We start from the raw sequence: 57,671 nt of genomic DNA on the forward strand, positions 1-57,671 counted from the left end.
ACGTCCCCGCCTCCGCGTGGTCGCCGACACCCCGCGCGAAGTACGGCTCCCCGGGCCGCCGGACCCCCACGGTCCGCCACCCCGCCGCCCGCGCCGCGTCCAGCTCGCCCGCACGGTCCGAGAGGAACAGCAGCCGGCGCGGCGCGACACCCGTCGCCGACGCGATACGGCGGTACGACCCCGGCTCCTGCTTCGGTCCCGCGTTCTCGGTGTCGTACAGACCGGAGAGCAGCGGCAGCAGATCACCGCCCGGTGCCGAGGAGAACCAGGCCCGCTGCGCCACCACCGACCCGGACGAGTAGACGTACAGCCGGATTCCCGCCGCGTGCCAGTCGCGCAGCGCCGGGACCACGTCGTCGTAGAAGTGCGGGACCAGATCGCCCCGGGCGAACCCCTCGCGCCAGACGAGCCCCTGAAGGGTCTTCAGGGCGGTCTCCTTGCGGTCCTCGTCCAGCCAGGCGTTCAGCGTCTTCTCCACCCGGACCGCGTCGGCGTCCGGTTCCCCCGTCACCTCCCGCACCCGCGCCACCGCCCGCGCCACTTCGGGCTCCCCGGCCCGCTCGGTGAGCAGCGCGGTGAACCGGGCGCGCGAGTACGGGTACAACACGTCCACGACGAACCGCGTGGCGCTCGTCGTGCCCTCGACGTCGAGCACCACGGCGTCCGCCCCCAGGCGCAGGCTCACCCGGCGGCCCCGTCCCGCTGGTACCCGGCGGTCAGCGTGTCGTGGTCCGGGAACAGGGAGGCGATGGCGGAGCCGGTGAAGTTGCCGATCCAGCCGTCCTCCTGGTGGAAGAAGCGGATCGCGGTGAACGACGGCCGCGTGCCCATGTCGAACCAGTGCGTGGTCCCGCGCGGCACGCCGAGCAGATCGCCCCGCTCGCACAGGACCGCGTGCACCTCGCCGTCCACGTGCAGGTAGAAGACGCCCGAGCCGGAGACGAAGAAGCGGACCTCGTCATCGTCGTCGTGCGTGTGCTCCTGGAGGAACTTCTCGCGGGCGGCCTTCGCCCGCACCGGGTACTCCGGGTCGTCGCCGGGGTGCAGGCCGAGCACGTCGACGGTGGTGAAGCCCTCCTCCGCGCTCAGCCGGTCGATCTCCGGCCCGTACGCGGCGAACACCGCCTCGCCGCCGGCGTCGGCGGGCACGTCCGCGCGGACCGGCCACTGCTCGTAGCGCACCCCGAGGGGCCCCAGGGCGGCCGCGATCTCGGCGGGGTCCGAGGTGCGGCGGACCACGGTTTTGGGGCCGGACTCGGGCCAGGTCGTCAACAGGGTCATGGCAGCAACTCCCGCAGCGCTCGGAGGACTTCCGGACACCGAGACAAGCACCCGGGGAGCGGCGGGGGGAAGAGGGCGTGGTCCCGGCGGGCGGGCGCCGGACACACGGAAGGGGCGGCTCCGTCGTCGGGAGCCGCCCCCTCGCGCCGTTCCGGACCCGGTACGGGGGTCCGGCACGCGATGCCGGCCGGTCCAGGTCAGGGGAGGAGTGGACCGGCCGGCACCGACACCTACTTCTTGTCGAGCAGGCCCTGCACCTTGTCACGGACCTCGTCCGTGGCCAGGCCGCGGATCGTCAGGGTCGTACGGCGACGCAGGACGTCGTCCGCCGTCTCGGCCCACTCGTGGTCGCGGGCCCACACGACCTGCGCCCAGATCTCCGGAGCCTCCGGGTGGACGCGCTCGGCCAGCTCCGGCTGCTCGTTGGCCAGCCGGGCGATGTCGAAGGCCAGGGAACCGTAGTGGGTGGCCAGGTGCTTGGCCGTGTCGGCGGCCATCCGCGGACCCGGCGCCGGGTGGTCCACCAGCAGACGGTGGGCGACCGCGCGCGGGTTGGCCACACCCGGCAGCGGCAGCCTCTTCGGCAGCGAGGAGATCGGCTCGAAGTCGTCGCCGAGCGGGTGGCCCGGCAGTTCCTCCAGCTTCTGCATCACCGTGCGGCCGATGTGCCGGAAGGTGGTCCACTTGCCGCCCGCGACGGACAGCATGCCGCTCCTGCCCTCGGTGACGACCGTCTCGCGCTTGGCCTTGGCCGTGTCGCCGGGGCCGCCCGGCAGCACGCGCAGACCGGCGAAGGCGTAGGTGATCAGGTCACGCTGGAGCTGCTGGTCCCGGACGGAGAACGCGGCCTCGTCCAGGATCTGGGCTATGTCCTTCTCGGTGACGGACACGTCCGCCGGGTCGCCCTCGAACTCCTCGTCGGTCGTGCCGAGCAGCAGCATGTCCTCCCACGGGAGGGCGAAGGTGATGCGGTACTTGTCGATCGGGGTGGCCAGCGCCGCCTTCCACGGGGAGGTGCGCTTGAGGACCAGGTGCGCGCCCTTGGACAGGCGGATGGACGGCGCCGCGTTCGGGTCCTCCATCCGGCGCAGGTGGTCGACCCACGGGCCGGTGGCGTTCAGCACCAGACGGGCGTTGACACCGAACTCGTCGCCGGAGGTCCGGTCCTTGAGGTCGGCACCAGTGACCCGGCCCTTGGTGAAACGCAGCCCGGTGACCTCGGCGTGGTTGAGGACGACCGCGCCCGCCTCGACGGCCGCGCGGACCGTCATCAGCGCCATGCGCGCGTCGTTCATCTGGTCGTCGCCGTACACGGCCACGGCCTTGAGGTTCTCGGTGCGCAGCTCGGGCACCTCCTGCGCCGCCTTGGCGGGGGAGAGCAGGTGGCCCACGCCGTCACCGAAGGCGGAGAGCGCGGAGTAGGCGAAGACGCCCGCGCCGAGCTTCGCCGCGCCGTGCGGACCCCCCTTGTACACGGGGAGGTAGAAGGTGAGCGGGTTCGCCAGGTGGGGGGCCACCTGACGGGAGACCGCACGGCGCTCGAAGTGGTTCTCCGCCACCAGCTTCACCGCGCCGGTCTGCAGGTAGCGCAGACCGCCGTGGAGCAGCTTGGAGGAGGCGGAGGAGGTGGCACCGGCGAAGTCGCCGGCGTCGACCAGCGCCACCCTGAGCCCGGACTGCGCGGCGTGCCAGGCGGTGGAGATGCCCAGGATGCCGCCGCCGATCACAAGAAGGTCGTACGACGCCTTGGAGAGCTGCTCCCTGGTCTCGGCCCGGCTCGGGTTCGAGCCGGAGGCGGGGTGCGTCCCCAGGGCAGGCACGGACTTCAGGGTGGACTGACTGGTCATGTCGGGTACTTACTCCTCGTCAGAGCTTTCTGAGCGGTTCGGGCCGCTCAGTCCTCGTCCTCGATCCAGCCCATGGTCCGGTCGACGGCCTTGAGCCAGTTCTTGTACTCACGGTCGCGGATGTCCGCGTCCATCTGGGGGGTCCATTCGGCGGCCCGGCGCCAGTTGGCGCGCAGTTCGTCGGTGCTGGACCAGAAGCCGACGGCCAGGCCGGCGGCGTAGGCGGCGCCGAGGCAGGTGGTCTCGGCGACCATCGGGCGCACCACGGGTGCGTCCAGGACGTCGGCGAGGGTCTGCATCAGCAGGTTGTTGGAGGTCATGCCGCCGTCGACCTTCAGGGCCACCAGCTCGTCGCCGGAGTCCTTCACCATGGCGTCCGCGATCTCCCGCGTCTGCCAGGCGGTGGCCTCCAGCACGGCACGCGCGAGGTGTGCCTTGGTCACGTACCGGGTCAGACCGGCGATCACACCGCGGGCGTCGGAGCGCCAGTGCGGGGCGAACAGACCGGAGAAGGCCGGCACGAAGTAGGCGCCGCCGTTGTCCTCGACCGAGAGCGCGAGCGTCTCGATCTCGGCGGCGGTGGAGATCAGGCCCATCTGGTCGCGCATCCACTGCACCAGGGAGCCCGTGACGGCGATGGAGCCCTCCAGGGCGTACACCGTCGGCTGGTCGCCGATCTTGTAACCGACCGTGGTCAGCAGACCGGCGTAGGAGTTGATGATCTTGTCACCGGTGTTCATCACCATGAAGGTGCCGGTGCCGTAGGTCGACTTGGTCTCGCCCTCGGAGTAGCAGCACTGGCCGAACAGGGCCGCCTGCTGGTCGCCGAGCGCGGAGGCGACCGGGATGCCGCCGAGCAGCTCGCCGAGCTTGCCGCCGGTGACCTCGCCGTAGACCTCGGCCGAGGAGCGGATCTCGGGCAGGATCTGCAGCGGCACGCCGATGGACTCGGCGATCTTCGGGTCCCACTGCATGGTGTGCAGGTTCATCAGCAGGGTGCGCGAGGCGTTGGTGACGTCGGTGACGTGCCGGCCGCCGTCGACACCGCCGGTCAGGTTCCAGATGACCCAGCTGTCCATGGTGCCGAAGAGGATGTCGCCCGCCTCGGCGCGCTCCTGGAGGCCGTCGACGTGGTCGAGCAGCCAGCGGGCCTTCGGCCCGGAGAAGTACGAGGCCAGCGGCAGGCCGGTCTCGCGGCGGAAGCGGTCCTGGCCGACGTTGCGGCCCAGCTCCCGGCAGAGGCCGTCGGTGCGGGTGTCCTGCCAGACGATGGCGTTGTGGACGGGCTCACCGGTGTTCTTGTCCCACAGCACGGTGGTCTCGCGCTGGTTGGTGATGCCGATGGCCTTGATGTCGTCGCGGGTGATGCCGGCCTTCTGGATGGCCCCGGCGACGACCTCCTGGACGTTGGTCCAGATCTCGTTGGCGTTGTGCTCGACCCATCCCGGCTTCGGGAAGATCTGCTCGTGCTCCTTCTGGTCGACGGAGACGATCCGGCCGTCCTTGTCGAAGACGATGCAGCGCGAGGAGGTCGTGCCCTGGTCGATGGCCGCGATGAACGGGCCTGCGGTGTGGGCGTCGGTCACTGTGTGCTCCTGGAAGATCCGTGGTGTAGGGGCTGTACGTACGGCGCGTGCCGGGAAGTCCTGGTGCTTCTTAAGCGAATGCGACGTTGTAGATGCCTGCACCGATGGCGCCGCCGATCAGCGGGCCGACCACCGGGATCCAGGCGTAGCTCCAGTCGGAACCGCCCTTGTTGGGCAGGGGCAGCAGGGCGTGCACGATGCGCGGACCGAGGTCACGGGCCGGGTTGATCGCGTAGCCCGTCGGGCCGCCGAGGGAGAGACCGATCGAGACCACCACGAGCGCGGTGACCAGACCGCCGAGGACGCCGAGACCGTTGCCCTTGTCGTTCAGGCCCTGGGTGAGGACCGCGAGGATCAGCACGACCGTGCCGATGATCTCCGTGGCGAGGTTCTGCACCGCGTTGCGGATCTCCGGGCCGGTGGAGAAGACGCCGAGGACCGGGCCCGCGCCCTTCTCCTGGGCCTCGACGGCCTTGGCCGCGGTGGCCTGGGCGCCCGGACCGCCGACGATCTCCTTGTCGGTGAGGTGCGCGTGGAACTGACCGTAGTAGGCGAGCCACACCAGAGTCGCGCCGATCATCGCGCCGAGCAGCTGGCCGGCGAAGTAGGTCGGAACGTTGCTCCATTCGCCGTCCTTGATCGCCAGGGCGACGGTCACGGCCGGGTTGAGATGGGCGCCGGAGAGGGGCCCGGAGATGTACACGGCCGTCAGTACGGCGAAGCCCCACCCGAAGGTGATGGCGAGCCAGCCGGCGTTACGGGCCTTGGAGGCCTTCAGCGTCACGGCGGCGCAGACGCCGCCGCCGAGCAGGATGAGTATGGCGGTACCGATGGTCTCGCCGATGAAGATGTCGGAGCTGGACACCCGCGACTCCTTTGTCCTTCGTCCAGGGGTAGCCGTACCCCGGGTCCCTCCGGGGGTCTGGCGCCCTCGGGGGTGAGAGCGATGAGCTGGCCCTTGGCGTTGTCACACTCTAACGCGTATTGCCGGTAGGTGTTCGACAATGCCGACCGATGGACGGGAGTCTTGCTTCGGCGTTACGCGTGCGTCAAGAGTTCTGTTATCGAAAGCAGGATCGTTATTGATCGCTGCCGGTTATCGCTCTTCCCTGCGCTGACATACCTTCTCGCCCTATATGTCCATTTCAGAGTATGGCGAGAACCGGAACGCCGCCCGGCGTCCCGGTCACCCATGGGGAAGAGCGCTCAGCGCTCAGAAACGGCCCGCGCCCAGGTCCCTGGAGACGGCCCGGGCGCAGTCGCGCACCGCGGCGATCAGTTCGGGGCGCAACTCGCCCTCCCGGCACAGCCGCTCCACGGCGCCGGTGATGCCGACCGCGCCCACGGGCATGCGCCGCCGGTTGTGGATGGGCGCCGCGACGGACGCCACCCCCTCGTAGGTCTCCTCCACGTCGGCCGCGTACCCACGCGCGCGCGTCAGGTCGAGCAGATGCTCGAAGTCGCCCGCGTCGCACACAGTGCGATCCGTGAAGGGCTTGCGGTCGGCCTCCAGCGCCTCGCTGTGCGCCACCGGGTCGTACGCCGACAGCACCTTGCCCAGCGCCGTGGAGTGCAGGGGCTGCATCGCCCCGATCTCCAGCACCTGCCGGCTGTCGTCCGGCCGGAAGACGTGGTGCACGATCAGCACGCCCTGCTGGTGAAGGACGCCCAGGTACACGCTCTCCCCGCTGGAGCGGGCCAGGTCGTCGGTCCACACCAGCGCCCGCGCCCGCAGCTCGTGCACGTCGAGATAGGTGGTGCCGAGACGCAGCAGCTCCGCGCCCAGCTGGTAGCGCCCCGAGGCGTCGTCCTGCTCCACGAACCCCTCCTGCTGGAGGGTGCGCAGGATGCCGTGGGCGGTCCCCTTGGCGAGGCCCAGCGACGAGGCGATGTCCGACAGGCCGAGGCGCCGCTCGCCGCCCGCCAGTAGCCGCAGCATCGCGGCCGCCCGTTCGAGCGACTGGATGTTCCGTGCCATCGCCGTCCTGCCTCCGTCTCCTCCGACCGCCGACGAACGCCGTCGACGCCGTCCACTGGTGTCGACCGCTGTCGTACACCGTCGTACGTCGTGTTAACCGCCGTTCGGCAATGTCGAACACTACCGGTCGATGCCGACCTCCCGCTAATGGTCCGACGACACCTGTTACATCACAGGAGGCCCGGGCGTGGTGCCGGGGCCACCGCGTCCGCCTCGTGGACGCCGCTGCCCATCCAAGCCCACTCCCGGCTACTCTGGCGCCGTGCGGCCTCCGCCAGCCGGGGAAACCGCATAGCCGACAGCCGTCGCAGCCCAGGGAGCCCCTTCATGGCCTCGTCGCCAACGTCCCCTTCCGCCGACAGCCGGACCCGCGTGTCCGCGCTCCGAGACGCGCTCGCCACCCGTGTGGTCGTGGCCGACGGAGCCATGGGCACCATGCTCCAGGCCCAGGACCCCACCCTCGACGACTTCCAGCAGCTCGAGGGCTGCAACGAGATCCTCAACCTCACCCGCCCGGACATCGTCCGCTCCGTCCACGAGGCGTACTTCGCGGTGGGCGTCGACTGCGTCGAGACCAACACCTTCGGAGCGAACCACTCCGCCCTCGGCGAGTACGACATCCCCGAGCGCGTGCACGAGCTGTCCGAGTCCGGCGCCCGTGTCGCCCGCGAGGTCGCCGACGAGTTCACGGCGAAGGACGGCCGCCCCCGCTGGGTCCTCGGCTCCATCGGCCCCGGCACCAAGCTGCCCACCCTCGGCCACGCCCCGTACACCACCCTCCGCGACGCCTACCAGCGCAACGCCGAGGGCCTGGTCACCGGCGGCGCCGACGCCCTCCTCGTCGAGACCACCCAGGACCTGCTCCAGACCAAGGCCGCCGTACTCGGCGCCCGCCGCGGCCTGGACGCCCTCGGCCTCGACGTGCCCGTGATCGTGTCCGTGACCGTCGAGACCACCGGCACGATGCTGCTCGGCTCGGAGATCGGCGCCGCACTGACCGCGCTGGAACCGCTCGGCATCGACATGATCGGCCTGAACTGCGCCACCGGCCCGGCCGAGATGAGCGAACACCTGCGCCACCTCGCCCGCAACGCCCGCATCCCCCTGTCCTGCATGCCCAACGCGGGCCTGCCGGTCCTCGGCAAGAACGGCGCCCACTACCCGCTGACCGCGCCCGAGCTGGCCGACGCGCAGGAGACGTTCGTCCGCGAGTACGGCCTCTCCCTCGTCGGCGGCTGCTGCGGCACCACCCCCGAACACCTGCGCCAGGTGGTGGAACGGGTCCGTGACATGACCCCGGCCCCGCGCGACCCGCGCCCCGAACCGGGCGCCGCCTCCCTGTACCAGTCGGTGCCGTTCCGGCAGGACACCGCGTACCTGGCGATCGGCGAGCGCACCAACGCCAACGGATCCAAGAAGTTCCGCGAGGCCATGCTGGAGGCCCGCTGGGACGACTGCGTGGAGCTGGCACGGGAGCAGATCCGCGAGGGCGCCCACATGCTGGACCTGTGTGTGGACTACGTCGGCCGCGACGGCGTCGCGGACATGGAGGAGCTCGCCGGGCGTTTCGCGACCGCCTCCACCCTGCCGATCGTCCTGGACTCCACCGAGGTCGACGTGCTCCGGGCGGGCCTGGAGAAGCTCGGCGGCCGCGCCGTCATCAACTCGGTGAACTACGAGGACGGTGCCGGCCCGGAGTCACGGTTCGCGAAGGTCACCAAGCTCGCCCAGGAGCACGGCGCCGCGCTGATCGCGCTGACCATCGACGAGGAGGGCCAGGCCCGCACCCCGGAGAAGAAGGTCGAGATCGCCGAACGGCTGATCGACGACCTGACGCAGAACTGGGGCATCCGCGAGGACGACATCCTCATCGACACCCTGACCTTCACCATCTGCACCGGGCAGGAGGAGTCCCGCAAGGACGGCATCGCCACCATCGAGGCCATCCGCGAGCTCAAGCGCCGCCACCCGGCCGTCCAGACCACCCTCGGCCTGTCGAACATCTCCTTCGGCCTCAACCCGGCCGCCCGCATCCTGCTCAACTCCGTCTTCCTGGACGAGTGCGTGAAGGCGGGCCTGGACTCGGCGATCGTGCACGCCTCGAAGATCCTCCCGATCGCCCGGTTCGACGACGAACAGGTCCGCACCGCCCTCGACCTGATCCACGACCGTCGCGCCGAGGGCTACGACCCGCTGCAGAAGCTGATGCAGCTGTTCGAGGGCGCCACCGCGAAGTCGCTGAAGGCCGGCAAGGCGGAGGAACTGGCGGCGCTGCCGCTGGAGGAACGCCTCAAGCGGCGGATCATCGACGGCGAGCGCAACGGCCTCGAGCCGGACCTCGACACGGCGCTCGAGGACCGGCCGGCGCTGGACATCGTCAACGAGACCCTGCTCGACGGGATGAAGGTCGTCGGCGAACTGTTCGGCTCCGGCCAGATGCAGCTGCCGTTCGTGCTCCAGTCGGCCGAGGTGATGAAGGCGGCCGTCGCCTACCTCGAACCGCACATGGAGAAGTCGGACGCCGACGGCAAGGGCACCATCGTGCTGGCCACCGTGCGCGGCGACGTGCACGACATCGGCAAGAACCTGGTCGACATCATCCTGTCGAACAACGGCTACAACGTCGTCAACCTCGGCATCAAGCAGCCGGTCTCGGCGATCCTGGAGGCGGCCGAGGAGCACCGGGCCGACGTGATCGGCATGTCGGGGCTGCTGGTGAAGTCCACGGTGATCATGAAGGAGAACCTGGAGGAGCTGAACCAGCGCGGTCTGGCCGCCGACTTCCCGGTCATCCTCGGCGGCGCCGCCCTCACCCGCGCCTACGTCGAGCAGGACCTGTACGAGGTCTACGAGGGCGAGGTCCGCTACGCCCGCGACGCGTTCGAGGGCCTGCGCCTGATGGACGCGCTGATCGGCGTCAAGCGGGGCGTGCCCGGCGCCAAGCTCCCGGAACTGAAGCAGCGCCGGGTACGGGCCACGGCCCCCGTGGAGGTCGAGGAACGCCCGCAGGAGGGCCACGTCCGCTCCGACGTCGCCACCGACAACCCCGTGCCGACCCCGCCCTTCTGGGAGACCCGCGTCATCAAGGGCATCCAGCTCAAGGAGTACGCGAGCTGGCTCGACGAGGGCGCTCTCTTCAAGGGCCAGTGGGGACTGAAGCAGGCCCGCACCGGCGAGGGACCCACGTACGAGGAACTCGCGGAGACCGAGGGCCGCCCCCGGCTGCGCGGCCTGCTCGACCGGCTCCAGACCGAGAACCTGCTCGAAGCGGCCGTCGTCCACGGCTACTTCCCCTGCGTGTCCAAGGACGACGACCTGATCATCCTGGACGAACAGGGCAACGAACGCACCCGCTTCACCTTCCCCCGCCAGCGCCGCGGCCGCCGGCTCTGCCTGGCCGACTTCTTCCGGCCCGAGGAGTCGGGGGAGACGGACGTCGTCGGACTCCAGGTCGTCACCGTCGGCAACCGGATCGGCGAGGAGACCGCCAAGCTCTTCGAGGCCAACGCCTACCGCGACTACCTCGAACTGCACGGCCTCTCGGTGCAGTTGGCCGAGGCCCTCGCCGAGTACTGGCACGCCCGCGTCCGCGCCGAACTCGGCTTCGCCGGCGAGGACCCGGCCGACATCGAGGACATGTTCGCCCTGAAGTACCGGGGCGCACGCTTCTCCCTCGGCTACGGCGCCTGCCCCAACCTGGAGGACCGCGCCAAGATCGCCGAGCTGCTGAAGCCCGAGCGGATCGGCGTCCACCTCTCGGAGGAGTTCCAGCTCCACCCCGAGCAGTCCACCGACGCCATCGTGATCCACCACCCGGAGGCGAAGTACTTCAACGCCCGCTGAGCCCTCCCGGGGTCCGGCCACGCCCACCCGTCGCGTTCGGTCCGTCCGTGCGCGTCTGCGGGTGGGTGGGGGCCGGTCGCGCGGTTCCCCGCGCCCCTTCGGGGGCGCTGAGCTCGGCGCTGAGCTCCGCGTGCCGGGCATGGCGAGGAGCCTCTGGCCTGCGCCGGGGGTGTTTCAAGGGCTACCCGCGGGCGCGCGGGATAAACGAGGCGCTTCGGGCGCCGGAGACGTACACTGGTCGGTCCATTGCAGGCCGGTTCCCCGCACGGGAACCGGCCTGGTCGTCCCCCGAGGAGGTGCGCCAGGATGACCAGCACGGTCCCCGCGCTCGGAACCCGTACAGCCGAAGGCTCCGCCCTGCAGGCGGTCCTCCTCGACATGGACGGCACCCTGGTGGACACCGAGGGCTTCTGGTGGGACGTCGAGGTGGAGGTCTTCGCCGCCCTCGGCCACCCCCTGGACGAGTCCTGGCGGCACGTCGTCGTCGGCGGCCCCATGACCCGCAGCGCCGGCTTCCTCATCGAGGCCACCGGCGCCGCCATCACCCTCGCCGAACTCGCGGTACTGCTCAACGACGGCTTCGAGGAGCGCATCGGCCAGGCCCTGCCCCTGATGCCCGGCGCCGCCCGGCTGCTCGCCGAACTCCACGAGCACGCCATCCCCACCGCCCTGGTCTCCGCCTCCCACCGGCGCATCATCGACCGGGTGCTCACCGTGCTGGGCTCCCACCACTTCGACCTGTCCGTCGCCGGCGACGAGGTCTCCCGCACCAAGCCCTTCCCGGACCCGTACCTGATGGCCGCCGCCCGACTGGGCGCCGACCCCTCCCGTTGCGCCGTCGTCGAGGACACCGCCACCGGCGTCGCCGCCGCCGAGGCCGCGGGCTGCCGGGTGGTCGCCGTCCCCTCCGTCGCCCCCATCACCCCGGCCGCCGGACGTACCGTGGTCCCCTCCCTCGAAGCCGTCGACCTGGCATTTCTCCGTGGCCTGATGACGGAAATGCGCTAGCCGTTCACCCAGCGTGCAAAGTCCGTCCGCCCGGTCGGACAAATACCTGGGGAAGTACACCCGAGTGGAAATGGAAGTCGGCCGAGCGGCCGGAATTCACTGACTCCCCGCACAGTTACGGGTGTGAGGTTCCCCACGCCGGACGACCTCGACAACGTTGCCCTGCTGTGCTGGTAGGCCCTGTTCGGCCGGAAACGGCAGGTCCATGTGTCCCGATTGATGGGAAGCTGCACTAATCCTGCCGCTGTCGGGTTTTCGGTGCGTCCGCGCCCGGTTCCCCTGCGTGATGAACGGTCAACTCACGCGGCCGCGAACCCTCCTGCGCACGCGGACTAATCTCATCGCGAGAACATCGTCGCACCCCCCGTGAACCGCCGCACCACCCATGCATGCCGGTTACACGGACCCGAACAGCTCTGGAGAAACTCCCGCATGAACCGCAAGATTTTGGTGCTGCCGGCGGTAGCCGGCCTCCTCACCCCGGTTCTCGCCGCGTGCGGCACGTCCGACAGCGGGAGCAACAGCGGCGACGCCATCGTCGTCGGCACCACGGACCGGTTCACCGCCACCGCCGACGCCCCGGCCCCCCTCGACCCCGCCTACGCCTACGACGTCGGCACCTGGAACATCCTGCGCCAGACCGTGCAGACGCTGATGGCCCAGCCCAAGGGCGAGGGCGACCCCACCCCGGACGCCGCGGAGAGCTGCACCTTCACCGACAGCGGCAGCGAACGCTACGCCTGCAAGCTGCGTGAGGGCCTGAAGTTCGCGAGCGGCGACCCGGTGACCGCGGCCGACGTCAAGTTCTCCATCGAGCGTGCGCTGCGCATCGACGCCGACAGCGGTGTCGCCGCCCTGCTCAACACGATCGACACCATCGAGACGCAGGGCGACCGCGAGGTCGTCTTCCACCTCAAGACGGCCGACGCCACCTTCCCGTACAAGCTGTCCACCCCGGTCGCGGGCATCGTCAACCCGAAGGACTACCAGAAGGACAAGCTGCGCGACGGCTTCGACGTCGACGGCTCCGGCCCCTACACCTTCAAGGCCGACGTCAAGGGCGACGCGATAGCCAGCGCCACCTTCACCAAGAACCCCTCGTACAAGGGCAGCGTGACGGTGAACAACGACGAGGTCGTGCTGCGCGCCTACGACAACGCCGACGCCATGGGCACCGCCATCGACAAGGGCGACGTCGACGTCATGACCCGCACCATGTCGCCCGCCCAGATCCAGAAGCTCGACGGCGGCAGCAGCGACAGCGTCGACCTCGTCGACATGCCCGGCCTGGAAATCCGCTACCTGGCCTTCAACACCACCGCGTCCACGGTCAAGTCCAAGGCCGTCCGCCAGGCCATGGCCCAGATCATCAACCGCGGCGAACTCGTCGCCAAGGTCTACGGCACCCAGGCCGAACCGCTGTACTCGCTGGTCCCGGCCACGGTCACCGGCCACTCCAACTCGTTCTTCAACAAGTACGGCAACCCCAGCGTCGACAAGGCCAAGAACCTGCTCGGCAAGGCCGGCATCACCACCCCGGTGAAGCTGACCCTGCACTACACGACCGACCACTACGGCTCGGCCACCAAGCAGGAGTTCGAGGTCCTGCAGAAGCAGCTCAACAACAGCGGCCTGTTCGACGTCTCCATCAAGGGCCACCCCTGGGCCACCTTCCGCCCCGCCGAGCAGAAGGGGCAGTACGACGTCTACGGCATGGGCTGGTTCCCCGACTTCCCGGACGCCGACAACTTCCTCGCGCCCTTCCTCGACAAGGACAACTTCCTCGGCTCGCCGTACTCCAACAACACCATCCAGCGCAGCCTGATCCCGCAGTCCCGCCGCGAGGCCGACCGCATCGGCGCCTCCAACAGCCTGACCGAGATCCAGGACATCGTCGCCGAGGACGTCCCCGTCCTGCCGCTGTGGCAGGGCAAGCAGTACGTCGCCGCGCGGAACGACATCACCGGCGTCGCCTACGCCCTCAACTCCTCCTCCACGCTCCAGCTGTGGGAGCTCGGCCGCGGTGTGAGCGGCTGACGGCTCTCTCAACCCGGGGGCCAGGCACGACGGCCCCCGGGGAACCGGCGCCAGGACGGTGGCTCCGGTGTGACGAACCGACGACAAGGCACAATTCAAGTGAACATGCGCAACCAGTGGCCAGTCCTGCCCGTCGTGGCGGGGCTGGCCTCCGGCCTGTTGACCGGCTGTGGCTCCGAGACCGGTGATTCCGGGGGCACCGGCTCCTCCGTGGTGATGGGGATGTCCGACGACGTCCTCGCCACGGACCCGGCATCCGGCTACGACCCCGGCTCCTGGATACTGTTCGACAACGTCTTCCAGTCGCTCCTCAGCTTCCCCAAGGGCGGCACCGAACCCGAGCCCGAACTGGCGAAGGAATGCACCTTCACCGACACCCGGGCCATGGTCTACCGGTGCGAACTGAAGGACGGCCTGAAGTTCAGCAACGGCGACGCCCTCACCTCCGAGGACGTCAAGTTCTCCTTCGAGCGCATGAGGAAGATCGACGACCCCGCGGGTCCCGCGATCATGTTCCCGATGCTCGGGAAGGTCGACACCCCGAACGAGAAGACCGTCGTCTTCCACCTGAAGGTCCCCGACGCCACCTTCCCCAGCAAGATCGCCTCCGGCGCCGGATCCATCGTCGACCACCGCCAGTACGACGCCGACGGCCTGCGCACCGACCACAAGGCCGTCGGCTCCGGCCCCTACAAACTGGACTCCTTCGACAAGGACCAGGCCGTCTTCTCCGTCAACGGCAACTACAAGGGCACCTCCGAGATCAGCAACTCCGGAGTCACCCTCAAGTTCTTCCACGGCGACCAGCCCGCCCTCAAGCGCTCCCTCCTCGACGGCGACATCGACATCGCCTACCGCGGCCTGACCGCCACCGACGTCGCCGACCTCGACCGGCAGGACGACAGCAAGGGCGTCGACGTCATCGAGGGCAGCAGCGCCGAGGTCCAGCACCTCGTCTTCAACATGAAGGACCCGGTCGCCGGCAAACTCGGCGTCCGCAAGGCCATGGCCCACCTCGTCGACCGAGAAGCCCTCATCAAGAACGTCTACGACGGCACCGCCACCCCGCTCTACTCGATCATCCCGGCGGGCATCGCCGGCCACAACACCGCCTTCTTCGACACCTACGGCGCCCGCCCCGACCGCGCCAAGGCCGCCGCCGCGCTACGCGCCGACGGCATCACCGGCAAGGTCAAGCTCACCCTGTGGTCCACGCCGTCCCGCTACGGCCCCGCCACCGACGAGGAACTGAAGGCCATCGCCGGCCAGCTCAACGCCAGCGGCCTGTTCGACGCCGACGTCAAGTCCGTCGCCTTCGACCAGTACGAGAAGGACATCGCCAAGGGCCGCTACGGCGTCTACGTCAAGGGCTGGGTGCCCGACTACCCCGACGCCGACAACTTCACCGCACCCTTCTTCGGCAAGGGCAACGTGCTGGCCAACCACTACAGCAACCGCACCATCACCGGATCCCTCATCCCCGGCACGGCCGCACAGAGCGACCGCGCCGCCACCGACAAGGACTTCGGCCGGCTCCAGGACATCGTCGCCGACGAACTGCCCATCCTGCCGGTCTGGCAGGGCAAGCAGTACGCCGTCGTCCGTGACGGCGTCTACGGCCTGGAGTACTGCCTGGACGCCTCCACGGTGTTCCGGTTCTGGGAACTCCACAAGAGCTGACCCCGGCCACGACAAGGGCGCCCCCTCCCACCCGGGAGGGGGCGCCCTTCGCCGTCGTACCGCCTACTGCGCGCCGGGCCGCACCAGCCCGCTCTCGTACGCGTACACCGCCGCCTGCACCCGGTCCCGCAGCCCCAGCTTGGTGAGCACATGCCCCACATGCGTCTTCACCGTCGTCTCACTGACGAACAGGTCCGCCGCGATCTCCGCGTTCGACAGCCCCCGCGCCACCAGCTTCAGCACCTCCACCTCACGGTCGGTGAGCGTGTGCAGGGTGTCCGGCACCGGCTCCTCACCCGACGGCAGATGCGTGGCGTACTTGTCCAGCAGCCGCCGGGTGATGCTCGGCGCCAGCATCGCCTCACCGCCCGCCACGACCCGGATCGCCTGCACCAGCTCGTTCGCCGGCGCGTCCTTCAGCAGGAAGCCGCTCGCACCCGCCCGCAGCGCCTCCACCACGTACTCGTCCAGATCGAACGTCGTCAGCACCAGCACCTTCGCCGGGCCGTCCCGCCCCGGCCCGGTGATCTGCCGGGTCGCCTCGACGCCGTCCATCCGCGGCATCCGGATGTCCATCAGCACGACATCCGGCTGCAGGGCCCGCACCTGGTCCAGGGCCTGCAGACCGTCGCCGGCCTCGCCGACGACCGCGAGGTCCTGCTCGGCCTCCAGGATCATGCGGAACCCGGTACGCAGCAGCGGCTGGTCGTCGACCAGTAGGACGCGGATCGCCACGTGACACTCCTTCGCTAGTCCGGCCCCATTCTGCCCTGCGCGGCCGCACCGACGGGCCGCCGGGGCACCCCCGGCACCGGCTCAGCCCGCCCCGGGACCGGGCTCCACGACCGGCAGCGGATAGGGCGGGGGAGTACCCCCGAACTCCGGACAGTGCGCCTGGTGGTCGCACCAGCCGCACAGCTTGGTCGGCCTCGGCCGCCACACCCCCGTCCGCGTGGCCTGCGAGATGGCCTCCCACAACGCGTGCAGCTTGCGCTCCACCCGCTCCAGGTCCGCGAGATCCGGGTCGTACGTCAGCACGTCCCCACTGCCCAGATAGACCAGCTGCAGCCGGCGCGGGACCACCCGCTTCAGCCGCCACACCACCAACGCGTAGAACTTCATCTGGAACAGGGCGCCCTCCGCGTACTCCGCCCGCGGCGCCTTCCCCGTCTTGTAGTCGACGATCCGCACCTCGCCCGTCGGCGCCACGTCCACCCGGTCGATGATCCCGCGCAGCCGCAGCCCCGACTCCAGCTCCGCCTCCACGAACAGCTCACGCTCGGCCGGCTCCAGCCGCGTCGGATCCTCCAGCGAGAACCAGCGCTCCACGAGCCGCTCGGCCTCCGCCAGCCAGCGGGCCAGCCGCTCGCCCTCCGGATCGTCCGCGAACAGCTCGGTCACCTCCGGCCTGCTCTCCCGCAACCGGTCCCACTGCCCCGGGATCAGCGCCTTGGCCCGCGGCACCGTCCGCTCCCCGGCCGGCGCGTCGAACAGCCGCTCCAGCACGGCGTGCACCAGCGTCCCCCGGGTCGCCGCCTCACTCGGCTTCTCCGGCAGCCGGTCGATCACCCGGAACCGGTACAGCAACGGACACTGCATGAAGTCACCGGCCCGCGACGGAGACAGCGACGAGGGCGCCACCGCCACCCGCCCGGCCTCCGGCGACCCTCCCGCGCCGGTCCCGGACTCCGCCTCACCCGTCCCGGACTCCGTCTCACCGGCGCCGGCCGCCGCCGAACCGGGCACGGCCGCGCCCGGCTCCGGCCCGCCCGCGGCCCCGGCCATCGAGGGGACCGGTCCCACCTGGGCCGGCAGCGCCGCCCCGGGCACGCTCGGCCGCGACGGGGCGACCGGTTCCGTCTGATCGGCGCCGCCCGTCCGGGCCCCCGCCTCCTCGATGCTGCTGTCCATTCCACAGACCATACGGCCCGCCACTGACAGTGACCCAGCCCGCGACCGCGTCGGCCACCCCACCGCGGGGCAAACACAAGGGGTGCCGGGGCGAAACACGCCACCACGGCCGCATACCATCGACGAGAGACCCTTCCGCCCCGTCAGGCGCGGAAGACGCTTCGAACGAGGGGAAACCGTGGACGTGAGCGGCGGGAGCGGGCAGCCGCGGTCCGGCAACGACGAGCCGGCCGAGCACCCCGCAGGTCCAACGGCCCCGGCGACCGGACCCACCGATCACCCCGGCCCCGGGCCCGTACGGCCCGAGCCCCCCGCCCCCGAGCAGGACCGGCCCGAACGGTCCGAAACCCCCGCACCCGCACAGGACACCCCGCACCCGGACCACCCCACGGCCGACGACGAGCCCGCCCCGCAGCCGGACACCGCCACCGGCACCCGGCCCGCGACGTCCGACGAGGGCACCGGCACGACCGCCCCGGAACGGGGGACCGGCACCCGCGCCGAACCCGGCGGCACCGACAGCACGCCCCGCGCCGACCACGCCGAGCACCGCACCCTCGCACACTCCGGGATCGCCAAGGGCGCACCGCCCCGGCCACGGCCCAAAGAACCCGGCGGCGGCATCCTCATGGGACGCCCCTTCGGCGTCCCCGTCTACGTGGCCCCCAGCTGGTTCCTCGTCGCCGCCCTGATCACCTGGGTCTTCGGCGGCCAGCTCGACCGCGTCCTGCCCGAACTCGGCGCCGCCCGCTACCTCGTCTCCCTCTTCTTCGCGGTCGCCTTCTACGCCTCCGTCCTCGTCCACGAGCTCGCCCACACCGTCGCCGCGATCCGCTTCAAACTCCCCGTCCGCCGCATCCAGCTCCAGTTCTTCGGCGGCGTCTCCGAGATCGAGAAGGAAGCCGAGACCCCCGGCCGCGAATTCGTCCTCGCCTTCGTCGGCCCCCTGCTCTCCCTCGTCCTCGCCGGCCTGTTCTACCTCGCCATGAAACCGGTCGAACCCGGCACCGTCCCCGGCGTCCTGCTCGCCGGACTGATGGTCTCCAACCTCATCGTCGCGATCTTCAACCTCCTGCCCGGCCTGCCCCTCGACGGCGGCCGCATGCTCCGCGCCGTCGTCTGGAAGCTCAGCGGCAAACCCATGACCGGCACCGTCGCCGCCGCCTGGGTCGGCCGCGCCCTCGCCGTCTCCGTCCTCATCGGCCTGCCCCTGCTCAACCAGTCCGGCGCCCTCGGCGGCAGCGGCGAGGACACCGGCGGCATGGACACCGTCACCGACGCCCTGCTCGCCGCCATCCTCGCCGCCATCATCTGGACCGGCGCCGGCAACAGCCTCCGCATGGCCCGGCTGCGCGAACACCTCCCCGAACTCCGCGCCCGCACCCTGACCCGCCGCGCCGTACCGGTCGAGACCGACACCCCCCTCTCCGAAGCCCTCCGCCGCGCCAACGCCGCCGGCGCCCGCGCCCTCGTCGTCGTCGACGCCGACGGCCACCCCCTCTCCCTCGTCCGCGAGGCCGCCATCGTCGGCGTACCCGAACACCGACGCCCCTGGGTCGCCGTCAGCGGCCTCGCCCAGGACCTCACCGACGGCATGCGCGTCTCCGCCGAGCTGTCCGGCGAGGAACTCCTCGACACCCTGCGCGCCACCCCCGCCACCGAGTACCTCGTCGTCGAGGAGAGCGGCGAGATCTACGGCGTCCTGTCCGCCGCCGACGTCGAACGCGCCTTCGTCAAGGCCATGGCCAGACCGACGCCGTAGTGGTCCGCGGCCCCCGCAAAGGCCGGTAGTCTGTTCACATGTCCGAACCGACCGGTGCCGCCCGCAGGCGCGGGCCCTTCAAGGTCGGGGACCAGGTACAGCTGACCGACCCCAAGGGTCGCCACTACACGTTCACGCTCGAAGCCGGGAAGAACTTCCACACCCACAAGGGCTCCTTCCCGCACGACGAACTGATCGGCGCTCCCGAGGGCAGCGTTGTCCGCACCACCGGCAACGTCGCCTACCTCGCGCTGCGCCCCCTGCTCCCCGACTACGTCCTGTCCATGCCCCGCGGGGCAGCCGTCGTCTACCCCAAGGACGCGGGGCAGATCCTCGCCTTCGCCGACATCTTCCCCGGCGCACGCGTCGTCGAGGCCGGCGTCGGCTCCGGCTCGCTCAGCAGCTTCCTGCTGCGCGCCATCGGCGACCAGGGCATGCTGCACTCCTACGAGCGCCGCGAGGACTTCGCCGAGATCGCCCAGGCGAACGTGGAGCGCTACTTCGGCGGCCCGCACCCCGCCTGGCAGCTCACCGTCGGCGACCTCCAGGACAACCTGTCGGACACCGACGTCGACCGCGTCATCCTCGACATGCTCGCCCCCTGGGAATGCCTGGAGTCCGTCTCCAAGGCGCTCGTCCCCGGCGGCATCCTCTGCTGCTACGTGGCCACCACCACCCAGCTCGCCCGGACCGTCGAGTCCATCCGGGAGATCGGCTGCTTCAACGAGCCGACCGCCTGGGAGACCATGATCCGCAACTGGCACATCGAAGGCCTGGCCGTCCGCCCCGACCACCGCATGATCGGCCACACCGGCTTCCTGCTCACCGCCCGCCGCCTCGCGGACGGCGTCGAGCCCCCCATGCGCCGCCGCCGCCCCGCCAAGGGCGCCTACGGCGAGGACTACGCCGGCCCCAACGCGGACGGCGGCACCGGCCGCTGACCGGCCGCACACCCGAACAACGCCAGGGCGCCGTGCCCGAGTTCCCCCACCACAACGGGAACTCGGGCACGGCGCCCGTCCGTTGACAGGCCACCAGGACTCCCACTCCCCCCACGGCCCCGCCCGCCCGGACACACCCGGGCGCGCCACCCGCGGAAATCCCGGACCCCGCCGTTCCCCCGCACTGTGACGTGTGGCACCATGCTGGCCACCCCACCGGCACAGCCCTCACAGGAGACACTCCTAGTGCAGCAATCCGCCGTTCCGGAGCTCGCCCACGCCCAGACCCGGCCCATCCACTGGGTGGCGACCGCCACCGCCGTCGCCGGCGTCGTCGCGCTCTCCTCCGTCGTCCAGCCCGGATCGGCCACCGCCGCCCAGGCCGCCCCCGGCATCCGGACCCAGTCCGCCCCCGCCGCTGCGGCCCCGCCCAGCACCAGCGGCGTGGCCTTCCCGCTGCAGTGCGGACCCGTCAAGGCGGTCGTCGTCAAGAAGACCACCGGCGACCTCGACGGCGACGGCAGGCCCGAAACCGTCGCCGTCGTCCACTGCGACGCCCCCATGGGCACCCCGCCGGACGGGGTCTACGTCCTCACCCGCTCCGCCGGCGGAGCCAAGCCCCGCGTGGTCGCCACCCTCGTCGACCCCAAGGACCGCTTCACCGTCACCGACTTCGCGATACGCGGGCGGACGGTCGCCGCCACCCTCCTCGGCTACTCCTCGGACGACGTACCCAGTTGCTGCCCCGACGTGAAAACCCCGGCCACGTGGCGGTGGAACGGCAGCGCCTTCCTCCGCTCCACCCCGGCCGGGGCCCACAGCGTCTGAACCGGACTATTCCGCGTCGGGCCCGTACACCTCGACCTTGTCCGAAACCCGGCGCACATGGATGCACTCACCGGGACACTCCCTGGCCGAATCCACCACGTCCGTCAGCAGCGGCAGCGGCACCGGCGTCGTCGCACCGCCGGCCTGCAGCAGCTCGTCGTCCGCGCCCTTCACATAGGCCAGCCCGTCGATGTCCAGCTCGAACACCTCGGGGGCGTACTGAGCACAGATCCCGTCGCCGGTACACAGGTCCTGGTCGATCCAGACCTCCAGCGCCTCGCCGCCCGGGGCCTCCTGCTGCACGGTCATCTCTCCTGCCGTCGGTTCGCCGGGCGGTCCCGGCAACCCGAGGGCCAGCCGGTTCCGCTCCAGCGGCTGTTGAACACCCCCGACCCTACCTCCGCCCGGAACACGGCCGCCCTCCACCGCCACGGGGTTTCCGGCCCCGGCGCCCGGGTACGAAGGCCCGACCGGCGACATAGGTACCCCCGCCGCGGACCTGCACACTTCAGGCCCCGCCCGCGGTGACCCCGCCCGCCCGGACCGTCGCTCTGCGTGATGATCGTACGAGCGCCCTCACGGCTGCCCGCGACAAGGCCACCCAGCCCGACCGGACAACTCCGGCCGGTAATGAAGGAATTTGACCACCCCGTGCTTGGAACAGGCTGCTTCCCCATCACGTTGAGTGGGTATCCCCTCCGTGCGAGGGAGAGCGCACCGGGTGACCGACGACACACCTTGACAGTCTTTGTGATCTAGGGGTTTCAATCGACACCCACCCAGGTAGGGTCTGGAAGCGTCCAGCTCCCCTTGGAGGAGGTGAGGACCGTGGCAGCCCACGACGACGACATGAACCGCGGCATCCGCCCGGGACGAGGGTCCGACGACCCGGCCGGGCAGATCGCCTACCTTGAGCAGGAGATCGCCGTCCTGCGACGTAAGCTCGCCGACTCTCCGCGACACACGAGGATTCTCGAAGAGCGGATCGTCGAGCTGCAGACGAACCTGGCCGGCGTGTCCGCCCAGAACGAAAGACTGGCCAACACACTCCGCGAAGCCCGCGACCAGATCGTGGCCCTCAAGGAAGAAGTCGACCGGCTCGCCCAGCCACCGGCCGGCTTCGGAGTCTTCCTGCAGGCCAACGAGGACGGCACCGCCGACATCTTCACCGGCGGCCGCAAACTCCGCGTGAACGTCAGCCCCAGCGTCGAGCTCGACGACCTCCGGCGAGGCCAGGAAGTCATGCTCAACGAAGCGCTCAACGTGGTCGAGGCCATGGAGTACGAGAGCGTCGGCGACATCGTCACCCTCAAGGAGATCCTCGAGGACGGCGAACGCGCCCTCGTCCTCGGGCACACCGACGAGGAGCGGGTGGTCCGGCTCGCCGAGCCGCTGCTGGACGTCACCATCCGCCCCGGCGACGCCCTGCTCCTCGAACCGCGCTCCGGATACGTCTACGAGATCGTCCCCAAGAGCGAGGTCGAAGAACTCGTCCTCGAAGAGGTCCCCGACATCGGCTACGAGCAGATCGGCGGCCTCGGCGGACAGATCGAGGCCATCCGCGACGCGGTCGAGCTGCCGTACCTCTACCCCGACCTGTTCCGGGAGCACGAGCTGCGCCCGCCCAAGGGCGTCCTGCTCTACGGCCCCCCCGGCTGCGGCAAGACACTCATCGCCAAGGCCGTCGCGAACTCGCTGGCCAAGAAGGTCGCCGAGGTCACCGGCCAGGCCGCCGGCAAGAGCTTCTTCCTCAACATCAAGGGCCCCGAGCTCCTCAACAAGTACGTCGGCGAGACCGAGCGGCAGATCCGCCTCGTCTTCCAGCGCGCACGTGAGAAGGCCAGCGAGGGCACCCCCGTCATCGTCTTCTTCGACGAGATGGAATCCCTCTTCCGCACCCGCGGATCCGGCGTCAGCTCGGACGTGGAGAACACCATCGTCCCCCAGCTGCTCGCCGAGATCGACGGCGTGGAAGGCCTCCAGAACGTGGTCGTCATCGGCGCCTCCAACCGCGAGGACATGATCGACCCCGCCATCCTGCGCCCCGGCCGGCTCGACGTGAAGATCAAGATCGAGCGTCCCGACGCCGAGGCCGCCAAGGACATCTTCGGCAAGTACCTCACCGAACGCCTCCCCCTGCACGGCGACGACCTCGGCGAGCACGGCGGCGACAAGGCCACCACCGTCCAGAGCATGATCCAGACGGCGGTCGAGCAGATGTACGCCGAATCCGAGGAAAACCGCTTCCTGGAAGTCACCTACGCCAACGGCGACAAGGAAGTCCTCTACTTCAAGGACTTCAACTCCGGCGCCATGATCGAGAACATCGTGGGCCGCGCCAAGAAAATGGCGATCAAGGACTTCCTCGAAAAGAGCCAGAAGGGCCTCCGCGTCTCCCACCTCCTCCAGGCCTGCGTGGACGAGTTCAAGGAGAACGAGGACCTGCCCAACACCACCAACCCCGACGACTGGGCCCGGATCTCCGGAAAGAAGGGCGAACGGATCGTCTACATCCGTACCCTCATCACCGGAAAGCAGGGCGCGGACACGGGACGCTCCATCGACACGGTGGCGAACACCGGTCAGTACCTGTAAAAGCAGGGCGGCTGCGGGTGCCCTCACCGGGTACCCGCAGCCCTTGCGTTTTTCAGGCCACGACCGGAGCAGCCAATGACGCAAATGATCTCCCCACCAGCGCAAAGGCGTTCTAGGCTCGTTCCTACCGCCGAATCGCGCAGTGCGGGGACGGGCACCGCACACGCACCGGAGCGCCAGCGGTACTTGAGCGACGCCCACGACCGAGGGTGCCGCCGGGCAAGGAGGGCCGCATGACCGTACGGCGAGTAATGGGCATCGAGACGGAGTACGGGATCTCCGTCCCCGGCCACCCCAACGCCAATGCCATGCTCACCTCGTCCCAGATCGTCAACGCCTACGCCGCGGCGATGCACCGGGCCCGCCGGGCCCGCTGGGACTTCGAGGAGGAGAACCCGCTGCGCGACGCGCGAGGCTTCGACCTCGCCCGGGAGGCCGCCGACTCCAGCCAGCTCACCGACGAGGACATCGGCCTCGCCAACGTGATCCTCACCAACGGCGCACGCCTCTACGTGGACCACGCCCACCCCGAATACAGCGCCCCCGAGGTCACCAACCCCCGCGACGCCGTCCTCTGGGACAAGGCCGGCGAACGCATCATGGCCGAGGCCGCGGAGCGGGCCGCCCAGCTCCCCGGCGCCCAGCCCATCCACCTCTACAAGAACAACACCGACAACAAGGGCGCCTCCTACGGCACGCACGAGAACTACCTGATGAAGCGGGAGACCCCCTTCTCGGACATCGTGCGCCACCTCACGCCCTTCTTCGTCTCCCGCCAGGTCTTCGCGGGCGCCGGCCGCGTCGGCATCGGCCAGGACGGCCACGAACACGGTTTCCAGCTCAGCCAGCGCGCCGACTACTTCGAGGTCGAGGTCGGCCTGGAGACCACGCTCAAGCGCCCCATCATCAACACCCGCGACGAACCCCACGCCGACGCGGAGAAGTACCGCCGCCTGCACGTCATCATCGGCGACGCCAACCTCTCCGAGATCTCGACGTACCTCAAGCTGGGCACCACCGCCCTGGTCCTGTCCATGATCGAGGACGGCTTCATCGCCGTCGACCTGGCCGTCGACCAGCCCGTCCGCACCCTCCACCAGGTCTCCCACGACCCCTCCCTCAAGCGCCTCGTCACCCTCCGCAGCGGCCGCACGCTCACCGCCGTCCAGCTGCAGATGGAGTACTTCGAGCTCGCCCGCAAGTACGTCGAGGAACGCCACGGCGCCGACGCCGACGACCAGACCAAGGACGTCCTCAGCCGCTGGGAGGACACCCTCACCCGGCTGGAGAACGACCCCATGAGCCTCGCCGGCGAACTCGACTGGGTCGCCAAACGCGAACTCATGGAGGGCTACCGCCGCCGCGACGACCTCGACTGGGACGCCGCCCGGCTCCACCTCGTCGACCTCCAGTACGCCGACGTACGGGCCGAGAAGGGCCTCTACAACCGCCTGGCGGCCCGCGGACGCATCAAGCGGCTCCTGGACGAGGCCGAGGTCGACAAGGCCCGTACGAAGCCGCCGGAGGACACACGCGCGTACTTCCGCGGCCGCTGCCTCGAGCAGTACGCCGACGACGTCGCCGCCGCCTCCTGGGACTCGGTCATCTTCGATCTCCCCGGCCGCGACTCGCTGCAGCGCGTTCCAACCCTGGAACCGCTACGCGGAACGCGAAATCACGTCAAGGAGCTACTCGACCGCTGCCGCACCGCGGAAGACCTGGTCAGGGTCCTGTCGGGCGGCTGAGCGCGACCAGCGGGTACTCGTACCGCTCCGGGCGGACGGGGTGGAAATCCCACCGCCCGGGAATCATCGAGGTGGCCCCCGCACGTTGTGGAAACTGCGGGGCCGATGTCGGACCCGGCTTGTAGGGTCTGATCATCACCGATCGGCAGGCGAACTGAGCGGGGTGAGGGTTATGGCAACGAAGGACACCGGCGGCGGCCAGCAGAAGGCGACGCACTCGACCGAACAGGCCGAGGAGCAGACGCAGGAAGCGCAGGCCTCGGAAGACCTCAAGGAACGGCACGAGAAGCTGTCGGACGACGTGGACTCGGTGCTGGACGAAATCGACGACGTACTCGAGGAAAATGCCGAGGACTTCGTGCGCTCCTTCGTGCAAAAAGGTGGAGAGTAAAGGTCAATCAGTCGCTTTGCCTTCGAAGTGAAGGTAGCGGGGGAACCGGGTGGCTGACGAACCGAGCACGAAGGAATGCCGGAAGTGCGGACGGGATCTGGCGCTCGCGGCATTCGCGAAGGACGGAAATCGGCGCGATGGCCTCCAGGTGCACTGCCGGGAGTGCGTGGCGGAGTACAGCGCTGCGCACTACCGGCGGCGCCGAGAGGCCATCGGCAGACCTGTACGGGAGAAAGTGGCGGTGCCGGCCGGTCACAAGCTGTGCCGGATGTGCGGTGAGATCAAGCCGCACAGCGAGTGGCATCGCAATGCCACTGCTTCCGACGGGTTGTCCACGCGCTGCAAGGCGTGCCGAGCCGCTGAGGGACGCGCGCATCACCTGAAGCGCAGTTACGGGCTCACCGAGGCCGAGCGGGATGCGCTGGTCGGCTCTCAGCGCGGACTCTGTGTGATCTGCCTGAACGCTCCGGCCGTACATGTGGATCACTGCCACAAGACGGGTAGGGTCCGTGGCGTACTGTGCTTCAACTGCAATTCGGCCATCGGCAAGTTGGGAGACGATCCCGACGCCGTCCGCCGGGCCGCCGCCTACCTGGAAGGAAACTCGTGGAAGCCAATACTCGTGGCACCGGGCGTCTACCAGCTGCCTTCCTGACGCCGGGATCCTCCTCGTTCATGGACTTCCTCTCCGAGCACCAGCCCGAGCTGCTGCCGGGCAAGCGGCAGCTGCCGCCCACGCAGGGTGTGCTCGAGGCGCCGCACGGGACGACCATCGTGGCGGCGACGTTCCCCGGTGGTGTGGTCCTCGCCGGTGACCGTCGGGCCACGATGGGGAATGTGATCGCGCAGCGGGACATCGAGAAGGTGTTCCCGGCGGACGAGTACTCGGCCGTCGGTATCGCCGGCACGGCGGGTCTCGCCGTGGAGATGGTGAAGCTCTTCCAGCTGGAGCTGGAGCACTTCGAGAAGGTCGAGGGCGCCCAGCTGTCGCTGGAGGGCAAGGCCAACCGGTTGTCGACGATGATCCGGTCGAACCTGGGGATGGCCATGCAGGGTCTGGCCGTCGTCCCGTTGTTCGCCGGGTACGACGTGGACCGGGAGAAGGGCCGGATCTTCTCGTACGACGTGACGGGCGGGCGTTCCGAGGAGACCAATTTCGCGGCGACGGGTTCCGGCTCGATCTTCGCGCGGGGCGCGATGAAGAAGCTGTTCCGTGGCGACCTGTCCGAGGAGCAGGCGACCACGCTCGTGGTGCAGGCCCTCTACGACGCGGCCGACGACGACTCGGCGACCGGTGGTCCCGATGTCGCCCGCCGGATCTACCCGATCATCACGGTGATCACCGAGGACGGTTTCCGTCGGCTCACGGAGGATGAGGCCTCCGGGGTCGCGCGCGCGGTGCTCCAGAAGCGTCTGGAGGAGCCGGACGGTCCCAAGGCCGCCCTGCTCTGAGCGAGGGCTCCGGTGTGTGTGCAAGGTGATCCAGTGACCATGACAGAAAGGGACGGATAGCCGGTGTCGACGCCGTTCTATGTCTCACCTCAGCAGGCCATGGCCGACCGGGCGGAGTACGCCCGCAAGGGCATCGCCCGGGGCCGCAGCCTGGTCGTTCTCCAGTACGCCGACGGCATCGTGTTCGTCGGTGAGAACCCGTCCCGTGCGCTGCACAAGTTCAGCGAGATCTACGACCGGATCGGTTTCGCGGCCGCCGGGAAGTACAACGAGTACGAGAATCTGCGCATCGGTGGTGTGCGGTACGCGGACCTGCGTGGTTACACCTATGACCGGGACGACGTGACCGCGCGTGGTCTGGCGAACGTGTACGCGCAGACGCTGGGCACGATCTTCTCCTCGGCGGCCGAGAAGCCGTACGAGGTGGAGCTGGTCGTGGCGGAGGTGGGGGAGACGCCCGAGGGCGATCAGATCTACCGGCTGCCGCACGACGGTTCGATCGTGGATGAGCACGGTTCCGTGGCGGTGGGCGGCAACGCGGAGCAGATCGGCAGTTTCCTTGATCAGCGGCACCGTGAGGGGATGACTCTGGCGGAGGCTCTGAAGCTGGCCGTGCAGGCGTTGTCGCGGGACACCAACGGCAGTGAGCGGGAGATTCCCGCGGAGCGGCTGGAGGTGGCGGTGCTGGACCGTACGCGTCCGCAGAAGCGGAAGTTCAAGCGGATCGTGGGACGTCAGCTGGCGCGTCTGCTGGAGGCCGGCGGGGCGGCCACGGAGGCGGAGAGCGCCGAGGAGGAGTAGCCGTCGGTCCGTCGTGTGACGGTGTGTGCCCCGTCCGGGTTTTCCCGGGCGGGGCACGCGGCTGTTCAGGGGGTGCGTGGCGGGGCTGTGGACCCGCGGACGACGAGTTCGACGGGGATGTCCTGGCGGTCGGGCTCGCGGCCGTCCAGGACGGCGAGGAGGGCGTGCATGCCGCGTTCGCCGAAGAGTTCGGCGTCGAGTCGGACGGTGGTGAGTTCGGGGTCGAGGGCGGTGGCGAGGGCGAGGTCGTCGAGGCCGGTGACGGAGATGTCGTCGGGGATGCGCAGGCCGAGGCGGCGCAGGGCCTTGTAGGCGCCGGCGGCGAGTTTGTCGTCGTCGCAGACGATGGCGGTGGGGCGGGGGCCGGGGGCGGTGAGTGCGGTGGTGGTGGCGGTGAGGGCGCCTTCGATGGAGATCGGGGCGTGGGCGGTGCTTAGGCGGGTGCCGGGTGCGGCGGCGATGCGGGCCGTGAGTTCTTGTCGGCGTACGTCGAAGGTCCAGGAGGGGACGTCGGCGGCGAGGTGGAGGACGTCGCGGTGGCCGAGGGTGAGGAGGTGGCCGGTGACCTGGCGGACGCCGTCGGCGATGTCGAGGTTGACGGTGGCGGCGCCGAGGCTGCCGGTGGGGTCGCTGTCGAGCATGACGAGGGGGAGTTGGTCGCCGCGGATGGCGGTGAGGGCGTCGGCGGCCATGGAGGAGGCGATGACGCCGTCGAGGGCGGCCTGGGCGGAGGCGAAGGGGTCGCGGGCGGGGCCGATGCCTTCGGGGGAGGGGTAGAGGACGACGCCGAAGCCGTGGTCGGCGGCGACGCGTGCGGCGCCGGTGTAGACGCCGGCGAAGAATTCGGTGGTGAGGGCGGGGACGACGAGGAGGACGGTGCGGGTGTGGCCGAGGCGGAGGTTGCGGGCGGCGAGGTTGGGGCGGTAGCCGAGGTCGCGGGCGGCTTCGCGGACGCGTTCGGCGGTGGTCTCGGAGACTCGGCCGCGCCATTTGTCGCCGAGGACGAGGGAGACGGCGGCCTGGGAGACTCCGGCTGCCTGGGCGACGTCACGGCTGGTCGGGCGCGTGCTGCTGCGTGCCACCGTGGGCGTGCTCCTCTTCTGGTGGTGCGCCGTCGGGGTGTCCTGGGGCTCACTCACGGTCGTCTGGACGGGTGAACTGCGCACATGGTACGTATGACGGGGGACGTTATACGTAACACTTCGGGCCGTCGAGGCGTCCCGGGCGAGCCGTTGGAGGCTGGACATGGCCACGGGATACCTGGAGATCCTGCGGGCGCGGCACGCGCTGCGGCTGCTCACGGGCACTCTGGTGGGGCGACTGCCCAACGCGACGGCCGCGATCGCCCTGGTGCTGTTCGTGCGGGCGGAGGGGGGCACGTACAGCCTCGCGGGCGCGCTGGCGGCGGTGTACGGCGTGGCGAACGCCGTGGGCCAGCCGGTGCTGGGCCGGCTGGTGGACCTGTACGGGCAGCCGAGGGTGCAGTTTCCGGCGGCGGTGCTCTCTGCGGTCGCGATGACGGTCTTCGCCTTCTCGGGGACGGATCCGCTGCCGGTGGCGTACGCGGCGGTCGCGGCGTCCGGTCTGTTCACGCCGCCGCTGGAGGGCGGTCTGCGGGCGCTGTGGCCGTCGGTGCTGGGCCGTGAGGAGCAGGTGCACACGGCGTACGCGATGGACGCGGTGGCGCAGGAGATCATGTTCACGGTCGGGCCGCTGCTGGTGACGGTGTGCGTGTCCGTGTGGGACGAGCGGGCGGCTCTGCTGGTGCTGAGCCTGCTGGGTGTGCTGGGTGCGCTGTCGGTGGTGGTGTCGCCGCCTTCGCGCGCGTGGCGGTCGGCTCCGCGTGAGGCGCACTGGCTGGGTGCTCTGCGTTCGCCGGGGCTGCTGGCGCTGCTGGGGGCGTTCCTGTTCGTGGGGATCGCGCTGGGTTCCATCACGGTCGCGTCGGTGTCGTACGCGGACGGTCACGGTGGGGACGCGGTGTACGGGTGGCTGATGGCGGGGCTGGGGCTGGGGGCGCTGGCGGGCGGGACGGTGTACGGCGCCCGGCGGTGGGCGGGTGTGCCGGAGCGGCGACTGCGGGTGCTGGTGGCTCTTCTGGCGGTGTGTTACCTGCCGCTGATGCTGATGCCGGGTGCGGTGGCGATGGTGTTGCTGAGTGTGGTGTCGGGTGTGTTCCTGGCGCCCTGCATCGCCTGTGCGTTCATCATCGTGGACCGGCACGCGCCGGCGGGGACGGTCACCGAGGCTTTCTCCTGGCTTGTGACGACGTTCACCGTGGGTGCGTCGGTGGGAACGGGCCTGGCGGGGCCGGTGGTCCAGGCGGGTGGCACGCTGTGGGGTTTCGCGCTGCCGGGGGCCGCGGGGGCGGTGTCGTTGCTGGTCCTGCTGGCCACGGGGCGGGTCCTCGCAGCTCCCGCGCGGGGCGCGGTCGTTGCGGCTTCATCGGAAAATGATCCAAATCGTGCTGCCGAACCCCGTTTCAGCTCGGGGGATCGGGCGTAATGTTCAGTCATGGACCGCCGCATTTTCGGGCTGGAGAACGAGTACGGCGTCACGTGCACGTTCAGGGGACAGCGCCGCCTGTCGCCTGACGAGGTGGCGCGGTACCTCTTCCGCCGTGTCGTGTCATGGGGCCGTAGCAGCAATGTCTTTCTGCGGAACGGCGCCCGGCTCTATCTCGACGTGGGATCGCATCCGGAATACGCGACACCCGAATGTGACAACGTGACCGAGTTGGTCACCCACGACAAGGCCGGCGAGCGCATTCTCGAAGGACTCCTGGTGGACGCGGAACGACGCCTGCACGAGGAGGGAATCGCGGGCGACGTCTACCTCTTCAAGAACAACACCGACTCGGCGGGCAACTCCTACGGGTGCCACGAGAACTATCTGGTGGCACGGCACGGGGAGTTCTCCCGGCTCGCGGACATCCTCATTCCGTTCCTGGTGACGAGGCAGCTGCTGTGCGGTGCGGGCAAGGTGCTGCAGACGCCGCGCGGTGCGGTGTACTGCGTGAGCCAGCGCGCGGAGCACATCTGGGAGGGCGTCTCCTCGGCGACGACCCGTTCCCGGCCGATCATCAACACTCGCGACGAGCCGCACGCGGACGCCGAGCGTTATCGCCGGCTGCACGTCATCGTGGGCGACTCGAACATGTCCGAGACGACCATGCTGCTGAAGGTCGGGGCGACCGATCTGGTGCTGCGCATGATCGAGGCGGGCACGGTGATGCGTGACCTCACGCTGGAGAACCCGATCCGGGCGATCCGCGAGGTCAGTCATGACATCACGGGCCGGCGCAAGGTGCGTCTGGCCAGTGGCCGGGAGGCGTCGGCGCTGGAGGTGCAGCGCGAGTACTTCGACAAGGCCGTGGACTTCTGCGACCGGCGCGGGATCCGTACGGGTACGGTCGCGCAGGTGCTGGAGCTGTGGGGCCGCACTCTGGACGCGATCGAGACGGAGGAGCTCGACCGGATCGGGACCGAGATCGACTGGGTGATGAAGTACAAGCTCATCGAGCGGTACCGGGCGAAGCACAACATGACGATGTCGCATCCGCGGGTCGCGCAGATAGACCTCGCGTATCACGACATCCACCGTCGCCGTGGTCTGTACTACCTGCTGGAGAAGAAGGGGCAAGCCGCCAGGATCTGCAACGACTTGAAGATCTTCGAGGGCAAGTCGGTGCCACCGCAGACCACTCGGGCGCGGTTGCGCGGTGACTTCATCCGGCGGGCGCAGGAGCAGCGCAGGGACTTCACGGTGGACTGGGTGCATCTGAAGCTCAACGACCAGGCGCAGCGGACCGTGTTGTGCAAGGACCCGTTCCGTTCGGTGGACGACCGGGTGGAGAAGCTGATCGCCGGAATGTAGCGAAAAGCGGGCGAGTCAAGCGTTTGGGCCCTGAAATGCCGGAACGCCACACGGGCGCCGTACGTTTACCGTACGGCGCCCTTCTCACGTCGTAGAGTTGCGCGCACGCCAACCACAAGATCGACCGATTACGAGGCCTTCCGTGCGCCGACGTTCACTCCTCCTCGCCGCCCTTCCCGCGGGACTCGTCACGCTCTCCGCCTGCGGTGACGACAAGTCCGGCGCGAGCAAGGGCGCCTCGCCGTCGCCCTCGGTGTCGAGCGCGCCGCCGCCGAAGATCGTGGACGGGCCGTTGCCGGCGATCACGGCGGGCAAGAAGTTCGGTGAGAAGCCGACCGTGGCGAAGGGGACGGGGGAGCCGTCGCCGAACCTGGCGGTGAGGACGGTGATCGCGGGCAGTGGCCGGACGATCGCGGAGAACGACTTCATCGAAGCGAACTATCTGGGTCAGATCTGGGACACGGCCAAGGTCTTCGACAACTCCTACGACCGGGGGCGTCCGCTGCTGATGCAGCTGGCGCAGGGGACGATCATCGACGGCTGGCGGTATGCGCTGGCGGGCAAGAAGACCGGCAGTCGGGTGGAGATCGCGGTGCCGCCGAACTTGGGATACGGCAAGGCGGGCCAGCCGGACGCGGGTATCAAGGGGACGGACACGCTGGTGTTCGTGATCGATCTGATCGAGTCCTTCAACTCGAAGAGTTCCGCCCAGGGCAAGCCGGTGGCGCAGAGTGATCCGGCGCTGCCGAAGGTGGGCACGAACACCGACGGGCAGGTGCCCAAGGTGACGGTGCCGAAGTCGGACCCGCCGAAGAAGCTGGCGTCGGTGTATGTGCTGGAGGGCGACGGTCCGGAGCTGAAGGCCGACCAGACGGTGCTGTGCCAGTTCCAGGGCCTGGTCTGGGAGGGCGGGAAGACCTTCCAGCGGACGTACGGCTCGGGCCGGCTGAGCCAGTTCTCGCTGGAGCAGATGCAGCAGACGGTGAAGGGTCTGGCGCAGGGGCTGACGGGCAAGAAGGTCGGCAGCCGGGTGCTGATCGTGGTTCCGCCGGAGCTGGGGTACGGCGACAACCCGCCGAGCGGCGGGGTCATCAAGAAGGACTCCACGCTGGTGTTCACGGTGGACATCCTCGCCGCGATGTAGCGGCGCGGTGCGTCCGTGGCGGGCGGGAGAGCTGCGGGGATGAAAGACTGTCCGCGTTTCGTGTCGTACACAAGCAGGAGCTTTTGACGTGAGCATCGAGAAGCCCGAGATCGACTTCCCGGGCGGCGAGCCCCCGGCGGACCTCGAGATCAAGGACATCTGGGAGGGCGACGGCGAGGTCGCCTCGGCCGGCGACTTCGTCAAGGTCCACTACGTGGGCGTCGCGTTCTCCACCGGTGAGGAGTTCGACGCCTCCTGGAACCGCGGTACCCCGCTGGACTTCCAGCTGGGTGTCGGCCAGGTCATCCAGGGCTGGGACAAGGGCGTGCAGGGCATGAAGGTGGGTGGCCGCCGTCAGCTGGTCATCCCCGCGCACCTGGCCTACGGCGACCGCGGCGCGGGTGGCCGTATCGCTCCGGGTGAGACGCTGATCTTCGTCTGCGACCTGGTCGGTGTGACCAGGCGCTGACCGGATCCGGTCGGAAGAGGGCCCGTGCGGTGCGCGCGGGCCCTTCTTCGTTGCCGCTTGCCGATCAGGAGGGGTCACCTTCCTGGTCCGGCTTTTGTCCGGACACCTGGGAGCGGTACGGTCTTCGGTCGGAAGCACCATAGGGAAGGCGAAGGGCGTCGATGGCCATTGCCAAGGCCGAGCGGCTGATGAACCTCGCGTTGTGTCTGCTCGGGACACGACGGCCGCTCAGCAAGCGTGAGCTGCGCGAGTCCATAGAGGCCTATCTCGAAGCCGGGAGCGACGACTCGTTCAACCGGATGTTCGAGCGGGACAAGGACGACCTGCGCGAGCTGGGCCTGGTCATCGAGACGGTGGAGAACCTCGAGGGCGAGGTCGGCTATCTCGCGCGCCGGGACAGCAACCGGCTGCCGCCGATCACCCTGGACGCCGAGGAGGCCGCGGCCCTGGGTCTGGCCGCGAAGGTGTGGCAGCAGGCCCGGCTGGCCGGTGCGGCCAGCGGTGCTCTGCAGAAGCTGCGTGCGGCGGGGTTGCCGGAGGACGTCGATCCGTACGAGGCGCACGGGGCGCTGGAGCCGCGCATCCCGGTGCACGAGGCGGCCTTCGAGCCGTTGATGCTGGCCTGCCGGGACCGCCGGCCGGTGCTGTTCGACTACCGCAAGGCCTCCGCCGCGCATCCGGAGCCGCGGCATGTGGAGCCGTGGGCGCTGGAGTGCTGGCGCGGCCACTGGTATCTGGCGGGGTGGGACCGGGACCGGGGCGCCGAGCGTGTCTTCCGGCTCTCGCGGATCACCGGCCGGGTCCGCTCCCGTGGGACGGGTTTCACCGCGCCGGTGCCCGATGTCGTCACCGTGCGGGAGACCGTGGCGGGCTGGGCGGGGGAGATCGCGGACCGTTCGGCGCTGATCCGGCTGCGGTCGGGTGCTGGTTACCCCCTGCGGGCGAAGGCCGTCGGGGTGCGGGAACTCGGTGACGGCTGGGACGAGTTGGAGATTCCGTACGGGCACGGTCTGGACGCCTGGCTGGTGGAGTTCGGGCCCGACGTGGTGGTGCTGGAACCGGCCGAGCTGCGGGCGGACGTGGTGGACCGGCTGCGTGCCGTGGCCAAGGGCTGAGGGGGAGCAGGACAGTGGCAGGCAAACCGGCCAGGCCCGTGAACGCCATCGACCAGACCCGGCGGATGCTCTCCCTGGTGACCTATCTGCGGGAGCGTCCGGGCGCCCGGATCGCGGACGTCGCCCGTGCCTTCGGTATCAGTGAGGACGAGCTGGTCGCCGACCTCGATCTGCTGCCGATGTGCGGGACCAGTTTCCGCGGCGGGGATCTGCTGGACATCGACACCGACGGCGAGCGCATCTGGTGGCACAACCCGGCGGCGCTGGGCGAGGAGGCGGCGGAGCCGTTGCGGCTCGCCGCCGACGAGGCCACCGCGCTGCTGGTGGCGGCCCGTGCCGTCTCGACGCTGCCGGGGCTGCGGGAGAGCGACCGCCAGGCCCTGCTGCGGGCCACCGCGAAGGTGGAGACGGCGGCCGGTGAGGTGGCCGGTGCCAGTTCCCGGCTGTCGGTGACGTTCGAGTCCGAGGGCGGGGTGTTCGCCGATGTCGACCGGGCGATCTCCGAGCGCCGCCGGCTGTGGATCCGCTACTACTCGCCGGCCCGTGACGAGGTCACCGAGCGCGAGATCGACCCGATCCGCCTGGTCAGTGTCGGGCACACGTATGTCGAGGCGTGGTGCCGCCGCTCGGAGGCCCGGCGCACCTTCCGGCTGGACCGGGTCGCGGAGATCCGGATTCTCGACGAGCCGTCCGCGCCGCCCGAGATAGAGCTGCGGGATCTGTCCGAGGCACTGGTGCAGCCGGCGGCCGAGGATCCGGAGGTCGTCGTCGAGGTCGGTCCGGGCGGCCGCTGGGTCGCCGAGTACTACCCGCACGACAGTGCCGATGAGCTTCCGGACGGCGGGTTGCGTATCACTTTGCGGACCCCCGATCCGGCCTCCCTGCGCCGGCTGGCGCTGCGGCTGGGCCGCGACGGCAGGATCGTCTCGCCGCCGGAGCTGGCCGACAGTGCCCGCAGGGCGGCCGGGGAGGCGCTGGCGGCGTACGACGTGCCGCCGGTCGCCGTGCGGGGTGCCGACGGCGGGGACGAGCGGCCGGAGTGAGCCGCGGCGGGGCGGTACCGGCCGCGGCGGCCCGGGCGTCGGCGACCAGCTACGAAGGAGCGAGGGATTTGAGCGAGTCTCCGGGGTCGGGCGCGGGTGAGATGACGGTGGCGGCGGCCTTCGCAGGGATGAGAAGAGTGGTCCCGGTGATGTTCAGAGCCGGCTGCCCGGACTGCCGGGGCCGTTTCGAACTGGCGGCGAGTGCCCTGCGGCTCGCGATCGGCGGGAGCAGCCGGACGACGTTCTACTCCTTCACCTGCCCCGAGTGCGGGTCAGCGGTCCGCAAGCCGGCGGGGGAGCGTGTCGTGGAGCTGCTCACCGGCGGCGGGGTGCGCACCCTGCGGCTGCACTCCACCGCGTAGGCGGCTGCGTCCGGCGGCGCGGGACGGTCTAGGCTCGGTGGCATGTTCTGGCCGATGTTCGCGGTAGCCGTGGGTTTCCTGGGTCTCGCCGTTCTGGGGGTGCTCGCCGTCCGGGTCTTCGTGGAGGCGCGGCGTCTGGGGCGGCAGGTGGCGGCCTCGGCGAGCCGCATCGACCGGGCGGCCGAGGATCTGGAGCGGTCCGTGGCGAGCGCGTCCCGTGCGGTGGACGCGCTCTGAGCCGTCGCGGGGACACGGGTGAGGCGGGCGGCACAAGCGGTTTGCGTCACTTCGCCCTGTCATGCTGCCCATCGGGAAAGGTACGCTGCTGGTCGTGGTGCGGCGAACGAGGCCCGTGCCGCTGACCGGGAGTACGCACGGGGATTGCCTGACGTTTACCCCTGAGCGTTACGATCGCTGACAGCACGACCATCGGACGCATGTCCGACGGGTCGGACAGCGCCCACCCCCAGCCGCCTCGGTGAGAAGGTAAAGACTTATGTTCGGAAGGCTCGGAGCTCCCGAGATCATTCTCATCCTCGTCGTCATCATCCTGCTGTTCGGCGCGAAGAAGCTTCCGGACATGGCCCGCTCGCTCGGCAAGTCCGCGCGCATCCTCAAGAGCGAGGCCAAGGCGATGAAGGAAGAGGGCAACTCCTCCCAGCAGGCGCCCGCTTCCAACGAGCAGCCCCCGGCCCAGCGCACCATCCAGGCGTCCCCCGGCGACGTGACCAGCTCGCGTCCCGTCAACGAGCCGACGGATTCCACCCAGCGCTGACGCAGGGCCGGACCGCTCCGGCCCGTCGCACGAGATGAGGACGTGGGTTGCTCAAGCCTGCCCGCAAGAAGGAGAGAGACCCCGAGGGGCGGATGCCCCTCGCGGATCACCTTCGTGAGCTCCGCAACCGGCTCGCGAAGGCCATGCTGGCCATCGTCATCGTGACGGTCGTCGCGGCCTTCTTCTACAACGACATCATCAACTTCCTGACGAAGCCGATCCTCGACTCGGTGGGTTGCCAGGAGACCTTCGAGCAGCTGGCGAAGTCCTCGGACCAGCACACCTGCGCGGAGATCACGATCAACGGCCTGCTCGCGCCCTTCACGCTGGCCCTGCAGGTCTCGCTGACTGCGGGTGTGGTCCTCGCGTCGCCGATCTGGCTCTACCAGCTGTGGGCGTTCGTCGCGCCGGGTCTGCACCAGCACGAGAAGAAGTACGCCTACGCCTTCGTCTTCACCGGCGCCCCGCTGTTCTTCGGCGGTGCGTTCTTCGCGTACAAGGTGCTGCCGACCACCGCGAAGGTGCTGATCGACTTCACGCCGAACGGCGACATCAAGAACCTGCTGCCGCTCGACGACCTGCTCCAGCTGGTCACCCGCATGGTGCTCGTCTTCGGCCTCTCCTTCGAGCTGCCGCTGCTGCTGATCATGCTCAACCTCACCGGGGTGCTGACAGGCCGGCGGATGCTCGGCTGGTGGCGGGCGATGATCCTCGGCATCACCGTCTTCGCGGCCGTGGCCACGCCGAGCACCGACCCGCTGTCGATGCTGGCGCTCGCGGGACCGATCTGGGTGCTGTACTTCGGGGCCGTCGGCTTCTCGCTGCTCAACGACCGCCGCAAGCTGCGCCGCGACGCGGCCGGACCCGGTGACGACGAGGCCTCCGAGCTGGACCTCACGCCCGAGGAGATCGGGGCGGTCGAGCCCGTCCCGGCCGCCCGGGTGCTGCCCGAGCAGGCGAGCACGGACCGGGTCAACGGCTACGACGACGTCACCTGAGCCGCGCCGGACCGCTTGCGGTCCGCTGTGCGATGCCCTCGTCCCACCGGGACGGGGGCATCCGTGTTCTCCGGTCGATCGGCCCCCCGTTCCCGATAATGATCGTCCTGTTGTCAGTGGGGCCCGGTACGCTCGAAAGTACGATGACAGAGGACCTCTCACCGGCCGAGCGGTACGCGGCAGCCCGCAGGCGGGCAGCCGAGCAGGCCACCGCGCTCGCGTCCTTCCGCGAGATGTACGACTTCGGCCTCGACCCCTTCCAGATCGAGGCCTGCCAGGCGCTCGAGGCGGGGAAGGGCGTGCTGGTGGCCGCCCCCACCGGCTCGGGCAAGACGATCGTGGGCGAGTTCGCCGTCCACCTCGCCCTCCAGCAGGGCAAGAAGTGCTTCTACACGACACCCATCAAGGCGCTGTCGAACCAGAAGTACGCCGACCTGTGCCGCCGCTACGGCGCCGACAAGGTCGGCCTGCTCACCGGCGACAACAGCGTGAACTCCGAGGCGCCGGTGGTCGTGATGACCACGGAGGTCCTGCGGAACATGCTGTACGCGGGCTCCCAGACCCTCCTCGGCCTCGGCTACGTGGTCATGGACGAGGTGCACTACCTCTCCGACCGCTTCCGCGGTGCCGTCTGGGAGGAAGTGATCATCCACCTGCCGGAGTCGGTGACCCTCGTGTCGCTGTCGGCGACCGTGTCCAACGCCGAGGAGTTCGGCGACTGGCTGGACACCGTCCGCGGCGACACCGAGGTGATCGTCTCCGAGCACCGGCCCGTGCCGCTGTTCCAGCACGTGCTCGCCGGGCGGCGGATGTATGACCTGTTCGAGGAGGGCGAGGGCCACAAGAAGGCCGTCAACCCCGATCTCGCCCGCCTCGCCCGCATGGAGGCCACCCGGCCGTCGTACCAGGACCGCCGGCGCGGCCGTGCGATGCGCGAGGCCGACCGGGAGCGGGAGCGCCGGCAGCGCTCACGGGTGTGGACGCCGGGCCGCCCGGAGGTCATCGAGCGCCTGGACTCCGAGGGCCTGCTGCCCGCGATCACGTTCATCTTCAGCCGCGCCGCCTGCGAGGCCGCGGTCCAGCAGTGCCTGTACGCGGGCCTGAGGCTCAACGACGAGGAGGCGCGGGACACGGTGCGCGCCCTGGTCGAGGAGCGCACGGCGCACATCGCGCCGGAGGACCTGCACGTCCTCGGCTACTACGAGTGGCTGGAGGGCCTGGAGCGGGGCATCGCCGCCCACCACGCGGGCATGCTGCCGACGTTCAAGGAGGTCGTCGAGGAGCTGTTCGTGCGCGGCCTGGTCAAGGCCGTGTTCGCGACGGAGACCCTCGCGCTCGGCATCAACATGCCCGCCCGTTCGGTGGTGCTGGAGAAGCTCGTCAAGTGGAACGGCGAGCAGCACGCCGACATCACGCCCGGCGAGTACACCCAGCTGACCGGCCGGGCCGGCCGCCGGGGCATCGACGTCGAGGGTCACGCCGTGGTGCTCTGGCAACGCGGCATGAGCCCCGAGCACCTGGCCGGCCTCGCGGGCACGCGCACGTACCCGCTGCGCTCCAGCTTCAAGCCGTCGTACAACATGGCGGTCAACCTGGTCGAACAGTTCGGCCGGCACCGCTCGCGGGAGTTGCTGGAGACCTCCTTCGCGCAGTTCCAGGCCGACAAGTCGGTCGTCGGGATCTCCCGGCAGGTGCAGCGCAACGAGGAGGGCCTGGAGGGCTACAAGGCCTCCATGACCTGCCACCTCGGTGACTTCGAGGAGTACGCGCAGCTGCGCCGTCAGCTGAAGGACCGGGAGACGGAGCTGGCCCGCCAGGGCGCGACCGAGCGGCGTGCCGAGGCCGCCGTCGCCCTGGAGAAGCTCAAGCCGGGCGACGTGATCCATGTGCCCACCGGCAAGTACGCCGGCCTTGCCCTGGTGCTGGACCCGGGTCTGCCCGCCGGCCGTTCCAACGGGCACCGCGGCTTCGACCACCACGACGGTCCGCGCCCGCTGGTGCTGACCGCCGAACGGCAGGTCAAGCGGCTGGCGTCGATGGACTTCCCGGTGCCGGTCGAGCCGCTGGACCGGATGCGGATCCCGAAGAGCTTCAACCCGCGCTCCCCGCAGTCGCGTCGGGATCTGGCCTCGGCGCTGCGCACCAAGGCCGGGCACATCCCGCCGGACCGGGCCCGAAAGAAGCGCTCGCAGGCCGCGGACGACCGGGAGATCGCCCGGCTGCGGACGGCGATCCGCGCGCACCCCTGCCACGGCTGCAACGACCGTGAGGATCACGCGCGTTGGGCGGAGCGGTATCACCGGCTGCTGCGGGACACCTCGCAGCTGGAGCGCCGCATCGAGGGCCGTACGAACACGATCGCCCGGACGTTCGACCGGATCGTCGCCCTGCTGACCGAGATGGACTACCTGCGCGGCGACGAGGTCACGGAGCACGGCAAACGGCTCGCCCGGCTGTACGGCGAACTGGACCTGCTGGCCAGCGAGTGCCTGCGCGAGGGCGTCTGGGAGGGCCTGAGCCCGGCCGAACTGGCCGCGTGCGTCTCGGCGCTGGTGTACGAGGCGCGGGTCGGCGACGACGCGATGGCGCCGAAGCTGCCGTCGGGCAAGGCGAAGGCCGCGCTGGGTGAGATGGTGCGGATCTGGGGCCGGCTGGACGCCCTGGAGGAGGACTTCCGCATCAGCCAGACCGAGGGTGTCGGGCAGCGCGAGCCCGATCTGGGATTCGCCTGGGCCGTGTACATGTGGGCCTCCGGGACGGCGCTCGACGAGGTGCTGCGGGAGGCGGACATGCCGGCGGGCGACTTCGTGCGCTGGTGCAAGCAGGTGATCGACGTGCTCGGGCAGATCTCGGCGGCCGCTCCGACCGAGGGCTCGACCGTGGCGAAGACGGCGCGCAAGGCCGTCGAGCAGGTGCTGCGGGGTGTCGTCGCCTACTCGTCGGTGGGCTGAGCGGGAGGCGGCCACCGGCCGCCGCACGGTGTGAACTCCGGGCCCCCGCCCGGTGGATGCGCCCCCTTCGCGAGGGGAGCGGATCCGCCGGGCGGGGGCCGTGTTTCGTCATGCGACGGACGCCTTTTCACTCATCACGGTGAGTGACTTCCGTATGCCCGTTCCCGGTGACCGAACGTGTTCGAATGGGAGCCGTGCGTGTAAATGGAGCCGAGCGTACTCCTGTCACGCAAGGGATTTCCGATGCTTGCCGAATATGACACAGCGATGATCCGGTCGGACTAAGCTCGCCCGCGGCGCACCGGGTTGAGGTGAATTCGTGCGCCTGTTCCCAAATCTCCCGAAGATCCCGTCAGTTCCATGAACCTTCCCCTCCCATGCTCCCCCGACACCCAGCCGATTCGTCTCAGAAGGCATCCATGGTGAGTGTTCAGAAGCCTCCCGGTCGCCGTGAACGTCCCTATGCGCGCGTCATGTTGCCGCCGGCCATAGTGATGGCCGCCGCGAGCGCGGCCGCCGTGGCCCTGGTGCCGGCGCCGGCCCGGCTCGCCGTCGGCCTGTGCGGGGCGCTGGCGGTGCTGCTGGTGCTCGTCACCGGCGCGGAGGCCGCCCGCCGGGGCCGCATCCTCCGCGAGACCAGGGCCGAGCACGCCCGTCACCGCGCGTATCTGGAACACCGGCTCGCCGCCCACGACGACCTGATCACCCGCTTCGCCACGGACATCATCCCGACCGGCCTGCTCCGGCTGCGCGCCGGCGAACCGCTGCGGGACGTGCTGACCAACGTCTACGACGTCGACCCCGAACTGCGCGGACTGCACGAGTCGTACCGCGAGATGTTCCGCGTCTCGCTGCGCGGCGCCGACCACGAGATCTCCATGCGCGACGCCACCGAACGCTCCTTCGTGAGCATCGCCCGCCGCGTCCAGGCCATCGTCCACCAGCAGGCCAAGGAACTGCGGGAGATGGAGGAGGACCACGGCCGCAACCCCGAGGTCTTCGACGACCTCCTCCGCCTCGACCACGGCACCTCGCTGATCGGCCGGCTCGCCGACACCATCTCCGTCCTCGGCGGCGGCCGCCCCGGCCGCCAGTGGCCGCTGCCGGTCTCCCTCTACAGCGTGCTGCGCGGCGCCATGTCCCGCATCCTCGAGTACCGGCGCATCGAGCTGAGCTCCATCGTCAACATCAACATCAAGGGCACCGCGGTCGAGCCGGTCATCCACGCCGCCGCCGAACTCCTCGACAACGCCACCCGCTACTCGCCGCCCACGAACAAGGTGCGCGTCACCGCCGCCGAGGTGCAGGCCGGTATCGCCGTCGAGATCGAGGACGCCGGTGTCAGCCTCAGCGAGGAGTCCCGCGCGCGCATCGAGCAGATGATCGAGGACGCCAAGAACGGCGACGACGCGCAGAACCTCGGTGAGAACCCGCGCCTCGGCCTCGCCGTCGTCGGCCGGCTCTGCAAGCACTTCGACATGGAGGTCTCGCTGCGTGCCTCCGCCTACGGCGGTGTCCGCGCGATCCTCATCATCCCGCGCGTCATGACCACCACCGAGCCCGGCGTCGGCGCCGCGCACGGCATCGGTGCCACCGGCGTGCCCCAGCCCGAACTCGGCGCCGTAGAAGGCCCCAAGCGCCCGCCCAAGCGCCGCCGCCCCACCAGCCCCAAGATCCCGGCCGGCATCTCCATGGAGGACGACGTCCCGGAGGTCACCGAGTGGACCGCGGGCGGCCTGCCCCAGCGCCGCAGCCGGGTGAAGACCTCGCTCACCCAGCGGTACGCCGAGCAGGCCGCCATCGAACGCGCCGAGCGCGAGGGCAGGCCGACCATCTGGTCCCAGACCCGGTCCGAGCCGGAACCCGAGCCCGAGATCGACCCCGAGCGCAAGAAGCTCATGGACCGGCCGCCCGGCATGTGGATGGAGGCCTTCTGGGACGGCCTGCGCAAGGGCATGCCCGAGGACGCCACCGCCTCCGAGCTGACCGACTTCACGCTCAACCCCACCAAGTACGTGCACCTGCTCAACGATTCGGACGACCCCATCGAGGGGGCCACCGAGGCCGACGACGAGGGGACTCTCAAGTGATCCAGCAGCGAGCGAACCTGGACTGGATGCTCAAGCAGCTCAACGACGGCGTGCCGGGCATCGAGATGATCGTGGTGCTGTCCGCCGACGGACTGCGTATCGCCCGTTACGGCGGCGATCCCGACGCCGCGGACCGGGTGGCCGCCGCCTGCGCGGGCGTGCAGAGCCTGGCCGGCGCCATCATCCAGGAGATCCCCGGCGCCGGGGACATGAAGGTCGTCGTCATCGAGATCGAGGGCGGCTACTTCTACCTGATGAACGCCGGCGCCAACGCCTACCTCGCCGTACTCGCCGACGTGACCTGCGAGCCGGGCCGGATGAGCGGCATGATGCGTGACCTCGTCGTCCGGATCGGCGCCCATCTCACCAGTCCGCCCCGGCGGAACGGGCAGACCGTATGACACCTCCACGACGCAAACGGCGCCAGCCGCAGCACCTGCCGCCCCCGCCTCCGCCCCCACCGGCCCCTCAGCCGGCGGGCGGCCCGGCGACGCCCAGGAACCCCGAGCGGCTGTACACCATCGCCGGATCCGTGGACGGCGCACGGGCCGAACTCGACCTCGTGACGCTGATCGTGGCGCGTTCCGCACCCCAGCCGGCCGCGTCACCTGAGGAGTCGGCGGTGCTCCGGCTCTGCGCGGCCCCCTTGTCCGTGGCCGAGCTCTCGGCCTATCTCCAACTGCCGTTCAGCGCGATGACCGTACTGATCACCGAGCTGATCGCGGCCGAACTGGTGCAGGCGCGCGCCCCGATCGTCCGCAAGGCGCTCCCCGACCGTTCACTCCTCGAAGCGGTGATGCATGGACTTCAACGGCTCTGACACGCTCCCCGGCCCGCGCACCGAGGACCACCTGCCGCACACGGCGCAGGCCGCGGTGAAGCTGGTGATCGTGGGCGGTTTCGGCGTCGGCAAGACCACCATGGTCGGTTCGGTCAGCGAGATCAGGCCGCTGACCACCGAGGAGACCATGACCCAGGCCGGCATCGGCGTCGACGACAACTACGGCTCCGACTCCAAGACGGCCACCACCGTGGCCATGGACTTCGGCCGCATCAGCATCACCGACAAGCTGGTGCTCTACCTCTTCGGCACCCCCGGCCAGGAGCGCTTCTGGTTCCTGTGGAACGGCCTGTTCGAAGGCGCCCTCGGCGCGGTCGTCCTGGTCGACACCCGGCGCCTGGAAGTCAGCTTCGACGTCATGGGCCGGCTGGAGGAGCGCGGCGTGCCGTTCGTCGTCGCCGTCAACTCCTTCCCCGACGGGCCCCGCTACCCGGTGGAGGAACTGCGCACCGCGCTCGACCTGTCCCCGGACATCCCGATCATCGAGTGCGACGTGCGCCGCCGCGCCTCCAGCAAGGACGTGCTCATGACGCTCATGCGCTTCCTGCACTCCCTGGCCATGTCCGGTGCCCTCACCTGACCCGCAGCCGACCGACCCCCTCTCCATCCGTTCCGGAGCGATCACTGTGACGCCTGAACCCCAATTCCTCACCGGCACAGACCCCACCCCCGGCCCGCCCCCCGGCTGCCCGGCGCACGGGCTCGGCCCCGGGGGACTGCACCGGCTCTACGGCCCCGACGCCGAGGACCTCGGCGACCTCTACGAGCGGCTGCGCGACCAGCACGGCCCCGTGGCCCCCGTACTGCTCCACGACGACGTGCCGATGTGGGTGGTCCTCGGGCACGCCGAGAACCTGCAACTCGTGCGCAGTCCCTCGCAGTACACCCGCGACAGCCGGATCTGGACGCCGCTGCTGGACGGCGAGGTCAAGCCCGACCACCCGCTCATGCCGCACATCGCCTGGCAGCCGATCTGCTCGCACGCCGAGGGCGACGAGCACCAGCGGCTGCGGGCCGCCGTCACCGCGGCCATGTCGACCATCGACCACCGCAGCGTCCGCCGGCACATCGGCCGCTCCACGCAGGCCCTGGTCAACAGCTTCTGCGAGCGGGGCCGGGCCGACCTGGTCGCGCAGTTCGCCGAGCACCTGCCGATGGTCGTCCTGTGCGAGATCCTCGGCATGCCCGAGGAGTACAACGACCGGATGGTGCAGGCCGCCCGCGACGCGCTCAAGGGCACCGAGACCGCCATCCAGAGCCACACCTACGTCATGGACGCGCTGAGCCGGCTCACCACCCGGCGCCGCGCCCGGCCCGAGGACGACTTCACCAGTCACCTCATCACCCACCCGGCCGGACTCGGCGACGACGAGGTCCGCGAACATCTGCGCCTCGTCCTGTTCGCGGCCTACGAGGCCACCGCCAACCTGCTCGCCAACGCGCTGCGGATGGTCCTCACCGAGCCGGGTTTCCGCGCCCAGCTCAACGGAGGCCAGATGACCGTGCCCGAGGCGATCGAGCAGTCGCTGTGGGACGAACCGCCGTTCAGCACGGTCCTCGGCTACTACGCCAAGCAGGACACCGAGCTGGGTGGGCAGCGCATCCGCAAGGGCGACGGGCTGCTCTTCGCGCCCGCCCCGGGCAACCTCGACCCGCGCGTCCGCCCGGACCTGTCGGCGGGCATGCAGGGCAACCGGTCCCACCTGGCCTTCGGTGGCGGCCCGCACGAGTGCCCCGGCCAGGACATCGGCCGTGCCATCGCCGACGTCGGTGTCGACGCCCTGCTGACCCGGCTGCCGGACGTCCAGCTGGACTGTGCGGAGGACGACCTGGAGTGGCGGGCGTCCATCGCCTCCCGGCACCTGGTGGCGCTGCCGGTGCGGTTCGAACCCAAGCCGCAGCAGGACGTCGACCTGCCGCCACGGGCCATGCCCCTGCCGCAGCAGCGCGCCGACTGGCAGGTCGGCACCCTGAGCAGCGACCCCGCCCCGGCCGCCGAACCGCTGCCCGCCCAGCGCCCCGCGCCGGACTTCGTCCCCGCGGCGGCCGTACCGGCCCGGCCCAAGGGCGTCTGGCGGCGGCTGCTGCACTGGTGGCGCGGCGAGTGACCTAGGGCTGTTCGCCGCCGGCCCAGGTGTCGTACGACGACCAGGCGCGGAGCACGCGGCCGCTGACGAACGCGTGCTCCGCCCCGGTGACCGGATCGGTGAACGCCAGCCTGCGGGCCAGCAGTTGCAGCGGGCGCCGGAAATCGCCGGGTGGCACCGGGCCGGTCACCTCCGGGTACAGCGGGTCGCCGAGGATGGGCACGCCCAGCGTGTTCAGGTGCACCCGCAGCTGATGCGTCTGCCCGGTCGCCGGGAGAAGCCGGTACCGGGCCAGCCGCTCCCGGTGGGCGGCGAGTTCCACGTACGTCTCGGCGTTCGGCTCGCCCTCGACCTCGCGCGCCGCCTGCACCCCGCGCTCCTTCACGATCCGGCTGCGCACGGTGCGGGGGAGGCGCAGTGCGGGGGCATGGGGTGCGATCGCCTCGTACTCCTTGCGGACCAGCCGGTCGGCGAACAGCGACTGGTACGCGCCGCGCTCCTCGGGCCGCACCGTGAACAGCACCAGCCCGGCCGTCAGCCGGTCCAGGCGGTGCGCGGCGGACAGCGTCGGGATGCCCAGCTCGTGCCGCAGCCGGGCCAGCGCGGTCTGCGCGACGTGCGAGCCGCGCGGGGTGGTGGCCAGGAAGTGCGGCTTGTCGGCCACGACGATGTGCGCGTCCCGGTACACCACCTCCACCGGGAACGGCACCGGCACCTCGGGGGGCAGCTCCCGGTGGAACCACACGAACATCCCCGGCTCGTACGGCGCGCCCGGCGCCACCGGCCGTCCGTCGGCGCCGACGATCAGCCCCGTGTCGAACATCCCCTCGACGACGCCGGGCCCGGCCCCCGTCAGCCGCTCCACCAGGTGCTCGCGCACGGTGGCCCACGCCCCGTCCCTGGGGAGCCGCACCCGCACGGGGTCGACCCCGTCGCGCTGGGGGAGCGGGGCGGGCGGCGGCGGGGTACGGCGTCTCATCGGCTCCCAGGGTACGAGGGGGGGGCGGTGCGTGCCGAACCGGTGTGGGACGGGCCCCGCTGTGGGCAGGATGTGGATCATGCCGTTCCTCACCAGCCCGGTGCTGCCTCCCGGGACCCTCGCCCGTACCCCGCAGCCGGTCCTTCCCACCGGCGACGGCCTCGTGCTGCGCCCCTGGCGGGCCGGGGACGCGCCCGCCGTCCACGCCGCCTTCCAGGACCCCTCCCTCCACCAGTGGCACATCAGGTCCTGCGACTCCGAGGAGGAGGCCGCCGGCTGGATCGCGCAGTGGCGGGCGGCGTGGGAGGGCGAGCGGGAGGTCCAGTGGGCGGTCGTGGACGAGGCGACGGACGTGTTGCGGGGCCGGGTCGCGCTGCGTCAGATCCTGCTCGGGGACGGTGTCGCCGAGGTCGCCTACTGGACGGTCGCCGGGGCGCGTGGCCGGGGTGTCGCGGCCCGCGCCGCCACCGCCCTGAGCCGCTGGGCCCTCGAGGACATCGGCTTCCACCGGCTCGAACTCTTCCACGCCACCGCCAACCCGGCCTCCTGCCGGGTCGCCGAGAAGGCCGGCTTCGCCCTGGAGGGCACCAAGCGCAGCGCCCTGCTGCACCGGGACGGCTGGCACGACATGCACTTCCACGCCCGTGTGCGCGGCGACTGACGGCCGGCGCGGCCCGCGGGGCGGGGCAGGACTGGGGCATCGACCGCGGGTGCGAGGGGGGCCGTGTCATGATGACGGGTCGTTTCCCGTCGTCCCTGGGTGTCCCGCATGCCGGTGTTCGAGCTCGCCGACCGACTTGTCGTCGGGGTGGCCTCCAGTGCCCTGTTCGATCTGCGGGAGTCGGACGCGGTGTTCCGGGAGCAGGGGGAGGAGGCATACCGGGCCCACCAGGAGGAGAACGTCGACCGCACGCTCCGGCCGGGGGTGGCCTTCGCCTTCGTCCGGCGGCTGTTGTCCCTGAACGACCTGAGCGAGCCCGGGGACCCGCTCGTCGAGGTGATCATCCTCTCCCGCAACGACCCCGACACCGGCCTGCGGGTCATGCGGTCGATCCAGGCGCACGGCCTGCCGATCAGCCGGGCCATCTTCCGTCAGGGACGCTCCCCTTATCCGTTCATGACGGCGCTGAACATGTCCCTGTTCCTGTCCGCCGACGGGGGCGACGTGCGCGAGGCCGTGGCCGCGGGGCTGCCGGCCGGGCATGTGCTGGGGTCGGCGTACGCGGACGACCCCGCCGACCGGGACCTGCGCATCGCCTTCGACTTCGACGGCGTGCTCGCGAGCGACGCCGCGGAGCAGGTGTTCCAGTCCGGCGGTCTGGAGGAGTTCCGCGCGCACGAGGCCCGTAACGCGGCCACCCCGCACGACCCCGGTCCCCTGCGCGACTTCCTCGCGGGGGTGAACCGCATCCAGTTGCGTGAGGAGGAGCGGCGCAGGAGCGATCCCGGCTACGAGATGCGCGTCCACGTCTCCATCGTGACCGCCCGCAACGCGCCCGCCCACGAGCGTGCCGTGCGCAGCCTCAAGGAGTGGGGCGTACGGGTCAACGACGCCTTCTTCCTCGGCGGCATAGACAAGGGGGCGGTCATGAAGGTGCTGAACCCGCACATCTTCTTCGACGACCAGGTGACCCACCTGGAGAGCACGTCCCGGACCACGCCCAGCGTGCACGTCCCGTTCGGCAGGATCAACGAGACGGCGCCCTGAGCGCGGAGGGCTCACGCGGCGGCGGCGCCGCCCTCCTGCTCGGCCTCGATGCGGGCGTTCCAGTCCCGCTTGGAGGCCTGCCAGCCGTCCTCGTTGTGGCCGAGCCGCCAGTAGCCGGAGATCGACAGATCCTCGCGCGGGATCCCGAGGTCCACGCGGAGCAGCCGCCGCAGCTCCTTCACGAAGCCCGCCTCGCCGTGCACGAAGGCGTGCGGCCGGCCCGCCGGGAAGTCCAGCGCCCGTACCGCCTCCAGCAGGGCCTCGCCGACCGGGCGGGTCCCGCGGTGCAGCCAGACGACCTCCACCTCGGAGTCGATCTTCTGCTCCTCCTCGGGGCCGGACACCTCGACGAAGGCGTGCGCGCGGGCGCCGGCGGGCAGCGTCTCCAGGGTGCGGGCGATCGCGGGCAGCGCGCTCTCGTCGCCGGCGAGCAGATGCCAGTCGGCGTCCGGGGCGGGCGCGTAGGCGCCACCGGGGCCCATGAAGCGGACCGGGTCACCGGGCCGTACGCGGGTGGCCCACGGTCCGGCCAGGCCCTCGTCGCCGTGGATCACGAAGTCCAGGGTCAGTTCCCGGTGTTCCGGGTCGAAGGCGCGCACGGTGTAGGTGCGGGTCACCGGCCATTGCTCGCGGGGGAACTCCGCGCGGATGCGCTCGAGGTCGAAGGGCTCGGGGTAGGTCACGCCGGGCGGCCCGAACAGCAGCTTCACGTAGTGGTCGGTGCAGGTGTCCGCGGCGAATCCGGCGAGGCCCTCGCCGCCCAGCACCACACGCTGCATGTGCGGGGTGAGGCGTTCGGTGCGCACAACCTGGGCGGTATGGGCCCTGCGCGGCTTACGTCCCGGGCGCTCTGCCATCACGGCCTCCTGCGAGATTGGTTAGGTTTACCTAAGTTAGCACCTCGCTCCGGGTCAACACCTCCCTCCCGAGGGCTCGGTGGGAGCCCTTTGCCGGAATATTTCCCACTGGGTCACTCCGCGAGCGTGCCCAGCAGCCGTTGCAGGGAGCCGCCCAGGCCCCAGCGCTTCGCCAGGTCCTCCAGTGCCGCCGGGTCGCGCGGGGTGTGCGGCAGGGCGGTGTCGACGTCCGGCAGCGGCACGTCGCCGGCCACCCGGACCACCTTCGGCGCGACCGCGACGTACGGCCGGGCCTCGGTGAGCCGCTTGCGCTGCGACGGCGTGAGCTTCGCCCGTAGGTCGTCGACCGCCGCCATGATCCCGGCCAGGTCGCCGAACTCGGCGAGCAGCTTGGCGGCCGTCTTCTCGCCGATGCCGGCCACGCCCGGCAGGCCGTCGCTCGGGTCGCCGCGCAGCAGCGCGAGATCCGCGTACCCCCGCCCGTCGACGCCATACTTCTCGCGCAGCGCCGCCTCGTCCGTCAGCTGCAGCGTGCCGACGCCCTTGACCGGGTACAGCACCCGGATCCCACGCCCGTCGTCGACCAGCTGGTACAGGTCGCGGTCGCCGGTGACGATGTCGACCGGGCCGTCGGCGCGGGCGGTGAACGTGCCGATCACGTCGTCCGCCTCGTACCCCGCGACCCCGACGCGGGCGATGCCGATCGCGTCCAGCACGTCCTCGATGACCGGCACCTGCGGGGAGAGGGTGTCCGGCACCTCCTCCTCGTCCGGGCCGCCCTCGTGCTCCTCGGCCACCCGGTGCGCCTTGTAGGTGGGGATCAGGTCGACCCGCCACTGCGGGCGCCAGTCGGCGTCCATGCAGGCGACCAGCCTGTCCGGCCGGTGGTCCTTCACCAGGCGGTCGATGAAGTCCAGCAGCCCGCGCACGGCGTTCACGGGCGTGCCGTCGGGCGCCTTCACGGAGTCCGGGACGCCGAAGTAGGCGCGGAAGTACAGCGAGGCGGTGTCGAGGAGCATCAGTCGTCCGGTCACGCTCGCATCATGCCGTACGGCACCGACAGCGGTCCCGCGCGCCGGAACGAGTTGCGTGCTGCGCATCGCCGTGAGCCCCGCCACTTGTGCGTTTGTCCTGGTCGGATGGGGGGAGGCGCGGCTCTCGGAGCGAGGCTGTTGCGCTTTTCAACTGTTCACGGCCGTTCGCTCCTGTTCCTGTCCCCGGACGAGAGGTACGCGTGCAAGCCAGGCTTGAGGCGGAGCACCTGTTCAAGGTGTTCGGCAGACGACCGGACGCAGCAGTGGAAGCCCTGAAGCAGGGCACCGACCGAGAGGAGCTGCGCGCGGACGGCACGACCGCCGCAGTGATCGACGCGTCCTTCCGGGTGGAGGCCGGTGAGATCTTCGTCGTCATGGGGCTGTCGGGCTCCGGGAAGTCCACCCTCCTGCGCATGCTCAACGGCCTGCTGGAGCCGACCGCGGGCACCGTCCGCTTCGACGGGCAGGACCTGACCGGGCTCGCCGACCGCGAGCTGCGCGAGCTGCGGTCGAAGAAGATCAGCATGGTCTTCCAGCACTTCGCGCTGTTCCCGCACCGCAGCGTCCGCGACAACGCCGCCTACGGCCTGGAAGTGCAGGGCGTGCCCCGCGCCGAGCGCGGACGCCGCGCCGACGAGGCGCTCGCCCTGTGCGGCCTGGCCGGCTGGGAGACGTCCTGGCCCGACGAGCTGTCCGGCGGCATGCAGCAACGCGTCGGCCTGGCCCGCGCGCTCGCCACCGACGCCGACCTGCTGCTGATGGACGAGTCCTTCAGCGCCCTGGACCCGCTCATCCGGCGGGACATGCAGGACCAGCTGCTGGAGCTGCAGAAGACGCTGAAGAAGACGATCGTCTTCATCACCCACGACCTCAACGAGGCGATGCGGCTCGGCGACCGCATCGCCGTCATGCGCGACGGCCGCATCGTGCAGACCGGCACGGCCGAGGACATCCTGCTGCGCCCCGCGAACGACTACGTCGCCTCCTTCATCCAGGACGTCGACCGCTCCCGCGTGCTGACCGCCGCCGCCGTGATGGACACCGGGCTGCGCGGCGACGAGGCCGACTGCGACTGCGAGACCGCGGCACCCGGCACGCCGTTCACCGAGCTGTGCGCGATCAGCGCCCGGCTCAGCCACCCCGTCGCCGTCGTCGACGGCGACGGCACCCTTGTCGGCGTCGTGCCCCGGCAGCGCCTGGTCGGCTTCCTCGGCGACGAGACGAACGAGCCCGCGGTGTGCGGCGACAGCCCGAAGAAGGTGACCGCCCGTGCCTAGGCTGCCCCTCGGCGACTGGGTCGACTCCGGTGTGAACTGGCTCGTCGACCACCTCTCCTGGCTCTTCGACGCCGTCAAGGCGGTCATGGAGGGCATGTACGACGGCATCGACGCCGTGCTCGCCGCGCCCGCACCGCTGCTGATGGCCGGCATCCTCGCCGTCGTCGCCTGGTGGCTGCGCGGCCTGCTCGCCGGTGTCCTGGCCTTCGCCGGATTCGCGCTGGTCGACTCGCTCGACCTGTGGGACCGCGCCATGTCCACGCTCGCGCTGGTCCTCGTGGCGACCGTGATCGCCCTGGTGATCTCGCTGCCGCTGGGCATCTGGGCGGCCCGGTCCAAGGCGGTCAGCGCGGCCGTACGGCCCGTGCTGGACCTGCTGCAGACCATGCCGTCGATGGTGCTGCTGATCCCGGCCATGCTCTTCTTCGGCCTGGGCACCGCCGCCGGTGTGGTCGCCACCCTGATCTTCGCGCTCGCCCCCGGCGTCCGCATGACCGAGCTGGGCATCCGCCAGGTCGACGCCGAACTGGTCGAGGCGGCGGAGGCGTTCGGCACCACTCCGCGCAACACCCTGTGGCGCGTGCAGCTGCCGCTCGCCCTGCCGACCATCATGGCCGGCGTCAACCAGGTGATCATGCTTGGCCTGTCCATGGTCGTCATCGCGGGCATGGTCGGCACCGGCGGCCTCGGCGGCGCCGTCAACGAGGCCATCGGCCAGCTCGACATCGGCTACGGCTTCGAGGCGGGCGTCGGCATCGTCGTCCTCGCCATCTACCTGGACCGGATCACCGGCGCGCTCGGCACCCAGCTGTCCCCGCTGAGCCGCCGGGCCGCCGCGAAGGCCCCCACGCGCGCGTGGTCGTACCGCCCCCGGCCGGCGGTGGCCCTCGCCGGTGTGGTGATCCTCGCCCTCGTCGCGGGCGGGCTCGGCGTCTTCGGCGACTCCGCCGGCACCTCCGAGGCCTCCGGCACCGACGTCGGCAAGGGCAAGGAGATCAAGATCGGCTACATCCCCTGGGACGAGGGCATCGCCTCCACCTTCCTCTGGAAGGAGCTCCTCGAGGAGCGCGGTTTCAAGGTGACCACCACCCAGTACGCGGCCGGCCCCCTCTACACCGGCCTGGCCACCGGCCAGCTCGACTTCGAGACCGACTCCTGGCTGCCCACCACGCACGCCGAGTACTGGCGGAAGTACGGCAAGCAGCTCGACGATCTCGGCAAGTGGTACGGCCCCACCTCGCTGGAGCTGACCGTCCCGTCCTACGTCAGGGACGTGAACTCCCTGGCGGACCTGAAGGCCCACTCCTCCGAGTTCGGCGGGAAGATCGTCGGCATCGAGCCCAGCGCGGGCATGATGGGCCTGCTCAAGGACAAGGTGCTGGGGGCGTACGGCCTGAAGGGCGACTACGAGGTGATCGACGGCTCCACGCCGGCGATGCTCGCCGAGCTCAAGCGCGCCTACGCCAAGAAGCAGCCGGTCGTCGTCACCCTCTGGTCGCCGCACTGGGCCTACAGCGACTACGGCCTGAAGAAGCTGAAGGACCCGAAGGGCGCCTGGGGCAAGGGCGACGGCGTGCACACGCTCGCCCGCAAGGGCTTCGCCGCCGACAATCCCGAGGTCGGCCGCTGGCTGGACGACTTCTCCATGACCGAGAAGCAGCTCACCAGCCTGGAGGCGGGGATCCAGAAGGCCGGCAAGGGCAAGGAGCAGGACGCCGTGCGCGACTGGCTGAAGCGCAACCCGGGCCTGGTCGACAAGTGGGCCCCGGTCGCCAAGGGCGGCACCGACAGCCAGGCGGCCGGGTGACCTGACGGGCCCGGACCGCCTGCCGAGGGGCGGACAGCACCGTACGACGGCGGCTGTCCGCCCCTCGCGGCTTCCCGGCCGCCTCGATCCGCCTACGGAAGCGATTCGGCCAATCACACCATGTGATGACCATGGGTCCGGGCGGAGCGCCGTCTCCCGGTCGGGCGGCGTATTCACGTCCGGTGCAGGCGTGTTCCGGCCGGGCGCGCGCCCGTGACGGGGTGGCGCGAACCGTGAGGGTGCGCTCCCATGCGCATGTCAGCAATATGGCAGCCGCGTGAAACGGTTTGCCGAACATGCGTAGGGTGCAGAGAAGTCATCGGAAGGGGCATGCCTCCCGGCGGGCACCCGGAGAGCGGCACGACGAGCGAGGGAGGGAGCCGAGGCGATGGGCGACCACAAAGAGCAGCAGCCCGTGCGGGTGGGCGCGGCCGTCCGGCGGCGCCGCCGTGCCCTGGAGCTGACCCTCGCGGGTCTCGCCGAGCGCACCGGACTGTCGGTGCCCTTCCTCAGCCAGGTCGAGAACGACAAGGCCCGCCCCAGCCGCAGTTCCCTGGAGAAGCTGGCCGACGCCCTGCGCACCACGGCCGTCGAACTCCTCGCCGCCGCCGACCCCGCCGCCAGCGTGGACGTCGTCCGTGCCGAACCGGTCGCGGACGGCGACTTCGCGCCGCGCACGCGCTCCCTGGTGCGCGGCCACCACCAGCTGCACGCCTCCGAGTTCACCGGCGACCACGACGCCGGCCGCGAGTTCCAGCACCGCAACGACGAGCTGATGTACGTCGCCGACGGTGCCGTGGAGATCGAGGCCGAGGGCCGTGCCCACCGCCTCGGCCGCGGCGACACCCTGTACCTGACCGGTGGCGTGCGGCACCGCTGGCGGGCCACCGTCCCGGACACCAGGATCATCGTGGTCGCGGTCGCCGAGCACATCGAGGCGGTCAAGGACAGGTCGCGCTAGACGTTCCGCGCGGACAGGAGGCGTGACGCGTGGTGGACCCCGGGACCGTCGGCGGTGGCCGGCCGGGCGGCTCCCCGCGCCCTCCTGCGGCGCGGGTCGTCTCCCTGGTGCCGTCCCTGACCGAGGCGGTGGCCGAGACCCTGCCCGGAGCCCTCGTCGGCGTCACGGACTGGTGCAGCCGTCCGGCGGACCTGGCGGTCACCCGGATCGGCGGGACGAAGAACCCGGCGGTCGACCGGATCCTCGCCCTCGCCCCCGACCTGGTCGTCGCCAACGAGGAGGAGAACCGCGCCCCCGACCTGGACGCGCTGCGCGCGGCCGGCCTGACCGTGCTGGTCACCGAGGTGCGGACGGTGCCGCAGGCCTTCACGGAGCTGGACCGGGTGCTGACCGCGTGCGGTGCGCGGAGCCGCCCCCGCTGGCTGGACGAGGCGGAGGATGCCTGGGCCGCGCTGCCGGAGCCGTCCAGCCGCACCACGGCGGTCGTCCCGATCTGGCGGCGCCCCTGGATGGTCCTCGGCCGCGACACCTTCGCCGGGGACGTCCTGACCCGCCTCGGCGTCGACCACCGCTACGCCGGCCATCCCGAGCGCTACCCCCGTGTCCCCCTGGAGGAGCTGCGCGCCGCGGCCCCGGACCTGGTGGTCCTCCCCGACGAGCCCTACCGGTTCACCGCCGAGGACGGCCCGGAGGCCTTCCCCGGGCTGCCCTGCGCGCTGGTCAGCGGACGGTACCTGACCTGGTACGGCCCCTCACTGGCGCGGGCGCCGCGGGTGCTGGCCCGGGCCCTGCAGGCAGCGCGCCGCTGAGCAGTCCGCGCACGGTGCCGGAGGCGGCCGCGAGCCAGGCCGCCACCAGCACGGCGTACAGGCCGACGGCGAGGGCGCCGTACGCCGTGAGACCGGTGTGCCGGGCGAGGGCCGCGGCGCCGGTGACACAGGTGCCGACCGGGAAGGTGAACGCCCACCAGGTCATCGAGAACCCCATGCCGTGCCGCCGGGCCCGCACCACGTGGGCGGTCGCGAACGCCAGCCACAGCAGCGCGAACCCCATGACCGGCACCCCGTACAGCACGGCGAACACCTCCAGACCGCGCGCGTACGGGGCCGGTACGGCACCGGGAGCGGCCTCCGCGATCAGCGCGACCGCGGTGGTGGACTGCCCGAGCGGGCCGAGCACCAGGAACAGGGTCGGGGCGAGCGCGAGCGGCGGCGGGCCCGACGTGACCAGCCGGGCGAAGACCAGCGGCAGCATCAGCAGCGTGGCGAACAGGCTCAGGCCGAACAGCGCCAGGCAGGCCAGCAGCAGGGTCTCGCGGGGCTGCCCCGGCGGCAGGTGCGGAACGAGCAGCGGGCCGACGGCGGCCGACACCATGGGGGCGACCAGCGGCAGCAGCCAGATCGGACCGGCCTGGGACGGCTCGACGCGGTGCCGTACGGCCATCAGGTACGGGACGGCCACGGCGGCGGCCAGCCCGACCACCGTGCCCGCGGTGAACAGCACCGAGTCCAGGACCACGGCGGCCGCGCTGCCGAGCAGGGGCCGCCCGGCCGTCATGGCACCGCCGCCCACCGCCAGCAGGGCCATCGCCAGACAGCCGTAGAAGGGCGCCGCCGCCGGGTCCAGCAGATCGCCGCGGGCCCGGTCCCGGTGGCGGGCCCGGCGCAGCGCCCGGGCCGCCAGCAGGGTCACCAGCGCGAGAAGCGACAGCACCCAGAAACCCGCCAGGAGCGTGCGCAGGCTCTCCTGGTGCCCGGGCAGCGCGGCACCGGCCGAGCCGATGACGGCGGTGCCCATGACGGACGCGTACCAGTTGGGCCCGAGGTGCCCGAGGCGGGCCGGGCACGGGCCGGCGGAGGTGACGGGGGCGGGCGGGGCCGGGGCTATGGTGACCATGGCTCCACGCTCCCGCCGCCGTCCCGGCCTGACCAGGGAGTTCCTCCCTATGAGGGCATAAGCTGGTCTTATGAGCGAGTCGGAGGGGCAGCGGGAGCGCGGACAGTCGCTGGCACACCGGGTTCCCGATCTGGCCGGGCTGGAGCTGCTGCTGGCGGTGGCGCGGCTGGGCAGTCTCGGCGCGGCCGCGCGGGAGGTCGGCATCACCCAGCCGGCCGCGAGCAGCCGACTGCGCTCCATGGAACGGCAGCTGGGCGTCGCGCTGGTCGACCGCTCGCCGCGCGGCTCCCGGCTCACCGACGCGGGCGCCCTGGTGACGGACTGGGCCCGCCGGGTCGTGGAGGCGGCGGCCGCGTTCGACGCCGGCGCGCGGGCCCTGCGGGACCGGCGGGACTCGCGCCTCAGGGTCGCGGCCAGCATGACCATCGCCGAGTACCTGCTGCCCGGCTGGCTCCTCGCGCTGCACGCCGAGCGCCCCGACACGGCCGTCTCGCTGCTCGCGGGCAACTCGGCGAAGGTCGCCGAGCTGCTGCTGGCCGGCGAGGCGGACCTCGGCTTCGTGGAGGGGCTGACGGTGCCGACCGGCCTGGACTCCGTGGTCATCGCCCACGACCGGCTGATCGTCGTCACCGCCCCGGGTCACCCCTGGGCCCGCCGCCGGCGCCCGCTGACCCCCGAGGAACTCGCGGCGACCCCGCTGATCCTGCGCGAGCGCGGATCCGGCACCCGGCAGGTGCTGGACGCGGCGCTCGGCGGCCTCGCCCGCCCCCTGCTCGAACTCTCCTCCACCACGGCGGTCAAGGCCTCGGCGGTCACCGGCGCTGGCCCGTCGGTGCTGAGCGAACTGGCGGTGGGGGAGGAGCTCGCGATGCGGCGCCTGGTGAGCATCCCGGTGGAGGGCGTCTCCCTGCGCCGTGACCTGCGGGCGGTCTGGCCCACGGGCCACCGCCCGGCGGGCCCGGCCCGTGAACTGCTGTCTCTGACGCGCGGTTGAGACGTGCGGGTACCGGGCGGCGACCCCCGGGTGGGGGTGTGTCACCCGGCGGAAAACGCCTGGCCGGGCGTCGGTCCGCTCCGTCATCATGACCGGCATGACTCTCACCGCCCCGCCCGCCACCGGCGTCCGCGCCCTCTGGGAAGACCTGCCGCGTGCCGTGCGGGACGCGGTCGGCGGGGTGCTCGGGGCGCCGGTCGTCCGCGCCGTGACCCAGAGCGGCGGCTTCTCGCCGGGCGTGGCCGCGCGGGTGCGCACCGCGGCCGGCGGCACCGGCTTCGTCAAGGCGGTGAGCGCCGCCGCCAACCCGGACAGCCCCGCGCTGCACCGCAGGGAGGCGCGGATCGCCGACGCGCTCCCGGCCGGCGTGCCCGCGCCGCGGCTGCTCGGGTCCTACGACGACGGCACCTGGGTCGCCCTGGTCTTCGAGGAGGTGACGGGGCGCCAGCCGCACGTGCCCTGGCAGCCGGCGGAGCTGCGCCGGGTGCTGGACGCCGTCACCCTCCTCGCCCGCACCGCCGGCCGGGCGCCGCTCGTCGCCCCGCCCGTGGGCGAGGCCCTGGCCGACGACTTCACCGGCTGGCGCGCACTCGCCGACCGCCGGGACGATGACCTGCGGGGCGGACTCGGCGCATGGGCCGCGGCCCACCTGCCGGACCTCGCCGCGCTGGAGGCCCGGTGGGCCGAGGGCGCGGCCGGGGACACCCTGGCCCACGGCGAC

At 70.9% G+C, this 57,671-nt stretch carries 51 protein-coding genes (2 of these 51 only partly in view); 37 read left to right on the forward strand and 14 right to left on the reverse strand.

Going from position 1 to position 57,671, the window contains the following annotated elements:
• The 6 genes from mtnC to BLW57_RS30865 form a co-directional block, all read right to left on the reverse strand.
• Positions 1-685, reverse strand: the 5' portion of a protein-coding gene (mtnC, locus tag BLW57_RS30840) for an acireductone synthase (protein WP_093479016.1). It extends 35 nt beyond the left edge of the window; 685 of the gene's 720 nt are visible here — the first part of the coding sequence; it begins with the start codon at positions 683-685; its stop codon lies beyond the left edge, outside the window.
• Positions 682-1,281, reverse strand: coding sequence for a 1,2-dihydroxy-3-keto-5-methylthiopentene dioxygenase (locus tag BLW57_RS30845; RefSeq protein WP_093479017.1), 600 nt, complete (start codon positions 1,279-1,281; stop codon positions 682-684). The genes mtnC and BLW57_RS30845 overlap by 4 nt, the downstream gene beginning before the upstream one ends.
• Before the next feature lie 230 nt (positions 1,282-1,511).
• Positions 1,512-3,128 carry a glycerol-3-phosphate dehydrogenase/oxidase gene (locus tag BLW57_RS30850; RefSeq protein WP_093479019.1) on the reverse strand — a complete coding sequence of 539 codons (1,617 nt, stop codon included), beginning with the start codon at positions 3,126-3,128 and terminating at the stop codon, positions 1,512-1,514.
• Positions 3,129-3,175: 47 nt separating this feature from the next.
• The gene (gene glpK, locus BLW57_RS30855) at positions 3,176-4,714 is read right to left on the reverse strand and encodes a glycerol kinase GlpK (protein WP_093479020.1); all 1,539 of its coding nucleotides are present in this window, start codon (positions 4,712-4,714) and stop codon (positions 3,176-3,178) included.
• A gap of 70 nt (positions 4,715-4,784) precedes the next feature.
• The gene (locus BLW57_RS30860; RefSeq protein WP_093479022.1) at positions 4,785-5,579 is read right to left on the reverse strand and encodes an MIP/aquaporin family protein; all 795 of its coding nucleotides are present in this window, start codon (positions 5,577-5,579) and stop codon (positions 4,785-4,787) included.
• A gap of 348 nt (positions 5,580-5,927) precedes the next feature.
• Positions 5,928-6,692: an IclR family transcriptional regulator gene (locus tag BLW57_RS30865; RefSeq protein WP_093479023.1), complete on the reverse strand. Its 765-nt coding sequence runs from the start codon at positions 6,690-6,692 to the stop codon at positions 5,928-5,930.
• A gap of 327 nt (positions 6,693-7,019) precedes the next feature.
• On the opposite strand from BLW57_RS30865, the gene metH reads away from it, so the two are divergent.
• From metH to BLW57_RS30885, 4 genes are all read left to right on the forward strand, one after another.
• On the forward strand, positions 7,020-10,535 hold the full coding sequence (metH, locus tag BLW57_RS30870; protein WP_093479025.1) for a methionine synthase: 3,516 nt from the start codon (positions 7,020-7,022) through the stop codon (positions 10,533-10,535).
• 306 nt (positions 10,536-10,841) lie between these two features.
• Positions 10,842-11,543 (forward strand): HAD family hydrolase, encoded by a 702-nt coding sequence (locus BLW57_RS30875; RefSeq protein ID WP_093479027.1) that lies wholly within the window; start codon positions 10,842-10,844, stop codon positions 11,541-11,543.
• A gap of 432 nt (positions 11,544-11,975) precedes the next feature.
• Complete coding sequence (locus BLW57_RS30880) at positions 11,976-13,580, forward strand: ABC transporter substrate-binding protein (RefSeq protein WP_093479028.1); 1,605 nt, start codon at positions 11,976-11,978, stop codon at positions 13,578-13,580.
• A gap of 99 nt (positions 13,581-13,679) precedes the next feature.
• Positions 13,680-15,260, forward strand: a complete 1,581-nt coding sequence (locus BLW57_RS30885; protein ID WP_093479030.1) for an ABC transporter substrate-binding protein — start codon at positions 13,680-13,682, stop codon at positions 15,258-15,260.
• Positions 15,261-15,323: 63 nt separating this feature from the next.
• Here BLW57_RS30885 and BLW57_RS30890 read toward each other — a convergent pair whose 3' ends face one another.
• Positions 15,324-15,995, reverse strand: a complete 672-nt coding sequence (locus tag BLW57_RS30890) for a response regulator (protein ID WP_073899715.1) — start codon at positions 15,993-15,995, stop codon at positions 15,324-15,326.
• An 81-nt stretch (positions 15,996-16,076) separates the two neighbouring features.
• On the reverse strand, positions 16,077-17,045 hold the full coding sequence (locus BLW57_RS30895) for a RecB family exonuclease (RefSeq protein WP_093480969.1): 969 nt from the start codon (positions 17,043-17,045) through the stop codon (positions 16,077-16,079).
• A gap of 304 nt (positions 17,046-17,349) precedes the next feature.
• On the opposite strand from BLW57_RS30895, the gene BLW57_RS30900 reads away from it, so the two are divergent.
• The 3 genes from BLW57_RS30900 to BLW57_RS30910 all read left to right on the forward strand — a co-directional run bounded on the left by BLW57_RS30900 (position 17,350) and on the right by BLW57_RS30910 (position 20,702).
• Entirely contained in the window at positions 17,350-18,933 is a 1,584-nt protein-coding gene (locus BLW57_RS30900; protein ID WP_093479032.1) for a site-2 protease family protein, read from the forward strand.
• Positions 18,934-18,971: 38 nt separating this feature from the next.
• Positions 18,972-19,874: a tRNA (adenine-N1)-methyltransferase gene (locus BLW57_RS30905; RefSeq protein WP_073899711.1), complete on the forward strand. Its 903-nt coding sequence runs from the start codon at positions 18,972-18,974 to the stop codon at positions 19,872-19,874.
• A gap of 246 nt (positions 19,875-20,120) precedes the next feature.
• Positions 20,121-20,702 carry a hypothetical protein gene (locus tag BLW57_RS30910; RefSeq protein ID WP_093479034.1) on the forward strand — a complete coding sequence of 194 codons (582 nt, stop codon included), beginning with the start codon at positions 20,121-20,123 and terminating at the stop codon, positions 20,700-20,702.
• Positions 20,703-20,708: 6 nt separating this feature from the next.
• Here the strand turns inward: BLW57_RS30910 and BLW57_RS30915 are convergent, their stop codons facing one another.
• Positions 20,709-21,011 carry a ferredoxin gene (locus tag BLW57_RS30915; RefSeq protein WP_093479036.1) on the reverse strand — a complete coding sequence of 101 codons (303 nt, stop codon included), beginning with the start codon at positions 21,009-21,011 and terminating at the stop codon, positions 20,709-20,711.
• A 519-nt stretch (positions 21,012-21,530) separates the two neighbouring features.
• On the opposite strand from BLW57_RS30915, the gene arc reads away from it, so the two are divergent.
• From arc to prcA, 6 genes are all read left to right on the forward strand, one after another.
• Complete coding sequence (gene arc / locus BLW57_RS30925; RefSeq protein ID WP_073899705.1) at positions 21,531-23,297, forward strand: proteasome ATPase; 1,767 nt, start codon at positions 21,531-21,533, stop codon at positions 23,295-23,297.
• A gap of 233 nt (positions 23,298-23,530) precedes the next feature.
• Entirely contained in the window at positions 23,531-25,042 is a 1,512-nt protein-coding gene (dop, locus tag BLW57_RS30930) for a depupylase/deamidase Dop (protein WP_371127819.1), read from the forward strand.
• 172 nt (positions 25,043-25,214) lie between these two features.
• The gene (locus tag BLW57_RS30935) at positions 25,215-25,433 is read left to right on the forward strand and encodes a ubiquitin-like protein Pup (protein ID WP_073899701.1); all 219 of its coding nucleotides are present in this window, start codon (positions 25,215-25,217) and stop codon (positions 25,431-25,433) included.
• A 49-nt stretch (positions 25,434-25,482) separates the two neighbouring features.
• Complete coding sequence (locus tag BLW57_RS30940) at positions 25,483-26,088, forward strand: endonuclease VII domain-containing protein (RefSeq protein ID WP_093479041.1); 606 nt, start codon at positions 25,483-25,485, stop codon at positions 26,086-26,088.
• On the forward strand, positions 26,040-26,885 hold the full coding sequence (gene prcB / locus BLW57_RS30945; RefSeq protein ID WP_093479043.1) for a proteasome subunit beta: 846 nt from the start codon (positions 26,040-26,042) through the stop codon (positions 26,883-26,885). Before BLW57_RS30940 ends, prcB begins: the two co-directional genes overlap by 49 nt.
• 63 nt (positions 26,886-26,948) lie before the next feature.
• On the forward strand, positions 26,949-27,686 hold the full coding sequence (gene prcA / locus BLW57_RS30950; protein WP_093479045.1) for a proteasome subunit alpha: 738 nt from the start codon (positions 26,949-26,951) through the stop codon (positions 27,684-27,686).
• Between the two features lie 65 nt (positions 27,687-27,751).
• Here prcA and BLW57_RS30955 read toward each other — a convergent pair whose 3' ends face one another.
• Positions 27,752-28,768, reverse strand: a complete 1,017-nt coding sequence (locus tag BLW57_RS30955; protein ID WP_093479047.1) for a LacI family DNA-binding transcriptional regulator — start codon at positions 28,766-28,768, stop codon at positions 27,752-27,754.
• 163 nt (positions 28,769-28,931) lie between these two features.
• On the opposite strand from BLW57_RS30955, the gene BLW57_RS30960 reads away from it, so the two are divergent.
• The 16 genes from BLW57_RS30960 to BLW57_RS31035 all read left to right on the forward strand — a co-directional run bounded on the left by BLW57_RS30960 (position 28,932) and on the right by BLW57_RS31035 (position 45,458).
• Positions 28,932-30,191: an MFS transporter gene (locus BLW57_RS30960; RefSeq protein ID WP_093479049.1), complete on the forward strand. Its 1,260-nt coding sequence runs from the start codon at positions 28,932-28,934 to the stop codon at positions 30,189-30,191.
• A gap of 9 nt (positions 30,192-30,200) precedes the next feature.
• Positions 30,201-31,562, forward strand: a complete 1,362-nt coding sequence (gene pafA, locus BLW57_RS30965) for a Pup--protein ligase (protein WP_073899688.1) — start codon at positions 30,201-30,203, stop codon at positions 31,560-31,562.
• Positions 31,563-31,704: 142 nt separating this feature from the next.
• Positions 31,705-32,706, forward strand: a complete 1,002-nt coding sequence (locus BLW57_RS30970) for an FKBP-type peptidyl-prolyl cis-trans isomerase (RefSeq protein ID WP_093479050.1) — start codon at positions 31,705-31,707, stop codon at positions 32,704-32,706.
• Between the two features lie 88 nt (positions 32,707-32,794).
• Positions 32,795-33,175, forward strand: coding sequence for an FKBP-type peptidyl-prolyl cis-trans isomerase (locus BLW57_RS30975; RefSeq protein ID WP_073899684.1), 381 nt, complete (start codon positions 32,795-32,797; stop codon positions 33,173-33,175).
• A 161-nt stretch (positions 33,176-33,336) separates the two neighbouring features.
• The gene (locus tag BLW57_RS30980) at positions 33,337-34,290 is read left to right on the forward strand and encodes a helix-turn-helix transcriptional regulator (protein WP_093479052.1); all 954 of its coding nucleotides are present in this window, start codon (positions 33,337-33,339) and stop codon (positions 34,288-34,290) included.
• A 14-nt stretch (positions 34,291-34,304) separates the two neighbouring features.
• On the forward strand, positions 34,305-35,333 hold the full coding sequence (locus tag BLW57_RS30985; protein WP_093479053.1) for a helix-turn-helix transcriptional regulator: 1,029 nt from the start codon (positions 34,305-34,307) through the stop codon (positions 35,331-35,333).
• A gap of 101 nt (positions 35,334-35,434) precedes the next feature.
• Entirely contained in the window at positions 35,435-35,695 is a 261-nt protein-coding gene (locus BLW57_RS30990; protein WP_093480970.1) for a hypothetical protein, read from the forward strand.
• Between the two features lie 42 nt (positions 35,696-35,737).
• A complete protein-coding gene (locus BLW57_RS30995) occupies positions 35,738-35,932 on the forward strand; it encodes a hypothetical protein (RefSeq protein ID WP_073899678.1) in 195 nt (64 codons plus the stop codon).
• Positions 35,933-36,191: 259 nt separating this feature from the next.
• Positions 36,192-36,470, forward strand: a complete 279-nt coding sequence (gene tatA, locus BLW57_RS31000; protein ID WP_093479055.1) for a Sec-independent protein translocase subunit TatA — start codon at positions 36,192-36,194, stop codon at positions 36,468-36,470.
• A gap of 47 nt (positions 36,471-36,517) precedes the next feature.
• Positions 36,518-37,468: a twin-arginine translocase subunit TatC gene (gene tatC / locus BLW57_RS31005; RefSeq protein WP_093479056.1), complete on the forward strand. Its 951-nt coding sequence runs from the start codon at positions 36,518-36,520 to the stop codon at positions 37,466-37,468.
• Positions 37,469-37,566: 98 nt separating this feature from the next.
• Positions 37,567-40,419 carry a DEAD/DEAH box helicase gene (locus tag BLW57_RS31010; RefSeq protein WP_093479058.1) on the forward strand — a complete coding sequence of 951 codons (2,853 nt, stop codon included), beginning with the start codon at positions 37,567-37,569 and terminating at the stop codon, positions 40,417-40,419.
• Between the two features lie 473 nt (positions 40,420-40,892).
• Positions 40,893-42,509: an ATP-binding protein gene (locus BLW57_RS31015; RefSeq protein ID WP_176985785.1), complete on the forward strand. Its 1,617-nt coding sequence runs from the start codon at positions 40,893-40,895 to the stop codon at positions 42,507-42,509.
• Complete coding sequence (locus BLW57_RS31020; protein WP_073899668.1) at positions 42,506-42,910, forward strand: roadblock/LC7 domain-containing protein; 405 nt, start codon at positions 42,506-42,508, stop codon at positions 42,908-42,910. Before BLW57_RS31015 ends, BLW57_RS31020 begins: the two co-directional genes overlap by 4 nt.
• Positions 42,907-43,329, forward strand: coding sequence for a DUF742 domain-containing protein (locus BLW57_RS31025; RefSeq protein WP_093479061.1), 423 nt, complete (start codon positions 42,907-42,909; stop codon positions 43,327-43,329). Before BLW57_RS31020 ends, BLW57_RS31025 begins: the two co-directional genes overlap by 4 nt.
• Positions 43,310-43,930: a GTP-binding protein gene (locus tag BLW57_RS31030; protein WP_093479062.1), complete on the forward strand. Its 621-nt coding sequence runs from the start codon at positions 43,310-43,312 to the stop codon at positions 43,928-43,930. Before BLW57_RS31025 ends, BLW57_RS31030 begins: the two co-directional genes overlap by 20 nt.
• A gap of 46 nt (positions 43,931-43,976) precedes the next feature.
• Positions 43,977-45,458, forward strand: coding sequence for a cytochrome P450 (locus BLW57_RS31035; RefSeq protein WP_093479064.1), 1,482 nt, complete (start codon positions 43,977-43,979; stop codon positions 45,456-45,458).
• 1 nt (position 45,459) lies between these two features.
• Here BLW57_RS31035 and BLW57_RS31040 read toward each other — a convergent pair whose 3' ends face one another.
• Positions 45,460-46,416 carry a pseudouridine synthase gene (locus BLW57_RS31040; RefSeq protein ID WP_093480971.1) on the reverse strand — a complete coding sequence of 319 codons (957 nt, stop codon included), beginning with the start codon at positions 46,414-46,416 and terminating at the stop codon, positions 45,460-45,462.
• A 79-nt stretch (positions 46,417-46,495) separates the two neighbouring features.
• On the opposite strand from BLW57_RS31040, the gene BLW57_RS31045 reads away from it, so the two are divergent.
• The gene (locus BLW57_RS31045; RefSeq protein ID WP_093479065.1) at positions 46,496-47,077 is read left to right on the forward strand and encodes a GNAT family N-acetyltransferase; all 582 of its coding nucleotides are present in this window, start codon (positions 46,496-46,498) and stop codon (positions 47,075-47,077) included.
• A 108-nt stretch (positions 47,078-47,185) separates the two neighbouring features.
• Complete coding sequence (locus BLW57_RS31050) at positions 47,186-48,124, forward strand: 5'-nucleotidase (protein WP_093479067.1); 939 nt, start codon at positions 47,186-47,188, stop codon at positions 48,122-48,124.
• Positions 48,125-48,135: 11 nt separating this feature from the next.
• On the opposite strand, the gene BLW57_RS31055 is transcribed toward BLW57_RS31050, so the two are convergent.
• A complete protein-coding gene (locus tag BLW57_RS31055; protein ID WP_093479068.1) occupies positions 48,136-48,981 on the reverse strand; it encodes a siderophore-interacting protein in 846 nt (281 codons plus the stop codon).
• Positions 48,982-49,094: 113 nt separating this feature from the next.
• A complete protein-coding gene (locus BLW57_RS31060; RefSeq protein WP_093479070.1) occupies positions 49,095-50,015 on the reverse strand; it encodes a 5'-3' exonuclease in 921 nt (306 codons plus the stop codon).
• 200 nt (positions 50,016-50,215) lie between these two features.
• Between BLW57_RS31060 and BLW57_RS31065 the strand changes: the two genes are divergently transcribed.
• The 4 genes from BLW57_RS31065 (at position 50,216) to BLW57_RS31080 (ending at position 54,869) form a co-directional block, all read left to right on the forward strand.
• A complete protein-coding gene (locus BLW57_RS31065) occupies positions 50,216-51,292 on the forward strand; it encodes a quaternary amine ABC transporter ATP-binding protein (RefSeq protein ID WP_093479071.1) in 1,077 nt (358 codons plus the stop codon).
• Complete coding sequence (locus BLW57_RS31070; RefSeq protein WP_093479073.1) at positions 51,285-53,099, forward strand: ABC transporter permease/substrate binding protein; 1,815 nt, start codon at positions 51,285-51,287, stop codon at positions 53,097-53,099. Before BLW57_RS31065 ends, BLW57_RS31070 begins: the two co-directional genes overlap by 8 nt.
• Before the next feature lie 388 nt (positions 53,100-53,487).
• Entirely contained in the window at positions 53,488-54,060 is a 573-nt protein-coding gene (locus BLW57_RS31075; protein ID WP_073899647.1) for a helix-turn-helix domain-containing protein, read from the forward strand.
• 32 nt (positions 54,061-54,092) lie between these two features.
• Complete coding sequence (locus tag BLW57_RS31080) at positions 54,093-54,869, forward strand: helical backbone metal receptor (RefSeq protein WP_093480972.1); 777 nt, start codon at positions 54,093-54,095, stop codon at positions 54,867-54,869.
• Here BLW57_RS31080 and BLW57_RS31085 read toward each other — a convergent pair.
• Positions 54,781-55,956: a TDT family transporter gene (locus BLW57_RS31085; RefSeq protein WP_093479074.1), complete on the reverse strand. Its 1,176-nt coding sequence runs from the start codon at positions 55,954-55,956 to the stop codon at positions 54,781-54,783. The genes BLW57_RS31080 and BLW57_RS31085 overlap by 89 nt on opposite strands.
• A 70-nt stretch (positions 55,957-56,026) precedes the next feature.
• Between BLW57_RS31085 and BLW57_RS31090 the strand changes: the two genes are divergently transcribed.
• Positions 56,027-56,950, forward strand: a complete 924-nt coding sequence (locus BLW57_RS31090; protein WP_093479076.1) for a LysR family transcriptional regulator — start codon at positions 56,027-56,029, stop codon at positions 56,948-56,950.
• A 97-nt stretch (positions 56,951-57,047) separates the two neighbouring features.
• On the forward strand, positions 57,048-57,671 hold the 5' portion of the coding sequence (locus BLW57_RS31095) for an aminoglycoside phosphotransferase family protein (RefSeq protein WP_093480973.1). Its footprint extends 330 nt past the window's final position; the window shows 624 of its 954 coding nt (coding positions 1-624); the start codon lies at positions 57,048-57,050; its stop codon lies beyond the right edge, outside the window.

The organism is Streptomyces sp. 1222.5, assembly GCF_900105245.1.
Lineage (GTDB): Bacteria > Actinomycetota > Actinomycetes > Streptomycetales > Streptomycetaceae > Streptomyces > Streptomyces albidocamelliae.

What these genes read in the sequence shown, in the direction of transcription:
- BLW57_RS30995 (WP_073899678.1), top strand. Translation starts at nt 35,738, where the DNA reads ATGTTCTGGCCGATGTTCGCGGTAGCCGTGGGTTTCCTGGGTCTCGCC.
- BLW57_RS30905 (WP_073899711.1), top strand. Translation starts at nt 18,972, where the DNA reads ATGTCCGAACCGACCGGTGCCGCCCGCAGGCGCGGGCCCTTCAAGGTC.
- BLW57_RS31040 (WP_093480971.1), bottom strand. Translation starts at nt 46,416, where the DNA reads ATGAGACGCCGTACCCCGCCGCCGCCCGCCCCGCTCCCCCAGCGCGAC.
- BLW57_RS30845 (WP_093479017.1), bottom strand. Translation starts at nt 1,281, where the DNA reads ATGACCCTGTTGACGACCTGGCCCGAGTCCGGCCCCAAAACCGTGGTC.
- BLW57_RS30880 (WP_093479028.1), top strand. Translation starts at nt 11,976, where the DNA reads ATGAACCGCAAGATTTTGGTGCTGCCGGCGGTAGCCGGCCTCCTCACC.
- BLW57_RS31085 (WP_093479074.1), bottom strand. Translation starts at nt 55,956, where the DNA reads ATGGTCACCATAGCCCCGGCCCCGCCCGCCCCCGTCACCTCCGCCGGC.
- BLW57_RS30960 (WP_093479049.1), top strand. Translation starts at nt 28,932, where the DNA reads ATGGCCACGGGATACCTGGAGATCCTGCGGGCGCGGCACGCGCTGCGG.
- BLW57_RS31025 (WP_093479061.1), top strand. Translation starts at nt 42,907, where the DNA reads ATGACACCTCCACGACGCAAACGGCGCCAGCCGCAGCACCTGCCGCCC.
- BLW57_RS30895 (WP_093480969.1), bottom strand. Translation starts at nt 17,045, where the DNA reads ATGGCCGGGGCCGCGGGCGGGCCGGAGCCGGGCGCGGCCGTGCCCGGT.
- BLW57_RS30850 (WP_093479019.1), bottom strand. Translation starts at nt 3,128, where the DNA reads ATGACCAGTCAGTCCACCCTGAAGTCCGTGCCTGCCCTGGGGACGCAC.
- BLW57_RS31050 (WP_093479067.1), top strand. Translation starts at nt 47,186, where the DNA reads ATGCCGGTGTTCGAGCTCGCCGACCGACTTGTCGTCGGGGTGGCCTCC.
- BLW57_RS31010 (WP_093479058.1), top strand. Translation starts at nt 37,567, where the DNA reads ATGATCGTCCTGTTGTCAGTGGGGCCCGGTACGCTCGAAAGTACGATG.
- BLW57_RS31015 (WP_176985785.1), top strand. Translation starts at nt 40,893, where the DNA reads ATGTTGCCGCCGGCCATAGTGATGGCCGCCGCGAGCGCGGCCGCCGTG.
- BLW57_RS30865 (WP_093479023.1), bottom strand. Translation starts at nt 6,692, where the DNA reads ATGGCACGGAACATCCAGTCGCTCGAACGGGCGGCCGCGATGCTGCGG.
- tatA (WP_093479055.1), top strand. Translation starts at nt 36,192, where the DNA reads ATGTTCGGAAGGCTCGGAGCTCCCGAGATCATTCTCATCCTCGTCGTC.
- BLW57_RS30980 (WP_093479052.1), top strand. Translation starts at nt 33,337, where the DNA reads ATGGCCATTGCCAAGGCCGAGCGGCTGATGAACCTCGCGTTGTGTCTG.
- BLW57_RS30990 (WP_093480970.1), top strand. Translation starts at nt 35,435, where the DNA reads ATGACGGTGGCGGCGGCCTTCGCAGGGATGAGAAGAGTGGTCCCGGTG.
- pafA (WP_073899688.1), top strand. Translation starts at nt 30,201, where the DNA reads ATGGACCGCCGCATTTTCGGGCTGGAGAACGAGTACGGCGTCACGTGC.
- BLW57_RS31045 (WP_093479065.1), top strand. Translation starts at nt 46,496, where the DNA reads ATGCCGTTCCTCACCAGCCCGGTGCTGCCTCCCGGGACCCTCGCCCGT.
- metH (WP_093479025.1), top strand. Translation starts at nt 7,020, where the DNA reads ATGGCCTCGTCGCCAACGTCCCCTTCCGCCGACAGCCGGACCCGCGTG.
- BLW57_RS31075 (WP_073899647.1), top strand. Translation starts at nt 53,488, where the DNA reads ATGGGCGACCACAAAGAGCAGCAGCCCGTGCGGGTGGGCGCGGCCGTC.
- BLW57_RS30875 (WP_093479027.1), top strand. Translation starts at nt 10,842, where the DNA reads ATGACCAGCACGGTCCCCGCGCTCGGAACCCGTACAGCCGAAGGCTCC.
- BLW57_RS31055 (WP_093479068.1), bottom strand. Translation starts at nt 48,981, where the DNA reads ATGGCAGAGCGCCCGGGACGTAAGCCGCGCAGGGCCCATACCGCCCAG.
- dop (WP_371127819.1), top strand. Translation starts at nt 23,531, where the DNA reads ATGACCGTACGGCGAGTAATGGGCATCGAGACGGAGTACGGGATCTCC.
- BLW57_RS31030 (WP_093479062.1), top strand. Translation starts at nt 43,310, where the DNA reads ATGGACTTCAACGGCTCTGACACGCTCCCCGGCCCGCGCACCGAGGAC.
- BLW57_RS31090 (WP_093479076.1), top strand. Translation starts at nt 56,027, where the DNA reads ATGAGCGAGTCGGAGGGGCAGCGGGAGCGCGGACAGTCGCTGGCACAC.
- BLW57_RS30935 (WP_073899701.1), top strand. Translation starts at nt 25,215, where the DNA reads ATGGCAACGAAGGACACCGGCGGCGGCCAGCAGAAGGCGACGCACTCG.
- BLW57_RS30915 (WP_093479036.1), bottom strand. Translation starts at nt 21,011, where the DNA reads ATGACCGTGCAGCAGGAGGCCCCGGGCGGCGAGGCGCTGGAGGTCTGG.